Here is a 57,671-nt window from a genome sequence, read left to right on the forward strand (position 1 = left end):
CGTGTAACTGGCTGAGTTTATGCGGGTTAGATTGGGGATATTCCGGCATCCAAATAGGGGTTGCGCCCCCTGTTACTTTACGCAGGCCATTGGTTATTGCACCGACAGCTTTATCGCCAACCAGTTTACGGGCAACTTGATTGCTCTTGAGGCCAACTTTAACCATAGTTGTGGTGGCTCCAAAATGATCTGCAGTCCATCGCGCAATAGGGGTAAAACGCTGGTACTTTTCAATACGGAGCTTCTTAACCAGATCGCCGGTATTGATGCCAACAGGGCAGCGATCGGCACACAGCCCAGTAGCCGCACAAGTATCGACACCTTGGTACTCGAATACTTGTTTGAGCTCATCTACCGGTGGGCGTCGGCTATTGCCCGCAAGGTATTCCCGTTCGCGGTGCTGTAGCTCGCGGTAAAGTACGATACGTTGGCGTGGTGATAGCGTGAGTGTTCTTGAAGGACAAACAGGCTCACAGAAACCACATTCAATGCAGCGGTCAACAATATCATCAGCGGCTGGCATCGGTTTGAGGTTGGAAATATGCGCCCGCTCGTCGTCATTGATGATCACCCCAGGGTTGAGCAAACCCTCCGGATCAAACAACGCTTTGATTTGCTTCATCAGGCGATAGCCATCATTGCCCCATTCGAGCTCGACATAGGGAGCCATATTACGGCCGGTACCGTGCTCGGCTTTTAGCGAACCTTGGTATTTGACCGCAACCAACTCGGCAACATCATCCATAAAGCTGCCATAGCGGTTTACTTCTGCCTCTTCCTCGAAGCCTTGGGTAAAGACAAAGTGCAAGTTGCCTTCAAGGGCATGGCCGAAGATGATGGCCTCGCTGTAATCGTACTTGTCAAACAGCTGCTGAAGCTCACGAACCCCCATGGCAAGGTGTTCGACTGGGAAAGCAACATCCTCGATGATCACCGTAGTTCCCGTTTCTCGCACGGCGCCAACGGCCGGGAACATTCCTTTGCGGATTGCCCACAAGCTGGCGACGGTATTGGCATCTGTGGTGAATGGTGTCGAGTGGGTGATGGTAAATTCTGTCAAAGCCGCCATCACATCTAAACATTGTTGCTCAAGCTGGTGGCTGTAACTGGCGCGGGTCTCAACCAATAACGCTGCCGATTCGAGATCCAGCGCTTGGATATATTCAGGCATACCCGGTTTATCCGCGACAGATTTCAACGCACGGCCATCCATCATCTCGACGGCAGAAACGTTGGTTTTTGCCAGAACAGATACGGCTTGGCTTGCTGCTTCGATGTCTTTGAAAACAAGCAGGGCAGAGGCTTTGTGCGGGTGTTCAATTACGGTGTTATACGTGATGTCAGCGATAAAGCCCAGGGTGCCCTCAGAGCCAATCATTAGGTGCTCTAGAACCTCGATAGGGTCGGAGTAATCAACCAGCGCATTTAGGGCATAGCCGGTGGTGTTTTTCAGCCGGTATTTGTGGCGGATCTTATCTGACAGCTCAGTGTTTTGCTGGGTTTCTTCGACTAGCTGCGCGAGTCCCTCTACCAAATCAGAGCGCTGGTTTTTGAATGCCTCTATGCTTGCATCGCTGGCAGTATCAAGCACGGTACCGTCGGTGAAGACGATGGTCATGCTATCAACGGTTTTGTACGAGTTCTGGGCGGTGCCACAGCACATGCCGCTGGCGTTATTGGCGGCGATACCACCGATTTTACAGGTGTTGATAGAAGCCGGATCGGGGCCGATCTTACGCTGGAAAGGCGCGAGGTAACGGTTGGCATCTGCGCCGATAACACCCGGCTGCAGGCGGATTTTTTCACCTTGTTCCAGAATGCTATGGCCGCGCCATTGGTCGGTCAGGGTGATGAGGACTGAATCTGAAACAGCCTGGCCCGATAAGCTGGTGCCTGCGGCGCGGAAAGTAAAAGGGATGCTCAGTTGGCGGCAGGATTGAATGGTGAAAATGACTTCATCCAGGTTATTAAGACGCAAAACTACTTGAGGGATAAGGCGGTAGAAACTGGCATCAGTACCATAGGCAAGCCGCTTGGCTTCTTCGGTAATGATCCTAGCTTTATCAATTTCGGTAGCGAGTAGGGCTTCTAGCTGTTGGTATTTGTTTTCCATTGCTCATCCTGCATCAGTTGGTATGACTGAATCGTTGAATGCTGTATCCATCTTACTGATCTCAATCATTATGATTGGAATGTTTGGTTAGGATTGAGAATCAGGACTACAAAAATGTTCTTTAGTTAAAGCGGTTTATTGATTTTTGTGGCAGATAAGGCCAGCTAGTTGCTGGCCTGTTGTATTGGTATCGGGTATCTATCCCATCAGTACGTCAGTAATGTGCAGGCCATAAATGATAACGAGGCCAATAATGCCACTCATCACCAGATAGTAGAACGTAGGGATGACGGTTTTACGCAATGTGGCACCCTCGCGGCCAAGCAGGCCGACGGTGGCAGAGGCGGCAACGACGTTGTGGATAGCAATCATGTTACCGGCTGCTGCGCCAACCGCTTGCAGGGCAACAATAGCTGCGCTGGATACTGTCAAAGTCTGGGCGACTTCAAACTGGAACTGGCTGAACATCATGTTGGACACGGTATTTGAACCAGCGATGAAGGCTCCTAGGGCGCCGATGGTCGCACTCAATGCCGGGAAGAAGCCACCAACGAGCTCTGAGACAAAATTAGCCGTCGTGACAGGCATACTTGCAAGGTCAGCAGCATTGACACCGGAGTTAATAAAGATACGCACCATAGGGATAGTGAACACCAATACGAAGCCGGCACCAATCAGTGTCTTGCTAGATTCCTTGAACGCTTCGGTCAAAGGGCTCAGTTTGCGTGATTGAAGCAGCACAGCCAAAATCGCGACAAATACCAAGATCCCGCCCGGTAGGTAGAGTGGTTGGATAGAGGCGCTAATGCCTGTCTCACCCAGAATGTTTGAAAATGACAGGCTGACACTGACCAGCAGGGCTTTGAAGTCTGCACTGACACGGCTAGCGACCAGCACTACAGCCAGTAGGACATAAGGTGCCCAAGCCAGTGCAAGGTTCATTGGTTTGTCAGTCGCTTTAAGGTCAATTTTCAGTGATCCCAACCATTCAGCTGGCCATTTATCTTCACTTTCAAAATCCCATTGCTTTTTCGGTACAAGGAAACCTTTCTTGGCTGCAGTTACCACTACTGCCAGACCCAGCAAGCCACCAATCAAAGAAGGAAATTCAGGGCCAAGCAGCATACCCGTCAAGGCATAAGGTACCGTGAAGGCAACACCGGCAAACAGGGCGAACGGCAGGATATCCAAGCCTTCGGTCCAGCTCTTGTTTTTGCCGAAAAAGCGGGTCAGCATCATCGCCATCAGCACCGGCATCAGGGTACCGATAGTTGCGTGGATCAGTGCCACGTTAGTGGTGATTTGCTGCAGGTAGATGTCCCAATTCGAACCTTGGCTGATTAGCGTTTCACCAATGTTGTGGGTATCGAGTCCTTTGTTGACACCCACAATGATTGGTGTGCCAACCGCACCAAAAGATACCGGTGTGGATTGGATCATCATGCCCATCAAGACAGCGGCAAGTGCAGGGAAACCGATAGCAACCAAAAGGGGGGCTGCAATTGCTGCTGGGGTACCGAAACCGGAAGCACCTTCGATAAATGAGCCAAAACACCAGGCAATGATAATGGCCTGTATCCGGCGATCGCTGGATATATCGGTAAACCCATTACGGATGGTGGTAATGGCACCGGTATGCTTCAGTGTATTGAGGAGGAATATTGCCCCAAACACGATCCACAGTACCGCTACGGTAATGGTTAGCCCCTGTAGCGAGGAAGCTAGGACGCGGGTGGCTGACATATCCCAGCAGAACAGGGCGATGGCCACTGTCAGCAGGAAGGCCACTGGCATGGCTTTCTTGGCCGGCCAGTTCAGCCCGACCAGTAAGATAGCGGCAACCACTATTGGTGAGAATGCAACGAGTGCAAGTAGGGTGTCGTTCATGATTATCAGTCCTTCGGAGTGCTGTTTTGTAATGCATAACCTATGCATCAATGAACATATTTATTGTTTTTGTATTTGGTTTTGTTAATCGAGTGTGACGATATCGCTTTATTTTTACTTGGTATAGGGAAATAATGAAAAATATTTCTTCCAAAAATGGACTAATAATGGCAAAGGCTGATGACTTGATCTTGTTTGCTCAGGTAGTTGAGCATGGCTCGTTTAGCAAAGTGGCGGAGTTGAATTCCCTTACAAACTCAGTGGTTAGCAAAAGAATTGCCCGGTTAGAGGATGATTTAGGGGTACAGCTCCTGTATCGGACCACTCGCAAACTCACGGTGAGTGAGGCTGGGAAAGTGTTATATCTGGGTTCTAAAAATGTGAAGCAGGCCGCGATGGAAGCTGTCGATGCGGTCAGTGGCTTTGGTGAAAAAGTCAGCGGTCATGTCAAGATGTCTGTACCTACCATCTCAGGTGACTTGTTGCTGGCGGACGCCGTGGCTGAATTCTGCACCGAGCATCCCGGCTTTACAGTTGATATGTCGCTGGACAACCGCTTTGTTGACTTGATTGAAGATGGCTATGACTTGGTGATCCGAACCGGTTACCTGGAAGACTCAAGTTTAATCGCACGGCATATTCTCGATTCGCAATGGGTGATCTGTGCAGCGCCCAAGTACATACGCCGAAATGGCCGGCCGGAAAGGCCGCAAGACTTGGTCGACCATAATTGCCTGCAGTATGCTTATCAAACCACGGGTGCTTCGGAGTGGCAGTTTATCGGCGAGCAGGGCAATTACATTCTTCGGGTAAGCGGTAACTTCTCTACCGATAATGCGGCAGCATTGAGAAAAGCGGCGTTAGGTGGTTATGGTATCGCTTATGTCCCGCGGTGTTTGGTGTATCACGATATCATGGAAGGCAAGTTGGTTGACTTGTTCCCTAAGCAGGTTGGTAAACGGCTAGGGATCTATGCCGTGTATCCATATACCCGGCAGCCATCACAGAAGATAAAGCTGTTGATAGAGCATATTCGCGCCCGCTATCTGGCGATTCAACACTTCTTTTGATAGCGGGGTGCTGTACGTCCTAGTCAAACAAGATGTTGGTATAGTCTTCCAGTTGTTCGTCGGAGAAGCGGTCAACGAAGCATGCCCGTTGTTCTGAGTCGCAATATACCTTGTTGCTGAATGAATAACGGGTAGTGTCGAAGTTTTTGCTTCCAACCCTGTTGATCAGCGCCATCACTTTATCTTGGGCTTCTTGGCCCAAGAATTCTTTGGTAAACCCCATTGAAATGCCGTAGCTGTCGACACAAAAGCCTGCCTGCCTATCGCATATTACCCCTTTGCCTGGGGAAAACAGCGGTTCGTGTATCGTGTGGTTTTCACTGAACGCAGTATGGCTAACAATTAAAAGGCCCAGTGTTAGAAGAACTGATTTCATGATGGGCACCTTGCCGAAATGGGTTTCAACTATTATTGATCAGATGTGGGCCATCCCCAAATCAGATGGGCTATTTCAAACGAAGTAATACAATGCAATACACAAGCATTCATAATAAGTTTGCGTTGGTTGGCAGAAAGAAGGTTCTGAACACAATACTATACTGTCATTTGTTGTAACTATTTGAACTAGGGGCTTTTATGAACTGGTATATCCATGTGTTGAAAAACTACGCTGTCTTCAAGGGAAGGGCGCAAAGGCAAGAATACTGGTATTTTTTCTTATTCAACATCATTATCAGCATCGCGTTATCTATGCTTGATTCCGCGCTTGGCAACCCTGGGGCAGGAGAAGGGGCAGGGATCATCGGTACCGTTTACTCACTTGCCATTCTTATTCCGAGTATCGCTGTGGGTGTTCGTCGCTTGCATGACATAGGTAAAACGGGTTGGTGGATGCTGCTCGGCTTAATTCCGTTGGTTGGGGTGCTGGTTTTGCTGTATTTCTTTGTACAGGACAGTCAGCCAGAGGCTAATGAATATGGCCCTAATCCGAAAGACCCGTCATCCGCAACGCTGTCTATGTAACCTGGTTGCTGCAGCCTGGGCAGTTTGTTTGGGCTGCGTCCTATTCTTAATTTTAAGAATTACAACAGAATTATTAATAGTGATTTTTAGGCTCATCATTTAAAAGAGCAGAAAATTCATACAGCTAATTAATTTTCTGTACAATATTCGCAAAAATAGCCTTTCCGCCAGTTATTCTACAATGTAAACCTGCACCTGGAAGTTTTATCTAGCACCATAGAATTTCGGGTTTTCCATCTAAATTCAAATTTTACAGTTGGCAATGTAATCAAGTGATACCACCGCACTATGTGGAGTTACATGATGAAAATCAATTCAATAACTATTTCCCTCGCAAGCTTGGCCCTTTGCGTCTCCATCCCTTCACTGGCATATGAAAGCAGTGAAAGTGATGACAAGGGCGAGGGATCCTATAGCTACACAAAACAATACACATCCACAACGACGTATTCACAGACAACAGAATACGAAGGAGACGATGCTGAATATTCTGACTACCACGATGAAGGTGGGCAGGGCGACGAGGATGAAGGAAAAAAATATGCCTTCAAATCGGTAGGCTATGGTCAGCTCTATGAACAAGAAGTGGAAGATATAGACGGGGATCATTACCCGGATCGTGCCCTGTGCCTGCAAGCTTCCCTCTATAGTCTTGCCGACGACAGCCAAGTCGGGTACAGCAAGGAGTGCTATTCCGAGGAAATGGACGACAATGACGGTAAGAAGATGATCAAAACCGTCTATTTCCACTTGGATGATGGATATTTTGTTGCCCGCTCCCATGTGACGGTGCAGCCAATTATGCAGTACGGCAGCAAGACGCCTGATGGCTACGATGTCACCCACATTACCGGTTCAACGGACAGTGAAAACTGCATTATCGAAGGGGCGGATGCCTACCAGTGGCACCAGGGCACCATGTGGCAGTCGGGGATGGCAAACCTGTCGGAGTACTACGGCTCGGAAGGGGATACTGTCTATACCAAACCATCTATTATGTTGACCTGAAAGAAGTGAAATACCCGTATCCGAAGTGGTACAACTGGTATCGAAAGCATTACTATCACGATGACGACTATTACGATAAGTCGGGAGACGACAGCGATAAGTACGATGACGATGATAGTGGAGGCAGTGGCGGCTACGGCTACGGGGATGACAAGGACGACAAAAAGAAAGGCAACAAGGGCAAGAAGGACGATAACTATGGCCAGGATGACAGCAAAAAAGGCAATAAATACTAGTTCCGTAACAGCCAGGGCCTGAGGGAATGAAGCCTGAAGCGATGTGCTTCAGGCTTTATTGTTAGCGCTGCCATAGCTATATATAGCGATAGGGCGAAAGATTACTGCAAGGCAACAATTACTGTTTGGCAAACAAGTAGGTACGATACCCACCAATCAAGTTGCGGGACTTGAACCCGTTGTTGACCAGCTGGCGGTATGCGACGTTGCCGCGTAAGCCAACCTGGCAGTAAATGACGATTTCTTTGTCTTTTGGCAGTTCGTCCATGCGCTGGCGCAGCTGATCGACTGGGATGTTGATGGCGCCTTCGAGGTAGCCGACGTTCTCAAGTTCGCCTGGGTTACGCACATCAAGCAGAACCTGCCCATCATGGAGGTTGTCGATCTCATCGAAATGGATCGGAGTTGCATCGCCTTTGATGATGTTGTTGGCCACAAACGCGGCTTGGTTGATCACATCCTTGGCACTGCCATAAGGTGGCGCATAGGTCAGCTCGAGGTGCTGCAGCTGTTCAACGGTCATACCCGCTCGCTGGGCGACCGCCATGACGTCGATACGCTTGTCGACACCGTCTTTACCCACGGCCTGGGCACCGAAAATCTTGCCAGTTTTTGGGTCAAACAGCATTTTGAACGACACGATTTCTGCGCCAGGGTAGTAGCTCGCATGGCTTGCGGTATGCACATAGACTTTTTCGAAATCGATCCCTTCGCGCTTAAGCTGCTTCTCGTTTTTGCCTGTCGAGGCAACCGCTAAATCGAAGATTTTACAAATCGCCGTTCCTTGGGTGCCTTGATAGCTTTCGGTGCGGCCGAGCATATTGTCCGCGGCCATACGACCTTGACGGTTAGCCGGGCCGGCAAGCGGAACGAGGGTCTGCGAGCCGGTGACAAAGTCTTTCTCTTCGACAGCATCGCCCACAGCGTAGATATAAGGGTCGCTGGTTTGCATTGACTCGTTGGTGTAAATACCGCCAAGTTCACCAATTTGTAAGCCTGCTTCCTGGGCAAGTTTGGTTTCGGGACGCACACCGATGGCCATGATCAGGATATCTGTGGTGATCTTCTCACCGTTGTTCAGTGACAGGTTCAACTCGCCCTGCAGATGCTGGTGTGCGTCACTTTCACCGGCTTCAACGCTGGCAATATGCTCGGTCGGGACAAATTCTACCGATTCGAGGGCTACCCCCAAGCGAAGGTCGATGCCTTTGGCACGAATTTCTGCGTGGGCAAACCCGGCCATTTCACGGTCTACCGGGGTCATTACCTGATCGGCCATCTCGATCAGCGTGGTTTTGATCCCCAGCTGGTGGAAGGCTTCCATCATTTCCAGACCGATAAAACCACCACCTACGACCGTCGCATGTTCAACCTTGTTCATCTGGATGGACTGGATAATGCGGTCCATATCCGGAATGTTGCGTAATGAGTGGGTCAATGGGTTATCAATACCTGCGATAGGCGGAACCACCGGGCCAGCACCGGGACTGAGCAGAAGGAAGTCATAGCTTTCGGTATACTCGCTGCCGTCGAGCAAGTTTCTCACTGTGACAGATTTACTCTGGCGGTCTATGGCGACCACTTCATTCATCACCCTGACATCGACATTGAAACGGGCGAGGAAGCTGTCTGGGGTTTGCAGCAACAGTTTGCTGCGGTCGGTAATATCGCCACCAATATGGTAGGGCAGGCCGCAGTTGGCAAACGAGACGAACTCGCCGCGCTCGAACATGATAATTTCAGCATCTTCGCTCAATCGGCGTGCGCGAGCGGCAGCCGATGCACCACCGGCAACACCACCCACAATCAAAATCTTGGTCATTGATATCTCCACAGAATCATTGTTAAAAAAGAAGAGCTTGAGTTTACGGCTTAGGGATAGCGACCCAGTTAATCACTTGAATCCGAGCTTGCCAAAGATCATAGCGGCTGGGCAAAAGCCGGTAAATGCACTCTGGATCAAGTTTGCGCCGATAAAGAGCGTGAACCAGTAAAAGCTGGGGTGAACCCAGAGAGTCAGCGCGACCGATAAAAAAATCATAATGCCGGCAAATACGCGTACTGCATTTTCTAATGACATAACTTTTCTCCCTGGCTGGTTGTATCAATCTCTATAACATAATCACAACTATAAATAGTTAATTTAGTATTGTCTAATATATTTTTTTCTAAATTAGCGTTGACTTAAATGTTTTGTTTAGTAATCTCTAATAAAGAAGCTGCGGCACCCAACCCGAGGAGTTGTGATGATTGATGTCCAAAAAATGCATTGTCAGGCTGATGAGGTTGCTCAGTGGCTGAAAATGCTGGCTCACCCTGAGCGCTTGATGGTGCTCTGTCAGCTGACCCAAGGCGAGATGCCGCTAAAGCTGCTGCAACAGCATTCGAATCTGGGCCAGTCAGCCCTTTCGCAGCACCTCGCCATCTTGAAAGCGCACGAGCTGGTGAGTTTTCGCAAGCAGTCGCAACAAGTGTTTTATTCCTTGGCTGATCAAAAAGCCAAAAAGTTAATAGAGGCATTGCAGAATATTTGCTGTGCAGATGATGAGCAATTGGAGATGAAGAAATAATGTTTGTTATACCGTGGGATGCACTGATAGGCGGAATGCTGCTGGGGCTATCGGCTTCGCTGCTACTGGTTGTTAACGGTCGGGTTGCCGGCATCAGTGGCGTGCTGGCTGGGCTGCTGAAACCGATGAAAGGGGAGTTTTCCTGGCGACTATTGTTTGTAATGGGCATGGTGGCCGCAAGCCTGATCGCCCCTGTACTGGGCTTCGAGTTGCCAGCGTCGCTGCCGATGAATACATCGGTGTGGCTGGTTGTCGCGGGTTTGCTTGTTGGTCTGGGAACCAAGCTGGCTAACGGCTGTACCAGTGGCCACGGCATCTGCGGTATGGGGCGCCTGTCCAAGCGCTCTATCATTGCGACTTGCGTTTTCATGGCAAGCGCCATTATCACCGTTTTCATCCGACTTCATGTATAAGAGGCAAAAATGTTAACTCGAGTTGTAGCTTTAATTTCTGGTCTGCTGTTCGGCCTTGGCATGATGGTATCTGGGATGGTGGATCCTGTTCGGGTGATAGGTTTCCTTGATTTTGCCGGTCAGTGGGACCCTAGCTTGATCTTCGTGATGGGCGGAGCCATCGCGGTCTTTATGCCTATCTACTTCTTGGTTGTGCGCAAGATGGCGAAACCGGTCTGCGAGGCCGATTTCCACCTGAGCAAGAAGCAAACGGTTGATGGCCAGCTTGTTGGTGGGTCGGTTCTGTTCGGCTTGGGATGGGGGATCGCCGGGATCTGCCCGGGCCCGGCACTGACCTCGCTGTCGGGGGGAAACATCGGTGTGATTTTGTTTGTGGTCAGCATGGTGGTCGGAACCTGGCTCGGCTGTCAGGTGCAAAGACGATTGGAAAGTGAAAGTGATAGCCAACTCAAAGTCAGCAAGGCTCATATGAACTAATCTGGATATCAGGAACACTGTTTTTGTTTGGCTGCCGGTCTGCGCCGGCAGCCAGCAAGACTAAAAACCACAGCAAGACTACGATACCGACACGCACCTATACCGCCAAAACGTCGAGCCAAGCACCAAAAAGAGACGAGGATTTCTTTGCAATCTGTTGTTGCAAACAGAAAAGGGGAGCATCATGACAGCGAACGTCAAACCAGGCTTGGTAGCCACCTTTCTCAATAGTTTTTTCCCGCCTATTCTTATCTTCCTGGCCTTGGCTATCGGCACCGCAGCCTTGTTTCTGACTCCCAGGGAAGAAGATCCGCAAATCATAGTGCCGATGGCCGATGTGCTGATCCAGGCTCCGGGACTGTCCCCTCAACAGGTTGAAAACCAAGTTACCCAGCCACTGGAAAAGCTGTTGACCCAGATAGATGGTGTTGAAGACGTGTATTCGACATCGATGAAAGGGGCGGCGCAGGTCATCGTTCGGTTTTATGTCGGTGAACAGCGCGAGGAAGCGCTGATCAAACTGTACAATAAGATTTATTCTAATCTGGATTTGGTGCCGCCGTCGGTGACCCAGTGGGCGGTCAAGCCCATCGAAATTGATGATGTGCCGATAGTGGTTGCCGCGCTGTATAGCACCGCCCCCGAGCTGACCGGCAACGCCGAGCTGCGTCGCATTGCAGAACAGGCGGTCAATCAGCTCCAGGCCCTGGATAATACCAACAAGGTGGCGGTGGTCGGCGGCAATCCGCGGGTGATCCAAATTGAACTGGACTCGGTGGCCATGGCGAGCCGGATGACCACGGTTGATGATATCCAGCAGGCTTTCTCCCTGACCAACCAGCACCGGCAGCTGGGCGATATTCACCAGCAAGGACGGGTCTTCGAGCTGGAGAGCGGCCAGTTCGTCCGCAATGCACGGGATGTGGCCCATACCGTGGTGAACGTTGTCAACGGCCAGCCTGTCTATCTGCAAGATATTGCCACGGTGACTGACGGCCCCGATGAGGCGGAAAACCAGACCTGGTTTCGCTGGGGCATGGCTGCCGAAGGGGACAACCAGGGCGGCCGCGAACCTTACCCTGCGGTGTTCCTCTCGATCGCCAAGCAGAAAGGCAGCAATGCGGTCTGGGTGGCCGATGATGCGATTGCATTGCTGGAAGAAATGGTCGATACCCAGTTCCCGCCGCACGTCAACGTGTCGGTGATACGCAACTATGGCGAAACGGCCAACGAAAAAGTGGGCAACCTGGTGTCCAGCCTCGGCCTGTCGATTTTAACCGTGGTGGTGTTTGTCGGGGTTTTCCTCAACTGGCGCTCGGCACTGGTGGTCGGGATCGCGATCCCTATCAGCTACGGAGCGGCACTGGGGATGGACTTCCTGTTTGGCTACACCATCAACCGGGTCACCCTGTTTGCCTTGATCCTGGCGCTCGGTTTGATTGTCGATGACCCGATTGCCAGTATTGATAACATCGAACGATTCCTCAAACGCAAGGGGCTAGCAAAGTCGACGGCCATTGTGATGGCCATGGCAGAGATACGCAGTGCGCTGCTGATGTCGACGGTGGCGATTGTCATCGTGTTCACCCCGATGTTCTTCATTACCGGGATGATGGGGCCTTATATGGCGCCGTTGGCATTCAACGTGCCGATCAGCGTGATATTCAGTACCGTTGTGGCATTCCTTATTACCCCCTGGCTGGCCAAGAAGCTGCTCAAGGCGGCTGTCGGCACCGGCCACTACCGGGTTGAGCAGTCGCTGCTGTACCGGATCTATGACCGGATGCTATCGCCTCTGCTGGCACGCAAGCGCAACAGTGTGATCTTCTTGTCGCTGGTGGCGCTGGCTTTTGTTGCCGCCGCCATGCTGCCCGCCTTGCGGATTGTCCCGCTTAAGTTGTTGCCCTATGACAACAAAAACGAGTTTCAGTTGGTCTTGAACATGCCTGAAACCAGCAGTGTTGAGCAGACCTCGAATGCGCTCAGTCGCTTTGCCGATTACTTGGAGAGTGTGCCCGAGGTTGTGTCGGTGTCCGGGTTCGCCGGTATCGCGTCGCCGATGGACTTCAACGGGATGGTCAGGCATTACTTCATGCGGACGATGCCGTACCAGGGGGAGCTACGGATCGTGCTGGCCGAGAAGGATCAACGCCAACAGCAGTCCCATGAGATGGTCACCCGGCTTCGCGCAGATCTGACCCAGATCGCACAGGGGCTGGGGGCGGATATTCAGCTGGTGGAAACCCCGCCGGGGCCGCCGGTTATCGCGACCATCGTCGCCGAAGTCTACGGCCAGCCGCAGGTCCCCTACCACCAGTTGCAGGATGCTGCCGGCAGGGTGGCGGAACGCTTGGCCCGCGAACCGTTTGTGGCCGAAACCGATACCTCCATCGAGGGGGAAAAGCAAAGTTGGCGTTTTGTGGTCGATGCGGAAAAAGCGGCATTGTCAGGGGTTTCGGTTCAGGACATCAATCAAACGCTGGCGGCGGCCAACCAGGGGCGGGTTGTGAGTTACTTGTACGATGAACATGAAATCAACCCGCTGCCGATAACGATGCGCTTGCCGGGCCAGCAGCGCGATGACTTGGCGGCCCTCGAGAATCTGTATGTTCGCGGCATGCCGGGTATCGCCAAGCGGGTCGAGCAAGGACGGATCGTTGATGCTGGCCAGCCATTGGTGCAGCTGTCTGAGCTCGGGTATTTTGAACGACTGGATGCGCCGCAGCCGATCATGCGCAAGAACCTGCGCCAGGTGGTGTACGTGTTTGCCGAGGCGACCGGGCGTGTGCCCGCAGAGGTCATTGCCGATGTTTCCGCTGATCTGCAGGGTGACCAGGGGAACGGCATGGTGCCCAGCGATCGGAACCGACCGCTCAGTGCCCGGACCTACCTCAGTAACGGTGGCGGGGATCACTGGCAGCTGCCTCCTGGTACCCGTGTGGTATGGAGCGGGGAGGGGGAGTGGAAAATCACCCTGGATGTTTTCCGCGATCTCGGGATTGCCTACGGCGCGGCGCTGCTGGGGGTGTTTGTCGTGATGGTGCTGCAAACCGGCTTGCCGGCGGTATCCGGCATTATCATGCTGGCAATCCCCCTGACGGTGATTGGGATCATGCCCGGATTTTGGCTGCTCAACCTACTTGGTACCACGGAGATCAATGGCATACCTAACCCTGCACTGTTCACGGCAACGGCAATGATCGGCATGATCGCGCTGGCCGGGATTGTGGTACGCAATTCACTGGTGCTGATCCAGTTTATCCATCAGTCACTGCGGGACGGAGATGAACTGAAGGCGGCTTTGCTCAAAGCCGGCGCAGTGAGAATGCGGCCGATTTTGCTCACTGCCGGTACGACGTTGCTGGGTAATGTTGTGATCACCCTAGATCCGATTTTCAACGGGCTGGCATGGGCGATTATTTTCGGGATCACCGCATCGACGCTCTTCACCCTGCTGGTGATCCCTGTTGTTTACCACCTTGCCTATGCGAACAAACCCGGTCACGGCTTGCCCGCCGACTCTGGTGGCATCCCGGAAGGCACTCTATTGGAGCCGTCGGCGGGCTCTCACCCTCGGTCCGCTGCCGATTCAGTCAACTAAAGGAAGTCGCAGTCATGAGTATGAAAAGAATAGCATTAACCACCGCGGCATTTGCCGGACTTGGTCTTTTGTTCTATGCCATTTCCGGCGGTTTTGTTGCAAAACTGGATACCGAAAACCAGAACTTGCCCGGCGAAGCGCTTGCCGGGCGGGCGGTTGTCAGGGTGCAGGCCGAGACGCTCCCGGTCCGGCAGCAGTACACCGGCAGCATAGTAGCAGATCAGCAAGCGACCCTGTCAGCCCGTCTGACGGCACAGGTTGCCGATGTGCTGGTGGATGTCGGTGATACTGTGCAGGCCGGGGATATCCTGATCCGCCTTGATAGTCTTGATCTCGATGCCCGGGTTCGGCAAACGGAGCAGGCGCTGGCCAGCGCCCAGGCCCAGTTGAATATCGCGCGCAAGGACTATGAGCGAACCAAGTCGCTGTTCAACCGTAAGCTAGTCGCCCAGGCCCGGTTGGATGAAGCCCTGAGCAACCTTCAGACAGCCGATGCGAGGTTCAAGCAGTCCCAGGCTTCGGTTGAGGAAGCGCAGACGACCTATGGCTATAGTATTATTGCCGCGCCGTTCGATGGGGTGATCACCCAGAAGCTGGTGCACCGCGGGGACATTGCCTCGCCAGGCGTACCTATGCTTAGCCTGTATAACCCCGCCACACTGATGATGGAAAGTTATATCGCAGCCAGCCAGCGCCATCTGCTGGCACTTGGCCAACACTGGCTGGTTACGCTGCCGGAGCAGGGACTGGCACTGGACGGAATGATCAAGGAAATCACCCCTGCCTCTGACGCCGGTTCTCGCAGCGTGGTTGTTAAGCTGGCGATAGAAAACAAGGCACAAGGCCAAGCCGACGGCCAGCAGCTTTTCCCGGGCCAGCAGCTTTTTCCTGGAATGTTTGCCCGGGTCGGCATCGTCACGGGCGAGGAGCCGGTGCTGGTGGTGCCGGCATCGAGCACATACCGTATTGGCCAGCTGCAGTATGTCAAAATCGTTGATGGCGAGCGGGTGGTACCCCGGCTGATCAAAACCCGCCCTTACGCCGAGGATAAGCTCATTGTCCGCAAGGGAGTAGCGGAGGGGACCGAGGTGTTGGCGGATCCGGCGGCAGCGCTTGGTGGCGGCTGAACCCGGAATACAGATCACTGATCATTGGTGAAACCATCCCAGGCGTTCACCCAGCGAAGCCACACTGCCGATTACGATGAGCGCCGGGCTTACCGCTCCCTTGGCTAATTCTGGCAATGTCTCGAGTGTACCGTTCAGCACACGTTGCTCTGGGCGGGTGCCGTTCTCGATAATGGCGCAAGGGGTTTGTGCTGAAAGGCCATGGGTGATCAGCTTATCGCAGATATGGCCACTTTGTTTCAGACCCATGTAGAACACCAAGGAATTATTGGATTGTGCCAATGATGCCCATTCAATTTCACGGCCATCTTTTTGTACATGGCCAGTGATGAACTGAACACTCTGGGCATGGTCACGGTGGGTGAGGGGGATCCCTGCATAAGCGGTTGCACCTGCTGCTGCTGTAATGCCCGGGACGACTTCATATTTGATACCGAATTTGGCAAGCTCCTCAAGCTCTTCACCGCCACGGCCGAAGATGAAAGAATCACCGCCTTTCAAACGTACAACACGCTTACCTTCTTGGGCTTTTTGCACCAAAATCTGGTTGATCTGATCTTGCGGGACACAATGGAAGTCGAGCTGTTTACCGACATAGATCATCTCGGCTGAAGAGTCTGCCAGAGCCAGGATATCTTCTGATACCAAACGGTCATAGACAACAACGTCTGCTGCTTGAATAACCCTAAGCCCTTTAACGGTGAGCAAATCAGGATCGCCTGGGCCTGCACCGACCAGTGAAACAAAGCCGCTGTTTGATGATGTGTTGTTGATGCTCATAGCAACGCCTTTCTAAAAATTTGGATATAAAAAGTAACACTCTGATTTGGCGGGTAGCCCGTTGCTTTTTACCCTAAGGAGTTATTACTTTTTATAGCCAAAACAATACAATAGCCTTATTGGTAAGTGTTGGCCCCGAGCCTTTACCCGGGACCCAAAAGAATGATTATTTAGTAGCGAATGCAGGTGCCGCATCTACAACTGAATCGTTCTCTACATTGTGTGCAGGAGCTGTTTTAGCGTGAGTCAGGTACAGCGGAACACACGTAAACAGCAAGCCACCAACAAGGTTACCAAGAATGGTTGGTACCAGGTTGAAGCTCAGCCATGTAGAAATACCAAAATCTGCACCCAGCATCATACCTAGCGGGAACAGGAACATGTTCACGACGGCGTGTTCGAATACTAGCGCGAAGAAGATAAAGATCGGTAGCCACATTGCCGCAATCTTGCCTGCTACGCTGCGCGCAGTCATGTTGCCGATCACACCCAGGCAAACCATCAGGTTACACAGGATACCGCGGACAAAACAGGTGATCCAACCGTTGGCACCCAGCTCTTCGAAGCCGACAGTACGTGCTGTTGCGGCTTTAATGAAGGTTTGGCCAACAGCGCCTGGTTCAACACTGAAGTTCATCGTAAATGAAAGGGCAATAAGGAAGGCAACGATGAGAGAGCCAATCAAGTTGCCAAGACCAACCAAACCCCAGCAGCGAAGAACACTGCCCCAAGTGATGCCTGGACGGTTTTCGAATTTAGCCAGCGGTGCCAGGCCAAATACACCAGTTACCAAGTCATAACCCATTAGGCTCAAGATACAGAAGCCGACAGGGAAGACGAGGGCACCAACAATGCCTATGCCTGTTTGTGTAATGGTGGTGATCGCCACAACAACGGCAAGCGAGAGGATAATACCCGCCATCGTGCCACGCAAAATCAAATCGCGTGTCGATGTACGGATTTTTGCCTCGCCCGTATCAATCATTGTCTGAACGAATTCCATCGGTTTTGAATAGGACATCATGTCACTCCAAAAAGTTAAATTAAAATTGAATAGTCAAAGGCTCTCACTCAAGTGATGGGCAAAGAGCCTTTTCGCTATTTAATCTTTGCTATTTAACCGGTTAGGTTGTTACGCAGCGATTTCGACTTTGCCGTTGGTGACACGGGCGTTGAAGGCTTTGATGTTAAAGCGTTCATCTTCCATGCATGCACCGGTAGACAAGTTGAAACGTTGTTTTTTCAGTGGGCTCGCCACCCAAAGCTCGTCTTGGTGTTGGCAAATCAAGCCGCGTGATAGCACATTGGAGCGGGCAAATGGGTCCATATTGCTGATGGCGAACACTTCCTCTGCTTCGCTAGGGCGAAAGATAGCCACCTGTTGGCCGTTGAACAGCGCACAGACACCAGTACCCGGAGTGATATCTTGGATATCGCAAATTTGTTCAAAAGCCATTATGAGTTCTCCAATTCAACGTGCAGGATATCGCCAACCGCACCTGGGTGTTTTTCAGTAAATGTTGCCGGGCGATGCTGGTCACGCTCGGAAACAAAGACCACATTGTCATCACGCAAGTCAGAGTTGATGAAGTGGGCAAAGCGGGTAAGTTGCGATGCGTCGTTGATCGTTGCAGTCCACTCACACTCATACTCATCAACCAACTTGGCCACGTCAGCTTCAAGCTGGGCGTTGATCCCTAGTTTGTCTTCAATAATCACTTCGCGCAGGTAGTCAACACCGCCTTCCATGTTTTCCATCCATACCGAAGTACGCTGGAGTGGCGCCGCGGTGCGGATATAGAACATCATGAAGCGGTCGATGTACTTGATTAGGGTCTCTTGGTCTAGGTCGCTGGCAAGCAAGTCAGCGTGGCGAGGCTTCATACCGCCGTTACCACACACATACATGTTCCAGCCTGCATCTGTAGCAATGATGCCAAGGTCTTTACCCTGCGCTTCAGCACACTCACGGGTACAGCCAGAAACACCGAACTTCATCTTGTGCGGGGTACGGATACCCTTGTAGCGGTTTTCAATCAGTGAACCTAGGCCAACAGAGTCCTGAACGCCGTAACGACACCAGGTCGAGCCCACACAGGTCTTCGCCATACGCAATGCTTTCGCGTACGCCTGGCCGGTTTCGAAACCTGCATCAATCAGCTTGCGCCAGATCTCAGGAAGATCGTCTTTTTGCGCGCCGAACAGACCGATACGTTGTGCACCGGTGACTTTGGTGTATAGACTGTATTCCTCTGCTACAGCAGCAAGGGCACCAAGCGCTTGTGGTGTCACTTCGCCGCCAGCCATACGCGGAATAACAGAGTAGGTACCGTCTTTCTGGATATTACCCAGGAAGTTGTCGTTGGTGTCGTGCAGTTTAACCAACTGAGGCTTCAGGATGTGCTCACCCCAGCATGAAGCTAGGATAGAACCAACCAGCGGTTTACACACTTCACAACCGTAGCCTTTGCCGTATTTCTCAAGCAGCTCATCGAAGGTTTTGATTTCTTCGATACGGATCAGATGGAATAGCTCCTGACGTGAATAGGCGAAGTGCTCACACACATCGTTCTTCACTTCGATACCGGATTTTGCCAGCTCAGCGTTAAGTACTGAAGTCACCAGTGGAATACAACCACCACAGCCAGTACCTGCGCCCGTTACAGCTTTAACGTCTGCCAAGGTGTGGTTGCCATCAGACACGGCCTGGGCAATTTTTGCCTTGGTGACATCAAAACAAGAACAGATCACAGCGCTATCTGGCAGAGCATCCGCGCCAAGCGATGGCTTTTCGGCACCAGCATGTGCTGGTAGGATCAAGGCATCCGGGTGCTCAGGCAGCTCCATTTCATTGAGCATGAGTTGTAGCAGATCACCGTAGTCAGAGGTATCGCCAACCAGGACAGCACCCAGCAGCTTCTTGTTATCTTCAGAAACGATCAAGCGTTTGTAGACTTCCTGCTCTTCGTTCTGGTAGACAAAGCTCTTGCAGCCAGGTGTACGGCCATTGGCGTCACCGATAGAGCCAACTTTCACGCCAAGCAGTTTTAGCTTGGCACTCATGTCGGCACCTTCAAATCGGTTGTCTTCACCAATTAGGTGGCTAACCGCGACCTGTGCCATTTTGTAGCCAGGGGCAACCAAGCCGTAGAACATTTCGTTCCAAGAAACACATTCACCGATAGCGTAGATGTTCTCATCTGACGTCTGGCAGAAATCATTGATAGCCACACCACCGCGAGGAGCCACATCTAGCTCCATCTGGCGAGCCAGTTTGTCCTGTGGGCGGATACCTGCCGAGAACACAATGAAGTCTGTTTCAAGCTCGCTGCCATCAGCAAAACGCATAACATTGCGAGCATTGCTACCTTCTGGTGCGATTTCCAACGTGTTCTTGCTGGTATGCACATTGACACCCATCCGCTCAATTTTCTGGCGCAATTGGTTACCGCCTGCAAGATCAAGTTGCTCGGCCATCAGTTTTGGTGCGAACTCAACAACGTGAGTTTCAACACCGAGCGCTTTCAGGGCACCTGCGGCTTCAAGGCCTAACAGGCCGCCACCGACAACAACACCGACTTTGCTTTTCTTTGCATTGGCTTCAATGGCTTTGAGATCTTCGATTGTGCGGTAGACAAAGCAATCTTTGCTTTCGTTACCTTTGATTGGCGGTACAAACGGGAAGGAGCCAGTGGCGAGGATCAGCTTGTCGTATTGGACTTCACGGCCGGTGCTGGAGTAGATGATGCGGTTTTCGCGATTGATGTTGATCGCACGTTCGCCGAGCAAGATGTTGATTGAGTGTTTCTGGTAGAAGCCTTCTTTAACGAGCGAAAGTTCTTCGGCGGTATGGTGGGAGAAATACGATGACAGGTGAACCCTGTCATAGGCGACACGAGGCTCTTCACAGAAGACGGTTACCTCGTAATTGTCCATATTGGCTTTATCGACCAATTCCTCGATAAAGCGATGGCCCACCATTCCGTTGCCGATGATGGCCAATCTCACTTTGCTCATAAGATCCTCTACTACAAAGTCATAAATTCTGAACGGAATCTTAATGAGACAATGTGTGAATAAATATGACGTAAATCAATTACGGTTTTGAATAGCCCTAAAGGGTTAGATCTAATAAAATCAATATCTTATGTGTGATGATATTGTATTACAAGAATGAGTATGAAGAATTAAAACAATAATTATGAATAAGATAGCATTACGGTTGTGTCGTTTTCTTACATGTCATGAAGTTTATGTGACGGTCATATTTTTTGCTGTTAATGCCAGAAGCTAATTTAGCTTGAAAGAGTAAAAACATATAAAAAACATAAATAATATATTAAATCAATTGGTTAAGAGAGTGTGATGGTCGGGGTTTTGGCGCTTTTCATTTAGGATAGCGGAGCGTCTGAAAGCAGTTTAATAAACCGATGGAAATGACAATGATAAAAAATACACAACCTCTATGTCTGGCACTTGTCATTGCGGCTTCGCTCACGGCCTGTAATGAGATAGATACCTCTGAAGATCCACGGCAGTATGTTCCATTCAATCTGGATCAGGTGATCTATCCCAACGACATTCTACTTACCGATAGTGATGGTACTCTGGAGCTTGAACAAGAAGCGAATGGCGGCGAAGTGGATTACCGAAACTACGAGAACGTCTATGGTGCGCTAGATGGATGGTCGACAGGCTACCCAATAGTATTGCCAATTTCTGGTCCAGAAGATGCGCTTGATACCAAAACGCTGACGGAGAAAACATATATCCTGAACGTTGAAACTGGTGAGCTTCTTAAGCCAAACGAAGATTATGTGGTTGAGGTAACCGAGTCGGGTGATATTCAGGTGTTGCCGAAAGTCGTGCTTCCTGAATCGACCACTTTTGTTCTCGCACTTTCGGAGGGTATTACCGATGTATCGGGCAATACACTAAGACGCTCAAACTATTATCAAAGCCTAGTTGAGGGTGATAATCTTGGCCATGCAAAAGGCGATGCCTTTGTCAGCCAGATCCAAAGCAACCACAATGATTTGGCAGCCGCAGGTGTTCAAGACAGCATTGTTTATAGTGCGCGCTTTACTACCCAGAGCGTATATCCAGTTATGGATGCGGCAATTAAAAATATTCCAGAAGACCGAGCTCTGGAGATTGTCGGGGAATTGGATACTGAAGCTGACTCAGATGTCTGGACGTACGAAGCCAATATTAAGATTCAATACTACCTAGAAATGCCGAATAGAAGTAACTGTAAGGTTCCTCAATTATACGATGAAGGTAGTATCGAGCAGAAAACAGTGGCCGCCGATAAAATTGCATATTGTGAATCTCTATATAGTTGGTGGAAAGGTGCTAATGGCGAGTTTGTTCATGGCGGCAATCCAGAGCCTGTAGCTACGGATGAAGAGCTAGAGATACCGGCGATTATCTACGCACCAAATGGGTGGGAACCACTTCCAGCAAATGAACTACCAGCTACAATCATCGTGCACGGGATAACAGGTAAAAAAGAAGCCGCGCAAACCATGACTAAGCTCGCGACTGGGGCAGGGGATCTTGACCCGGCGAATAATCGTCTTGTCATTGCGATTGATCAGCCTTTGCATGGTGAACGTGGTGTGAATCTTGATTTTGATCTTGAGCCGGAGATCACTGCATCAAGTGGTGAACCTAACCAAGAAAAATCAGTTTACTTGAATCTATTAAGTGCTTTAACACTACGTGATAACCAGCGCCAAGCAGTGCTTGACCAGCTTGCACTGAGAAAAGCACTTAATAACACTGACTTTGTCGACCATACAGATGTTAGCTTAATTGGCCACTCCTTAGGCGGTATCATTTCCACCATGGTAAGTGACTTATCACAGGACTACCCAGAGCTTAATTTCACTACCGTTACTCTTGCGGTGCCTGGTATGCACCTTACTGATCTTGTGATCAATTCACCGCTGCTAGGTGGTGAAGTTGAGGTTGAGATCAGAAGCTCAAGTGATATTCAGCTTGCTGTTGCTAGCATGGTCGGTGTTTACGATGAAGAGACGCAAACTAAGGTTGAGGGCCTCGATGCTTTGGAAGCTTACAAGGCGGAGAGTGAAGAAAATGCTGATAAAGCTGCTGGCATCGAAGATATGGTGTTCGATATGGTGGTAGCAGAGATGTACCCGGGCGTACAGACTGCAGTGGATGGTGGTGACCCAGCGAACTTTATTGAACGTCAACTTGCGAATAAACAGCAGCCAATCTTACTGGTTGAGGCTGCTGGTACGTGTGATTATCATCAGCCAGAGACTTGTCAGGAAGGAGTGGACTACATTCCGGATAATGTTGTAGTGAATAGCGTCCCTGGAAAGCCGTTAGTAGGTACAGAGCCTTTGATTGCACATTTAGAGTTGGATCCGATTTCTTCTGGCACCACTACAGCTGAAACAATTCGCGGTGCTATTCGTGCGATGCATGGCGGACATGGCACTTATCTTTTCCCTTATGAAGGTGCTGTTACTTACAGTGACCCACTATACCCTCTAGGGAGACCGTCAATGATGGGAGAAGATGGTTTTACTCTTCGTGAAGTAAATGCTTCATTGACGATGCAACAAGAAGCAATAGTTAGCTTCATTAACTCTGCAGGCACTTCGGTAACAATTGAAGGCAGCCCCGTGCATTAATCACAAAAAACTCAATTACTGACGAGTAAATCGCCGAGGGGGAGTCACTTGAGTGATTCCTCCTTGCAACTCGGCATGATTTTGGTAAAACAAAACTATCGTTAGTGAAATAGAGAAACAGGGATGAACGAATCGGCCAAGTCAGTGGCAGAAAAGTTACTAAGTCCAGCAATTTTGGAACAAGTGAAAAAGCAAGGCGCCATCAACGCCCTCGAAGAGGTCTACAGTAAAGCGCGCTATGCACGTTTCACCCGTGTAAAGTGGAGTGGTAACTTTTATGACGGCCTACTTTTTGACGATGGCAGCACTATCAGTGTTTACCCAGCCTCGTTTAACAAGCTGACGCTAATCGCCGCCAAATCCGGCGAAGTGATATCAGCTTAAGCCCTTTTCCTAAGTGACAACTAACCCTTTGTACCAATGGCCAAAGGGTTTTTCTTTGCCTGAAATCTTAATTTTCATTTTTGGGATATAAGATTCCGTATGCGAGTGTTGAAGTGCTTCTAATGACCATATAAGTTGCTAACTGACCAAACAAAACAAGGGTAATCAGTGGAAGGTTACCTTATCTATAGGGATTTATCGTTGTTGGAGTACGATTAATGAACAATAAAACCACGGGGGAGATCCATCTATCCTCGGCCGCTACTTTACCTTGCGCTTGCCATTCTCAATCTGCTAAACCTTCCGCAAACTTCCAGTTTTACGGCTATTTTGCCGCATTCCGATTTAGTCACTAATTCTCTATTGCTGCTTTTTTACCTGCAGCACATTGATAAATAGATTATTTCCCTTTTTTTCTGCCCTTTACGTGGCGGAGACACATTATTACGAGACAAAATTGTGAATCTAAAACTGCTTGGTAGTTCTCTTATTATTGCGGGTACGGCACTGGGTGCCGGTATGTTGGCTATTCCTATGGTGTTGGCCCAGTTCGGGCTGGTCTGGGGTACGTTGTTGATGCTGGTAATCTGGCTGGGTACAACCTACGCTGCACTGCTATTGCTTGAGGCCAGCATTAAGGCGGGTGGCGGCCTTGGCATGAATACCATTGCCCGCAAAACGCTCGGTAAAGGCGGCCAGTTGGTGACGAATAGCTTGCTGTATGCGCTGCTTGTTTGCCTGTTGATGGCTTACATCATTGGGGCAGGGGATCTGGTACAGAAGCTGCTATCGGGCATCGGCCTTGATCTCAGCCTGATGCAGAGCCAGATTGTCTTTACGTTGGTTGCTGGCGTGGTTGTCGCTGCAGGTACTGCTGTGATTGATAAGCTCAACCGTGCCTTGTTTGCTGTGATGGTCATTATGTTGGTGCTAACGCTATTGTCTTTGGTGCCGACTATTTCAATTGAAAACCTGATGGTAGCAACCAGCGACAATAAGATTGACCTGATCAAAACTAGCTCAGTACTGTTCACCAGCTTTGGCTTCATGGTAGTTATCCCATCTCTGGTAACGTACAACAAAGAAGCGACCCACAAGCAATTGCGTAACATGGTCGTGATTGGATCGCTGGTACCGCTATTTAGTTACCTATTGTGGCTCTATGCAGCAATGGGTAACCTAAGCGCTGACCAGATGGTTGATTTCAGTAATGTTTCTGAGTTGATTGCTGCGCTGGGGTCGGGCCATAGCATGATTAACCTGATTCTGTCAGTGTTCACCGGTCTTGCACTGCTTACTTCTTTCCTTGGTGTAGCGATGGCCCTGTTTGACCAAAATGTGGATACTTTCCGCCAGAATCGTGCTGTGACCTATGTGCTGACTTTCATCTTACCGTTAACTGGTGCCTTGTACGCTGCTGATCAGTTCCTATCGGCACTGGCCTACGCTGGCATTATCTTGGTATTCCTGGCAGTGTTCATCCCAATGGCGATGACCATGAAATTGCGTAAAGAAGATGACAGCGCCTTTGAAGTGGATGCATCTGGAGCGCTGTACCAGGCATCAGGTGGACATCTGGCGATGGGCTTGAGCTTCCTGTTCGGTTGCTTCCTGCTGGCAGCAGAGTTGATTTAATATCAGCAATATCCGTTCTGAAGAACAAACAGAGGTAAGGGCGTTTACTGAGTAAACGCCCTTTTTGTAATTACCTGAATGATGCAAAAGGCAAACAGGCTGGAGAGGTAGGATGCGACCAAACAAAACTACCTGTTGAAGTTTTAGCGACCAAACAAAAACTTCGAACTGCTCTATGGAGTACTATTGGGAATAGGATAAAGCAGTGTTTTCCAATGGCATTGATAATACAAACTTTCGTGGTTTGCAGCTATATCTAGCCTTCATCCTGCAGATGGCTAAAATGGCCATCATTGTAAACTAATGTGTACACTGAAATAAGTGTCGCAAAGAGAGGTTCTGTGGTTGAAGAAAGCTTTTTGAAATAAGCATCTTGAGCTCACTTGGGTATACAATGGGGAAAGAAGGATAGCGAGGAGGGGCATATGTCCGGTCAAACTGAAACGCTCTGGGAAAAAGCAGCTCGGGTCTCTGAGTGCGCACTGGCAGATGGAAGCCTGATGCCGATAGTGACTGATGCTCAAGTGATAGTAGAAGAGGGTATTACTTACTTTGGTCACGTGGTGACCGCCAACGCGACCAAGAAGTTTCGTGCGACCTCTACCCAAGGCAACCCGTTTCTGCCTTATGAAGAATCTCTTTATGTTGCCGATGTCGGGAAAGAGCATGTCTGCTTGTTGAATAAATTCCCGGTTCTCTCTCCCCACCTGCTTATCTGTTCAAAAGCCTTTGTCCCACAGCAAACCTGCCTTAGCTTGAGTGACTTCCAGGGTTGGTTGGAAGGGTTTGTTTATCCTGATGTCTTTGGTTTTTACAATAATGGTCCCATTGCCGGTGCGAGCCAAACACACCGTCATATGCAGCTAGTCCGTTCACCTATCCCGTTGGAGCAGGTGATTGCCGCTGGGGAGCTGCCTTTTGCGCACCAGTTGGCGCCATTGAAAGCTCTGGATGCTGAAGCTCTGTATGATAGCTACCTTTCTATGATGGCGAGGTTGGGGCTTTTAGCAGAAACACCGGATGGAAACTGTGACCCTTACAACCTGCTGCTGACCGAGCGCTGGATGCTACTGTTTCCCCGCAGCAAAAATAACATCGAGGGTGTGTTTGCCAACGGGATAAACTATTCAGGGCGTTTCTTGGTGAAGCGTGAAGAACAACTCGACTGGCTAAAGCAATACGGCTTGATGAATTATCTCGCCAACTGCAGCTCATAAAAAACTTGAGGCATAAAAAAACCCGATAGCCAAGCTACCGGGTTTTTATCAGCTATTAAGCTTACTCAGATAAGAATTACTTCTTAGCTTCGCGCTCTTTAACTTCTGCGATTACCTGCTCAGCAACGTTTGCTGGACATGGTGCGTAGTGTGCGAACTCCATAGAGAACTGACCACGACCAGAAGTCATAGTACGTAGGTGACCGATGTAGCCGAACATTTCTGATAGAGGAACGTCTGCTTTAATACGAACACCAGTAGTACCAGCCTGCTGATCTTTGATCATGCCGCGACGACGGTTAAGGTCACCGATTACGTCACCAACGTGGTCTTCTGGAGTGAACACGTCAACGTGCATGATTGGCTCAAGAAGCTGAGCACCAGCTTTAGGCATAGACTGACGGAATGCACCTTTCGCTGCGATTTCGAATGCTACTGCTGATGAGTCAACTGCGTGGAAGCCACCGTCGAATAGTTCAACTTCAACGTCAAGAACTGGGAAGCCAGCTAGGACACCGTTGTCCATCATGCCTTCGAAGCCTTTCTCAACTGCAGGCCAGAATTCCTTAGGAACGTTACCGCCAACAACAGTTGAAGAGAACTTGAAGCCAGAACCAACTTCACCTGGCTTGATACGGTAGTCGATCTTACCGAACTGACCAGAACCACCAGACTGCTTCTTGTGCGTGTAGCTATCTTCAATTGCTTGAGTGATTGTTTCGCGGTAAGCAACCTGTGGCTGACCAACGATTAGGTCTACGCCGTAAGTACGCTTAAGGATATCAACCTTGATGTCTAGGTGAAGTTCACCCATACCTTTAAGGATGGTTTCGCCAGTTTCTTCGTCAGTTTCAACCTGGAATGATGGATCTTCTGCAACCATCTTACCGATAGCGATACCCATCTTCTCAGAACCGCCTTTGTCTTTAGGCGTTACTGCGATAGAGATTACTGGCGTTGGGAAGATCATTGGCTCAAGAGTACACTCGTGCTTAACATCACATAGAGTGTGACCAGTTTGAACGTTCTTCATACCAACAACAGCGATGATGTCACCAGCTTGTGCTTCAGTAAGCTCGTTACGGTCATCAGCCTGCATCTCAACCATACGGCCGATACGCTCAGTTTTGCCTGTCGCAGAGTTAAGGATGGTGTCACCCTTCTTCATGCGGCCAGAGTAAATACGGATGAACGTTAGAGCACCGAAACGGTCGTCCATGATCTTGAACGCAAGCGCTTTTAGTGGCTCATCAGCAGAAACAGTTGCAACTTCACCAGTTGGCTCACCAGTTTCTTTGTCTGTTAGCGGCTGAGGATCTACTTCTGTTGGAGATGGTAGGTAATCTACAACAGCGTCTAGTACTAGCTGCATACCCTTGTTCTTGAACGCAGAACCACAGAAAGTAGGGAAGAACGCGATGTCACGAGTACCTTTACGGATACAACGCTTGATGTCTTCGATAGAAGGCTCTTCACCTTCCATGTAAGCTTCCATTAGGTCATCGTCCTGCTCAACAGCAGTTTCGATTAGCTCTTCACGGTAAGCTTCAACGTCGTCTACCATGTCAGCAGGAACGTCTTGGATTGTGTAGTTTTCTGGAAGACCAGTCTCATCCCAAACGTACGCTTTACGGCTTAGTAGGTCTACAACACCAACGAAGTCGTCTTCACGACCGATAGGAAGAACCATTACTAGCGGAGTAGCACCAAGAACGTTCTTAACCTGATCAACAACGTTGAAGAAGTCAGCGCCCATACGGTCTAGTTTGTTAACGAAGATCAGACGAGATACTTCTGATTCGTTCGCGTAACGCCAGTTAGTTTCTGACTGAGGCTCAACACCACCAGAACCACAGAATACACCGATACCACCGTCAAGAACTTTAAGAGAACGGTATACTTCAACTGTGAAGTCAACGTGTCCAGGAGTATCGATAACGTTTAGGCGGTGGCCGTTCCAGAAACAGCTAACTGCTGCAGACTGGATTGTAATACCACGCTCAGCTTCCTGCTCCATGAAGTCAGTAGTTGATTCGCCGTCGTGTACCTCACCAGTCTTGTGGATCTGACCAGTAAGCTTAAGGATACGCTCAGTAGTAGTGGTTTTACCCGCATCAACGTGCGCGAAAATACCAATGTTTCTGTATTTAGATAAATCTGCCATTGTTTTTCTCTATAAACAATTAGTGTCACTATTCGGTGGGGGAGTATATCACTGATTCCAACAAACATTACATAGCTCATTTAAGATAAAATGAACATTTGCTTGTTTTTGCTCCGTCTTTTCAGGTTTTCTGGCGTAAACGCTCAATAAACCCACAGGAGCTGCATGTAATAACACAATATGTTTCCCAAATCACTGTCAAATTACGCTTTGACAAGAGGCGTTTGAAACACACATTTGCGTCCTTTACCTGCTCATTGTTCACTGAATGTGAACGATGATGATGTAAAAATGGCAGCCTACATGCCACCAAATCCGCTTAATTCTAGTAGTAAACGCTAAAAGCTACCAGTGGCTTAGGGTAAATTCCCTGTCAGCAGAGGATAGGTTGTTACATTATGGTTGCTCGGAAAAATAGATAGTGATATCAGCTAAATCCTGGTTATCAAGGACTTCAATTTACCCGCATCATAATGACCCGCCGGTATAGAGTTCGCTAACACGGCTGAGCTGGATAATGTGATTGCTATATAAAGGAAGGAAAAAAGGATGTTACGTTTCATGACTTGCTTTCACTATTGTACGGTTACAACCTTTGACTAAAAAATCTGGGGTGAAGGACTTAGGTATATCTAATGAAATGAGTTGCAATAATTTTGACCACGAGCCATTCGTTTCCCATACTCAAATCATGGGCAAAGGGAGATTAAGTCTATGAAAGGAATTATTTTTACCGAGTTTCTCGATATCGTTGAAAATCGCTTTGGCTTAGAGGTTTGCCAACAGATGCTTGATGATGCCGGGGTTGATGGGATTTACACGGCAGTAGGAAGTTATGATCACCGTGTCTTGGTGAAGATGATTGTCTGTTTGAGTAAGATTACCGGTGTATCTCCTGAGGCGCTGCAAGAAGTGTATGGCGAGGCATTATTTGCGCGTTTGTTAACGACAATGCCAATGGGTAACGGTGATAAGCCAACAGGAACCTTCGGTTTCATTGAAAGAGTAGAGCGTCATATCCATATTGAGGTGAAAAAACTCTACCCCAATGCCAACCCACCGCAGTTTGATTTTATCTCTCAAACATCGGCAAAGATGGTGCTCGACTATATATCCGCACGTTGTTTCTCCCATGTATGCTTAGGTTTGATCCGCGGTTGTGTCCAGCACTTTAATGAAGAGATGGATATTGAGATGGAGCCCGTCACCCAAGACCAGAGCCATGTCCGATTTACGTTGACCCTTAGTGCGGGGTAATTATGGGCCTTGAACGTATGGATTTGGAACGTCAAGTTGCTTTGATGCAAAAGAAAATCGACCGAGAGCGTGAAGCAAGAAAAATGGCTGAAATGCTGTTGGAGTCAAAAAGCTTAGAGTTATATCAAACTAAGCAACTGGTAGAACAAAATCTCGAAAAGATGCGAGATCAAGTTGCCAGTGGGTCAGATTTTTTTGCTTACCAGCAGAAAATGGATAACTTGCTGCTTGGATTCGGTCACACATTCCTCAAGTACCAACCTTCGCATGGCATTATCAAGGAATTGCTAGATGCCCTAATTAATAGTCAAGCGGTAAGTGCGTGCGGGTTGAAAATCCGCTGTGAATCGACGCCAGCACTGAATATTGCCTACTTTGCCGGTATTGAAGAGTCTAGGACACCTCCCGCAAAATTAGCATCGCTCGGTGAGTGTTGGGATCCACAAACCCAATTACACTGGTTCTCGTTAAGCAATTCGGCGGTAACAGGGTATCTGGTTACCCACATAGACGAGCGCAGGGAGTGGCATACCACCATCCGCAAGCATATGAATTTAATCGGTGAAATGCTCCGTACCTCGATTGATCGCCAATTAAAGCTTGAAGATGCGATTCGTGCACGGAAATCCGCAGAGGAGTCTGAGAAATCAACCCGTGATTTCTTGGCGATGATAAACCATGAGCTGCGAACGCCATTGAATGGTTTGCTCGGCACCGCTGAATTGTTGTCAGATACTGAACTGGATAATCATCAAAGCGGTTTGTTGTCGACACTCCATCACTCAGGAGAACTGCTACGGGCTATCATCAATGACTTGCTTGATTACAGTAAGATCAATGCAGGGATGATGGAATTAGCTATCAAACCTTTTGATAGCCGGTTGATGACCAATATGCTGAAAGATATCTTCCAGCACCCAGCCAATGAAAAGCAGTTAGATTTTTCCATTCACTTCCTGCCTGATACACCGCAGTGGCTTTTGGGTGACGAGGACCGTATTAAGCAAATCTTCGTAAACCTGATTGGCAACGCTATAAAGTTCACACAGCAGGGATACGTGTCGGTCACTATTGGGTGGCAAGATGAGGCGCTGAGGTTTATGGTGCGCGATTCTGGTTGTGGGATACCTAAAGATAAAATCGCTACCTTGTTTCAGCCGTTTACCCAAGTTGATAACTCCAGTAATCGCCAGCATGAGGGAACTGGGCTTGGGTTGGCTATATGTAAAAAGCTGGCTGAGCAGATGAAAGGTTGGATTGAGGTCGACAGTGAAGATGGAAGAGGAACCACCTTTACCGTGACTTTACCACTGGAAATCAATCAGGTTACGGTTAATGAAAGTGAAGGCCAATTAGGTGGCGCGGCGTCTATTGATGACTTGTCTATCTTGGTGGTAGAAGATTTGAAAACTAACCAAATGATCATCAAGTTGATGCTGGGCAAATTCGGCATTACGCCAGCCATTGCTGACAACGGCCAGAAAGCACTAGAAATATTAGAGCAGCAAGAGTTTGATATTGTCCTGATGGATTGCCGGATGCCTGTTCTGGATGGTTATGTGACAACAGAGCGGCTTCGCAGCGCGGGTTACAGTAAACCTATTATTGCCTTGACTGCTGGCACCACCAAAGCAGAACGGGAAGAGTGCTTCACGGCGGGAATGGATGACATCCTTTGTAAGCCGTACCAGAGTGTTGAGCTTAGGGAAATGATAGAAAAATGGGGCACAGAAACTGTCCCCCATTAGTATATTTGCTAGAGTCTTAGGCCTTAATGGTTCGAAAAACTCTCACCTTTAGCCATGCGGTCGTACAGGATGACATTGACAGCGGCAGCAAGATTCATGCAACCGTTGGTAGGTACGTAGATAGTTTCGCGGCAGAAGTTGGTGATGTCTTTTTTCAGCGTGCCATCTTCCGGGCCAAAAATGTAAAACGCACGTTTTGGGTGTTTGTAGTCAGGTAGTGGCTTGGCACCTTCCACAAGATCAACGGCAACGGGTACGCAATCGTGCGGAATAATGTTTTTCAGATCTTCGACACCGATTAATGGGATATCAAGGATGGTATTCTTGGTATCGGTGCAGAATTTCTTGGCAAGGTCGTAGCGAGTGCCTGTGTAGAACACACTATTGACGCCGTAGCAGCCAGCAGCGCGCATCACAGAACCAACATTTTCAGGGGTTTTTGGGTTGAACAACCCAACACAGGCGTAACCTTTGCTCATAACTCGTATTTCCGAAATTTTACAACAGCGCGAGATTATACGTTTTTTGACGAAAAATGGCAGGGGACTTCCCCTAGCCACTCTAATACTGCTTGGCGGGGTTATTTACCGCAGCACTTCTTGTACTTTTTACCGCTTCCGCACGAACACGGGTCATTACGGTTTGGGGTTTTCTCAAATACTGTCGTTTTAGGTTTGTTGATCAATGTTTCCAGCTCAACCAGATTTTCTTCTGCTTCTGGGTTAACCGTAATCGTGGCGACGACTTGGTGTTGTTGAAGTTGTGCTTCGACTTCAGCTTTTTTCTCATCGCTATTTACAATAAGTTGAAGTGGGTTGACTTCAGTGCCTAACTTCTTGGCTTGCTTGGTATTAAAGCCGTAGCTCTCGTGCTTTGGTTTTTTCTCAATGCGGCCTTTATAGAAGAACTTTGACATAGGGTGATCCTGGCAAATGTAGATGAGATTGTGGTCCGTAAACCTGAAAACGGGCGATATTAACGGCTTCAATAGCTTGTCGCAAGTGATCACAGGTTTTCATATTGCCTATTGAGTGGTTGTTCATTTGTCATTAGTGTCCTATCGTAAACATATACCACAAAATAATTTCATCTAATTCAACGAGTAAGATGGTGCCAGTAAGCGTCGTCTGAAACAGATTTTTTGCATGGAGGCCTAGATGTACAAAAGCGTCTCGTCGTTGTTGGTGGCGATGGTAATTGCCGGTTCCGTATCGGCTAGTGAAGTGATAGAAAGCCGCTCTTTGGTGGGGTTTGGAACCGCTAAATACCCTGCGGACTTTAACCATTTTGACTACGTGAATCCTGATGCTCCCAAAGGAGGGCAGGTAACCTACGCTCAAGTTGGCACTTTTGATAGTTTCAACCGTTTTGCCTCACGGGGAGTATCGGTGGCAGGGAGCGAAGCTATCTATGACACCTTGTTTGTGTCTTCAGAAGATGAAATTGACAGTTATTACCCCCTCATCGCCGAAAAGGTTCGTTATTCGGAAGATTTTTCCTGGATGGAAGTAGATATCAACCCGAATGCCAAATTCCATGATGGTGAGCCGATCACTGCGGCCGATGTGGCTTTTACCTTTGACAAGTTCATGAAGGAAGGGGTCGCCCAGTACAAGGTCTACTTTAAAGATGTCAAATCGGTGACGGCGAAATCAGAACGAACCGCTAGAATCGAAATGGCCAAGCCGAACCGGGAAGTGTTGTTGGCTTTAGTACAGGGCATGAACGTTTTGCCTGAGCACTACTGGAAAGACAAGAACCTGAGTGAACCTCTTAATACCCCGCCAATTGGCAGCAGCGCCTACCGAATCACTGATTACAAGCCAGGTCAAAGCGTAACCTACTCCTTGGAGGGGGATTACTGGGCCAAAGATTTGCCGGTCAACGTAGGCAGAAACAACTTCGAGACCATCAAGTACGATTATTACCGGGATGAAACAGTCACCCTAGAGGCGTTCAAGGCTGGCGAGTATGATATTCGTGAAGAGAACGTCGCCAAGTTCTGGGCCACTATGTACCAGGGGCCGAATTTCGACAAAGGCTATATTATAAAGGAAGAGATCCCGCACCAAATTCCGCAGTCGATGCAGGCATTTGTGTTCAATACCGAACGAAGCTACTTCAGCGATCCCAAAGTACGTGAAGCCTTGTCTTATGCCATGGACTTCGAGTGGATGAACAAAAGTCTGTTCTATAACCAGTACACCCGTACCCGTAGCTATTTCCAAAATACTGATTACGAAGCCAAGGGACAGCCATCGGAAGATGAAGTTGCTGTTCTGGCTCCGGTAAAAGACAAAGTGCCAGCAAGGGTATTCACCGAAGAGTACCAACCGCCTAAATCGGATGGCTCTGGCCGTATCCGTGTTCAGCTTCGCAAAGCCCTGGCATTGATGAAAGAAGCAGGCTGGGAAGTACAGAATAAGGTCATGACCAATGTCGAGACCGGTGAAGCCTTTACCTTTGAGCTGTTGATGTACAGCCCGACGACTGAGCGTTTGGCTATTCCATTGCAGAAAAACTTGAAGCTACTAGGCATAGATATGCGTTTGCGTACCGTCGATACCACCCAGTATATAAAACGCCTGCGTGACCGGGATTTTGATATGGTCTCAGCCGGTTACGGGGCTAACCCCTATCCGAGCCCGAACCTGATGATTGCCTGGAACAGTAATTTTATCGACAGTACCTATAACACCGCAGGGGTAAAAGATCCGGCGATTGATTATTTGACGGAGCAGATTGCAGAAAACCAGGAGAACCCTGATAAATTGCTGAGCCTCGGTCGGGCACTCGACAGGGTATTGCAGTGGAACTTCTACGTCATCCCGCAGTGGCATATCAGTATGTTCCGTGTGTCGAGCTGGGATAAGTTCTCCCGACCAGACGTGCGGCCAAAATACTCATTGGGTCGTGATACCTGGTGGATTGATACCGAGAAAGCGGCCAAGTTACCTGAGAAGCGGCGGTAAGTATGTCGGCATATATTATTCGGCGTCTGTTGCTGGTGATCCCCACCTTGTGGGCGATCATCACCATCAACTTCTTTGTAATTCAAATCGCGCCCGGTGGACCGGTAGAGCAAGCGGTTGCCCAGCTTGAAGGCCATAGCTCCGGTATTATGGAGCGTTTTACCGGCGGTGGCCAAGAAGTCGGTTCGTTGGAACCGTCGGAAAACGGCTCTGGTTACCGAGGCTCGCGTGGGTTGGATCCCGAAGTGGTCGAGGCAATCAAGAAACAATTTGGTTTTGATAAGCCATTGCTCGAGCGTTACTTCGATATGCTCAAGGATTACGCCACGTTCAATTTTGGCGAGAGCTTGTTCAAGGGCGGCAATGTGATTGATTTAATCATCGACCGCCTGCCAGTCTCTATCTCGCTGGGGCTTTGGAGTACGCTGATCATCTACCTTGTCTCGATCCCACTCGGGATAGCCAAGGCTATCAAGCATGGTTCGCGGTTTGATGTCTGGAGTAGTGCGGTAGTGATCGTTGGCTATGCCATCCCCGGCTTCCTGTTCGCGATATTGCTGATCATCTTCTTCGCCAGTGGCAACTATTTCAGTTGGTTCCCGTTGCGCGGGTTGGTGTCGTCCAATTTTGACCAGCTGAATTGGTACCAGCAAATCATCGACTATTTCTGGCATTTAACCTTGCCTATCCTGGCGATGGTTATTGGCGGCTTTGCCACTTTGACTATGCTAACCAAAAACTCCTTTCTTGATGAAATCAATAAGCAGTACGTGGTGACAGCCCGCGCCAAGGGACTGGATGAGCACAGCATTTTGTACCGCCATGTTTTCCGTAATGCCATGCTGATCATCATCGCAGGTTTTCCGGCAGCCTTTATCAGTATCTTCTTCACCGGAGCGATGCTGATTGAGGTGATGTTCTCCCTTGAAGGGATAGGATTGTTAGGGTTTGAGTCGACCATACAGCGAGATTACCCGGTGGTATTTAGCTCTTTGTACATCATGACGCTACTCGGGCTGTTGCTGAACATTATTTCGGATATTACCTATACATTGGTCGACCCACGGATAGATTTTGAGGCACGTTAGTGAAACTTAACCCATTAACCAAGGAACGTTGGGCTAGATTCCGCGCCCACAAGCGCGGCTATTGGTCGCTGTGGATCTTCTCGATCCTGTTTTTCTGCAGCTTGTTTGCAGAGATCGTCGCCAATGATAAGCCGTTGGTGATCCAGTTTGAATCACAGTGGTATTTCCCCATTGTCACCCCGTACTCTGAAACTGAGTTTGGCGGTGAATTCGATGCCGAAGCCGATTATACCGACCCGTATGTCGCGGATTTGATCGAAGCTGATGGCTTTATGATCTGGCCGCTTATCCGCTTCAGTTACGACACCATCAACTATGACTTGACCGGCCCGGCTCCGTCACCGCCGGATAGCGTCAACTGGCTAGGCACAGATGACAAAGGACGTGATGTGCTTGCCCGCATCATATACGGCTTTCGTATATCTGTTTTGTTCGGGTTTGCGCTTACCATTATTTCGACTGTGATTGGCGTCATCGTCGGGGCTAGCCAAGGCTACTACGGCGGCTGGGTCGATCTGTTCGGACAGCGTTTCATCGAAGTATGGTCTGGTATGCCGACACTGTTCTTGCTGATCATCCTATCCAGTTTTGTCGAGCCTAACTTCTGGTGGCTGCTTGGCATCATGGTGCTGTTTAGCTGGATGGGGTTGGTCGGTGTGGTACGTGCTGAATTCCTCCGCTGTCGGAATCTTGATTATGTCAGGGCTGCCCAGGCAATGGGCGTCGGGGATGGGCGGATCATGCTGCGTCATATGCTGCCCAACGCCATGGTGGCATCACTCACAATGATGCCGTTTATTCTCAGCGGCTCAGTAACCACGTTGACCTCGCTGGATTTCCTCGGCTTCGGCTTGCCTGCGGGCTCACCATCATTAGGTGAACTGCTGGCTCAGGGCAAGACTAACCTGCAAGCACCGTGGCTGGGCTTATCTGCCTTCGTTGTCCTTTCAATCATGCTGAGCTTGCTGGTGTTTGTCGGCGAAGCCGTGCGTGACGCATTTGATCCCCACCATCAGAGGTAACTATGTCACAACCTATTATTACCATTGAAAATCTATCGGTGGGTTTTCAAAGCGGAAAATCCGTTAATCAAGTGACCTACAACGTTAGCCTCGATATTAAACGTGGCGAAACCCTTGCGCTGGTGGGGGAGAGCGGTTCGGGAAAATCAGTCACAGCCAATGCGATTTTGCGTCTGCTACCGAAATCGAGCACTCGCTATCTCAGCGGCCATATTCATTATGATGGTATCGACATGATGCGTTGCAGTGAGCGGGAAATGCGTGGCGTAAGGGGTAACCGTATTGGCATGATCTTCCAAGAGCCGATGATGTCCTTGAACCCTCTGCATAAAATTGGCCGCCAGCTGTGTGAAATCCTCGCTATCCACCGGGGTACTCGGCAGCGTGAAGCACAGAAGAAAGCGTTGGAATGGTTGCAGAAAGTCGGGATCAGAAACCCAGAAAAAAGATTGGAGTCTTACCCCCATGAACTATCCGGTGGCGAGCGTCAGCGGGTGATGATTGCAATGGCACTTATTAACGAGCCAGAACTGTTGATTGCCGATGAACCCACTACTGCGCTGGATGTCTCGGTACAGGCTCAAATCTTGGATTTGCTCAAAGATCTACAGCGTGAAATGGGCATGGCCATGCTGTTTATCACCCATGACTTGAGCATTGTTCGCAAAATTGCCGATCGTGTTGCGGTGATGCAGATGGGGCGTTTAGTGGAAACCAACACCATGACTGAAGTGTTCGAACGGCCGCAGGATCCCTATACCATCAAGTTGATCAACTCCGATCCAAGCGGCGAGCCGGTCCCGGTTGATATGACAGCGGCACCTATGTTCGAGGTAAAAGACTTACGCGTGTGGTTCCCGGTTAAAGGTGGGGTATTGAAGCGGGTTAAGGATCATATTAAAGCGGTGACGGATGTAAGCTTTTTGTTGCGGACCGGCCACAGCGTCGGCCTTGTCGGGGAGAGTGGTTCGGGCAAGTCGACAACAGGAATGGCTATTCTCAAATTGCTGGAAAGTACCGGTCAAATTTTATACCGCGGGGAAGACATCTCGGCATTTAATCGTAAACAAATGTTGCCGATACGCAGCAAGATGCAAGTGGTTTTTCAAGACCCATTTTCAGCCTTGAACCCGAGAATGTCAGTGGCACAAATCATTGGTGAGGGGCTAAGAGTTCACCAAAACCTAACGCCAGAGCAGGAAGACAAAGTTATTTGTGATGTGATGCGAGATGTAGAACTTGATCCCGAAACACGTCATCGCTATCCAAATGAATTCTCTGGCGGTCAGCGCCAGCGGATCGCTATTGCCCGTGCTCTGGTGCTGAAACCGGCGTTTATCCTGTTGGATGAGCCGACGTCGTCACTGGACAGAACGGTTCAATTTCAGGTACTTACGTTATTAAAAAACCTGCAGCAAAAGTATAACTTAACCTACCTCTTTATTAGCCATGACCTCCATGTTGTGAAGTCGCTTTGCCACTATACTCTGGTGCTTCGCCAAGGGCAGGTGGTTGAGCAGGGGGAAACCCAAACTTTGTTTAGTGAACCGCAACAAGAGTATACAAAGCAATTAGTTGCCTTGTCTTAGGTGGTAGTACCAGACAAATGTAGCTGGGATGTTATGTGCTTCTCATACATAATGAGGCGCCCAAAAGGCGCCGTTCTCATTATCGGCTAAAATGTGACCAATTGAAGGTTTTACCTATCGCTGCGATAGGGAAAACCTTCTGGTGCTTTTTAGCCGTGTTGATAACATTCACAACACAATAAAATGAATAACTTGTCCTGATGGATTCAGGCGAGTGGGAAAGCATTATGGTTAAGCCTGAAAATAATTGTATCGTCATCTTCGGGGCGTCGGGTGATCTGACCCATCGTAAGTTGATCCCAGCCTTTTACCACCTATTCGCGAATGGATTGCTGTCTGAAGAATTCGCTATTTTGGGGGTAAGCCGGACTCATTATTCCGATGATGAGTTCCAGCAGAAATTGAAAGATTCGCTGACAGCCAACGAAAAAGTTGACCCTCAGGTGCTTGATGCTTTCTGTCAACGCCTTCATTACCAAGCGATTGATACCAAGAATGTAGAAGATTACGCCAAACTGAAATCACGTTTGGATGACATCGAACAAAAGTATCAAACTAACAGTAATACGACCTTCTACCTGGCGACACCGCCGAGCCTCTACAGCGTAATTCCAGAGTGCCTTGCCGCTCATGGCCTCAACAGTGAAGAAAAAGGCTGGAAACGCCTGATTGTCGAAAAGCCTTTCGGCTATGACTTGGCAACTGCCGAGCAGCTAGATAAAGATCTGCACGCCCACTTTCAAGAGCACCAAATTTACCGTATCGATCACTACCTTGGTAAAGAAACCGTCCAAAACCTATTGGTGTTCCGTTTTGCCAATGGTATGTTCGAACCGCTTTGGAACCGTAACTTCATTGATTACGTTGAAATCACAGCGGCTGAATTCCTTGGCGTTGAAGAGCGTGGTGGTTATTACGATGGAGCTGGTGCCGTTCGTGATATGTTCCAGAATCACTTGTTGCAAGTATTGGCAATGGTAGGTATGGAGCCGCCGGCAGCGATTAATGCTGACTCGATGCGTGATGAAGTGATGAAGGTATTTAAGAGCCTTCAGCCGCTGTCTGAAAAAGATCTGCAAAACAACTTGGTACTGGGCCAATACACCGAATCCGATGTGCGCGGCGATCACCTTGTGGGATACCGCGAAGAGCCGGGTGTAGCGGAAGATTCGCGTACCGAAACCTATGTTGGTTTGAAGATGTTTATCGATAACTGGCGCTGGAACGGCGTACCGTTCTATGTGCGTACTGGTAAACGCTTGCCAACCCGGGTGACTGAAGTGGTTATTCACTTCAAGAAAACGCCTCACCCAGTATTTGGTGCAAACGCCCCAGAAAACAAGCTGATCATCCGCATTCAGCCTGATGAAGGCATCTTAATGAGCTTTGGTCTTAAGCAGCCGGGTGCTGGTTTTGAAGCCAAAGAAGTGAGCATGGACTTCCACTACGAAAGCCTGGAAGAGACCCATATGCTAACGGCTTATGAGCGCTTGCTGTTGGATTCAATGAAAGGTGATGCGACATTGTTTGCTCGTACCGATGCGGTAAAAGCTTGCTGGCAGTTTGTTCAGCCGATATTGGACTACAAAGAAAATCCAGAGCATCTATACGGCTACGCTGCAGGTACTTGGGGGCCGAAAGAAGCCGATGAGCTATTGTCGCGAGACGATCGTGAATGGCGTTTCCCTTGTAAGAACCTGACCAACACCGACTACTGCGAGCTATAAGTCTCATGAATTACCATGTATTTGAAAACGCCGATCAGGTTGTTGAGGGATTGGCTAATAACCTGAAGGAATACAGTGAGCTTGGCCGACCAGTTCATATCTCACTGTCTGGTGGTAGCACACCGTCTCAGCTTTTTGCTTACTTGGCAGGCTCTGAATTTGCCCAGTCTATCCAATGGCAAAATCTTCACTTTTGGTGGGGCGACGAACGTTGCGTTGCGCCGGAAGATGAGCAGAGTAATTATGGTCAGGCGAAAGCCTTGTTATTCGACCACATTGCCATCCCTGCTGACAATATCCACCGTATCCGCGGTGAAGAGTTTGCAGCGATGGAAGCGATCCGTTTTGCCGAAGAGATGGTAGCAGAAATCCCAGAAAAGGATGGGGTACCTGAGTTTGATTGGATCTTGCTTGGCATGGGAACCGATGGCCATACCGCTTCTTTGTTCCCAGGGCAAACGGACTACGACACAACAGAAATTGCAGCAATTGCTGCACATCCAGATACTCGCCAGATCCGCGTGACGAAAACCGCGCACTTGCTGGCAAACGCTAAACGTATTACGTACTTGGTTCTCGGTGCAAGCAAATCGGCAGTGATCAAAGAGATCGCCGACAATGCACCGGCTGCACAGGCATACCCAGCCGCTAAAGTCAGCTCAAAGGCTGGCACAACCGAGTGGTATTTAGATTCAGAAGCAGCCAAAGAGCTGGCATAAGGAGAGAAGTAAATGAAAGCTGATATTGGTGTTATCGGTTTGGCCGTGATGGGTCAGAACCTGATCCTAAACATGAACGATAACGGATTTAAAGTGGTTGCTTACAACCGTACTGTGGCGAAAGTTGATGAATTTTTGCAGGGTCCGGCTAAGGGTACCAACATTGTCGGTGCAACTTCTCTTGAAGATCTGGTTGGCAAACTAGAATCACCACGCAAGGTGATGCTTATGGTTCGCGCAGGCGCAGTTGTTGATCAGTTCATCGACAGCCTAGTACCGCTGCTGGACGAAGGTGACATCATCATTGACGGTGGTAACACTAACTACCCAGACACCAACCGTCGCGTGGCTGAGCTACGTGAAAAAGGTATCCGCTATGTCGGTGCTGGCGTATCGGGTGGTGAAGAAGGTGCGCGCTTCGGCCCATCTATCATGCCAGGTGGCGATCCTGAAGCATGGCCACACGTTAAGCCGATCTTCCAGGCGATTGCTGCTAAAACCGATAAAGGTGAAGCGTGCTGTGACTGGGTAGGTAGAGAAGGCGCAGGTCACTTTGTGAAAATGGTTCACAACGGTATCGAATACGGTGATATGCAGCTGATCAGTGAAGCTTACCACTTCATGAAAGAAGGCCTAGGTATGTCTCACGATGAGATGCAGGCGACGTTTGCTGATTGGAATAAAACTGAGCTAGATAGCTACCTGATTGAAATCACCGCTGACATTCTTGGCTACCGCGATGAAGATGGTGAGCCGCTGGTAGAGAAAATTCTTGATACTGCTGGACAGAAAGGTACCGGTAAGTGGACAGGTATCAACGCGCTTGATCACGGTATCCCGCTTACACTGATCACTGAATCAGTATTCGCACGCTGCTTGTCTTCACTGAAAGAGCAGCGTGAAGAAGCCGCATCACTATTCAACAACCCAATTACAGCTGTTGAAGGTGATAAGTCAGAGTGGTTGGACGCACTTCGTCAGGCACTGCTTGCATCTAAGATCATCTCTTACGCTCAGGGCTTCATGCTGATCCGTGAAGCTTCAGAGTCTAACAACTGGGATCTGAACTATGGTAACGTTGCTCTAATGTGGCGCGGTGGTTGTATCATCCGTAGTGCATTCTTGGGTAATATTCGTGATGCTTTCGAAGCAAACCCAGAGCTTGCTTTCCTTGGCCTTGATAGTTACTTCAAAGATATTCTTGAAAGCTGCCTACCAGCATGGCGTAAAGTGGTAGCCAAGTCATTCGAGACTGGACTGCCAATGCCTTGTATGTCCTCAGCGCTAACTTTCCTAAATGGTTACACAACGGCTCGTCTGCCAGCAAACATGCTTCAGGCACAGCGTGACTACTTTGGCGCCCACACTTATGAGCGCACTGACAAGCCACGTGGCGAATTCTACCATACCAACTGGACAGGTACTGGTGGTGATATTTCTTCAACAACCTACGATGTTTAATTAGGTTATAAAGAATAACATGCATTAATAATATTAAGGCGCTGAAGATTCAGCGCCTTTTTTTTAAAAAAACGAAAGCATTAAATTGCTATAAATAATTCAATATATTGACGAATTGGCTGTCAAATAAATGTCAAAAAACAATTCATAAAATAATAAATAGATTTTATGTGACTTAAATCAAAATCAATAATAAATTGTTAATTGAATGAATTAATCCTGCCTACGATATTTATATAGGAAATATCTGGGGCGTGCAATGTGACATTTTTATTGCAAAGAGTGTTTGGTTGTCTTTTATTATTATTTTTCGTTTTTTCTCCAACAACTTTGGCGGAGAGCTATGCCATTGTCACCTCAACACCGACACCGCCTGCAGAAAAGCTCACCAAAACCAAAGCAAAACTCCTTTTCTCTGGCAAGGTTCACACTATTCCAGGGATTGGAAAAATAGAATTAATTGACTTCCCTTCTGGTAGTGAACACAGAAAGGAGTTTTATCAGAAAATCTTAAGGAAGAGTGAGGGGCAGATGAAAAGGATTTGGTCATCGATTGCTTTCTCAGGCAGAGCGAAGCCACCAACAGAGATGAAATCTGATAATATTGAGTTGGTGCATCAGTGGCTGGAGCAAAAGCCATCAGCCATAGGATATTTGCCGATAAGCCAAACAGGAGGGCTCAATGTACTTCTTGAAATACATTAGTACGGCGTTGCTGCTGTTCTCCTCTTTAGCGGTAAAAGCGGTTGAATTACCTGATTGGCTGGCTATATCCGGTTTTGCTTCGGTCGCCGCGGCAAAAAGCGATAATGACACGCCATATTATTACTCCCGCAATATTACTGACGAGTGGTGTTTTGATTGTGACACCATAGTGGGTTTACAGGCTGATATTTTCCCAACGGACTGGCTTCATGCCTCGGCACAGCTTGTAAAACGGCCAGCCGATAATTTTAGCGATCCTGATTTGGAGTGGGCCTATATTTCTGTTGAGCCTATTACCGACTTAAAAATACGTGCTGGGCGATTACGTTCGCCAATCTTTATGTATTCGCAAGTTGTGTTTGTCAATCAAGCATACCCTTGGGTAAGGCTGCCGGCTGAAGTTTACGACACTACTGCTGGTTTTACCCGATATGAAGGTATTGATGGGTATTATACCTGGACGATAAGTGACGGCTTGTTAATGCAAGTTCAACCTTATGCCGCTTTCAAAAGCTCGATAAATAACAATGAAATTAACAATACGTACTATGATGTTGATCTAAAAGAGTTGTATGGTTTGCGGCTGGATTTAGAAAGTGATGTTTGGAGCATATATCTCAATTATTTTGAAGCTAGGCTCGATATTACGACGGTCGAAGATATTATTCCTGTCGAATTTAATGAATTTGGCGCTCCAATAAAGTTTGGCAAACTTTCTATTCCTATAGACAGTAAAACTTGGTCATATGGCCTGAAGTATGATTGGCAGGATTTTACGGTTATTTTTGAAGGGACAACCAGCAAAGATGCCCCCTGGGGGGGATATATCTCTTTGCTTTATCACTATGAAGATTGGACGCCATATATTGTCTACGGAAAACGAACGGGTGGTAATACAATTAAAGACAGTTCAGACAGTGTAAGCCTCGGAGCCCGATACGATATTATGCCCAATCTAGCAGCTGTCGTTGAATGGCACTATACCAAGGCAAAAGAAGGTTTAAGGGGGAGTTTTACGTCACCACAGGTGACTGACATTGATGACCGCTCGGCGAATATTTTTTCGTTTGGTCTGAACTATAGCTTCAGTATGTAGTGTGACTGAGAAAAGAGATCGACGTGGTAGCTTAGGTATCTGATGGTAGGGAACTGATTTATCAGACAAGTTAATCAATCAAGCCAGAATGATAAATTCTGGCTTTTTAATGGCATTTTAATTACACAGGGTGCATATGTCTGTTAAGACAAAGAAAAGTCTCGCAGTAACCATCGAAGCTATGTGTACCGCTTAACTAGCGTAAAATTGTGAGCAAACAAGAATTTTTGGGTTTGTTTGCTGGGTTTTTAAACAGCGAAATAACATTCCTGTAGCAATGGATTTAGATAAATCGACCCAGGTCACGCTAACTGGTAGGAGCTTTATCTGCTGCATGTCAGCGCTGCCTGGTTTATGAGCTATAGATCACGCTAAATTGCATGATGAAATAAAATATTTAACAATCGGGTTACAATGTGATTATTATACTGACGAAGCATTAACCAATCATACAGGGAGTTTTTTAATGCAGTCGTTAGTAGATTTTCTCAATGGAATAATTTGGAGCCCGGTGCTGATTTATCTGTGTCTTGGCGCTGGCTTGTTTTACTCCATAACCACTCGTTTTGTTCAGCTTCGTCACTTCCGTGAAATGTGGCGCCTGCTGTTATCCGGTAAAAGTTCCGCTCAGGGTATCTCCTCTTTTCAGGCATTAGCCGTTTCTCTTTCTGGGCGTGTAGGTACGGGTAACATCGCGGGTGTTGCCGCAGCTATCGGTTTCGGCGGTCCGGGTGCAGTATTTTGGATGTGGGTTGTGGCTTTCCTCGGCGCAGCAACGGCATACAGTGAATCTGCTTTGGCACAGATTTATAAAGAAGAAGATGAAGATGGCCAGTTCCGTGGCGGCCCGGCTTACTACATTGAAAAGGCGATGGGCCAGAAGTGGTACGCGTGGGTCTTCGCGATTGCCACTATCTTTGCTTGTGGTGTGCTTCTTCCTGGTGTTCAGTCAAACAGTATCGGTAATGCGGTTGAAGCGGCATTTGGCCCTGGCCAAATGATCGAAACCACTATCGGTACTATCAGCCTAGCGAAAATTGTAACGGGTACCTTCGTTTCGATTATCCTTGCCTTCATTATCTTCGGTGGTGTTAAGCGTATCGCGAACTTCACTCAGGTAGTGGTTCCGTTTATGGCGCTGGCTTACATCATAATTGCTTTCATCATTATCCTGCTAAACATCAATATGGTGCCAAGCATCTTCATGATGATTGTCGGTGATGCCTTCACGCCAATGGCGGGTGTCGGTGCCGCAATCGGTTGGGGTGTTAAGCGTGGTGTTTATTCTAACGAAGCGGGTCAGGGTACAGGTCCTCATGCTGCTGCAGCAGCTGATGTCCAGCACCCAGCGCAGCAGGGCCTGGTTCAGTCATTCTCAATCTACATCGACACACTACTAGTATGTTCTGCTACCGCGTTCATGATTCTTATCACCGGTGCTTACAACGTACACGGTGGTGCAGAAGGTGCGTTCTTGGTCCAGAACCTAGCGGCAGACATTGGTGCTAACGGTCCAGTCTTTACCCAGATGGCGATTGAAAGCGCGATGCCAGGTATCGGTAAACCGTTCATTGCCTTTGCACTGTTCTTCTTTGCCTTTACTACCATCCTTGCTTACTACTACATTGCAGAAACCAATATCGCTTACATCCGCCGCACGGTGAAATTCCCAGGTATGATGTTTGTGCTGAAAATCATCCTAACGGTTGCGGTGTTCTACGGAACGGTGAAGACTGCCAACCTTGCTTGGGCAATGGGTGATGTGGGTGTAGGTCTGATGGCCTGGCTGAACATCGTTGGTATTTTGATCATCTTCTTCCTATCGAAGCCAGCACTGAAAGCGCTGAAGGATTACGAAGAACAGCAGAAAGCGGGTGTGACAGAATTCACTTTCGACCCTGTTAAGCTTGGTATCAAGAATGCTGATTACTGGGAGAAGAAATTCCACGGTAAAACAGTGTCTTCAGATCAGGTTGATGGAGATGCTGAGCCGGTGAAGACAACGATCTAAGCGGGCACACGCTTTCTAAATATCAAGTCTTAGTTAACGAAGGGCCATTGGGGTATACCCAATGGCCTTTTTCTTTTCATCTAGTTACCAAGAAAGTTGTGAGCCAGTATGGGGTAGATGATGAGGTATAAGAAAATAAATGCTGGCACAATATTATCTGGCATTAGAAGGCCATGTCACTACCTGCCTTTTAGGTGACATTGGACACTCTAACCTATTGAAAAATAATACTGTCAGGTGTCTGTCGGGTTGGTGTCATTCTTGTTAGCCGTGAATATAGGTACAGTTGATTCAAACAGCAGAAGGGATTCTACAATGATTGTCAGAAAGCTAAGGCTACAACGTGGCTGGTCTCAAGAGCACCTCTCCGAGTTATCCGGTCTGAGTGTCCGGACTATCCAGCGTATCGAAAGAGGCCATAAGGCAGGATTGGAATCGCTTAAATCATTGGCTGCTGTGTTTGAAATTTCAGTAACCGATCTTCAGGGAGAGCCAGCAATGAACGAGCAAACACACATCAACGAGAAGACACAAATAACCCAGGAAGAAAAGAAAGCTATCGAGCAAGTCAGGGAGATAAAAGGGTTTTACTCCCACCTGATCACATATGTTTTGGTGATTGCCATGCTGTTCGTGATTAACTTCATGACAGACCCAAGCTATATCTGGGCGTGGTGGCCGGCGATGGGCTGGGGGATGGGAATTGTATCTCACGGCCTGAGCGCCTTTGAAGTCTTCAATTTCTTTGGCGCCGAATGGGAGAAACGACAGATAGAGAAACGCCTGGGCCGCAAGTTATGATGGTGTTTTATGGCTGCCGGCTCCGTCTGCGAGAAATGAACTATGGCAAGCGTTGTTGATATCTTTCTAGGGGGACTCTGGTTGATTTTCGTCCCTCCCATTCCTAGATAGAGTAAGAAATCATTTATATTTTGTTTACTCAAATTTTCGTTACCTGGACTAATTCATAGCCAAGTAGGTTCTTCTTCGGTCTTAACTGATCAAAGGTTATCTAAAAGAACGCCATTACCAATCGACACTTAGAAGCGAAGGTTCATTCTGATGCCCATAATAAATGCATCACTTTGGTTACTAGAGGATGGAGTAAGGTACTGCAAATCGGCGGTAATATTGATGCTGCCAGATAACTGGTAGTTGTAATACAGTTCGCCTCCTTTCTCGTTGTTCAATTTCAAGTCATGAGGAAGCTCGTCGATACTGCTCTGTAAATCGTTCGAGAGGTTGTAGTAATACACACCAAGCCCCCAGCGGTCTTCCGGCCGTCCCAACATGGTCGCTGAGCCTCCGATACCGCCGGCAAATGTCCCTTCAATGATGTTTGGATTCCCGTCAGCAATTGATGCTCTTAAATAGAGTCCCCAGTGCTCGTTTCCTCTTTGGTATAGTTGGTGGCCGAGCTCAGCCCTCAGGTTGTACTTGTACCGTGTGTTTTGCCAGTTATCCGGCTTGTCTGTCACGCTGTTCCAGTCGGTACCTGACTCGCTACTGAAGGTATAGGCAAGAGACAAGTATGAGTCTCTGCCTGCCAGTTCAAAGGGTTGCTTGAGTCCTAGGCTGACATTGACACCCTCGTCGAAGGCCCGGTGAAAACTTGGCGTTTCGGTATAGCGATTACGGGGATCAAAGACCATCGCGGTAAGTTGTGTATCACCAACATTATGGTTGAGTACTAGACCGAGGAATGCGGGGGGAACCACGCCGCTCGGAGGAGCCACAAACGCAATATTACTGAAACCATAACGCCCGACTCCGCCAAAGAATGGGTGCTGCCCAAGTAATTCAAAGGCATCGATTTTGCCCAACATTAACTGAGTGTAGCTGGAGAAGGTGTGGGTATAGTAAAGTGATGGAACAAACACTCTTCGCTGGTCATCGTAATGGCCCGCATTCGGTACCGACAAATTGGCAAAACCTAGATCGTTAGCATTGCCGTCTCGGTAGACCAGCTGGGTGTTCAGTGTACCTCCGGCCCAAAGCCCTAGCTTCGCTAAATCCAGCTTGGTGAACAGGTCGACCCGGTGAGAGAGGTTTGATTCACCGCGGTACTCAGCATTACGGGCATTCTGATAGAAGCCGGTGTACTCACCGTTAAGCGTGATTCCCTGGTTTTGCAAAGCGCTGCGTTTTCCACCCCAACTTCCAGTTAAGTTATTATCGAAAGTTGTATCTTCAGCGCGTAATGGCGAGCAGACGGTTGTTGCTAGCATTACGACCGGTATCATGCATTGGTAGAGACGAAAAAAGGACATACACACCTCTGGACCCTGGACACATTTCTCGAGCCAGTTCAATCATCGGATATAAAGAGAAAAGCAAGCCGCCAAAGAGAGCCCTTGGCGGCAAGGAGAAGTAACTTAAGATTCCTTCGGTTGGCGGAATACCTGTTCAACAATTTGGCGGGTGTAACCTTCCATCCAAATCTTGTTTTGGTAGCTCGATGAGAACCAGACCACTACCGTATCGGTTTCAGGAGAGACGTAAAGCGCCTGTCCAGTGCGGCCTGATTTGTACAAATCACCATCACAGAATACCGCATCCCACTGATACGAAGCACCGACGCATTTCTCCTTGAAGTTCTTTACAATTCGCTGGCCAAGATAGTCATGATTCAGGAAGCTTGAGTGGTCGGCCGCCTGGTAGACCTGCTCTAAATAGCCTTCGGGTACCACGGGCTGTTCACTCACTACATTCCAGCTAGGCGTGTAGAGCAGGCCATAGCGAGCCAGATCACTCAGCCGTGAGGAGAAGACTCCCATCGGAGCAGGCTCACCACTGGCCGATAGGCCTAGGTGAGCATCACCTTCCATACCAACTTGTCGCCAGATCCGTTCACTGATCAAATCTTGCATGGGTTGATTCGTCACGCGTTCAAGAACTGCGCCCAGTACAAAGGTATTCATCGAAGAGTACTCAAAGAACTGACCTGGCTCGGATAGTTTCTCTGCCGCTTTTACAGCAGACATGAAGTCGGCGTCTTCCGGCAAGTTCTCATCGCCAGCCGCGGCGCGATAGAAGTCGGTGATAGGGTGACCAGGCTCGCCCATCGAGCGCTCATTGATGTCCAGTCCGGCATGCTGGTGAAGAATATGCTCCAGCGCAATCCCTTCCCAAGCGGTCGCTTTCAGCTCTGGCAGGTAGGTATCTACTGGCTTTTTCAGATCTAACTGTCCGTCGGATGCGAGTTGAGCGGCCAGTAGGCTAACCACAGTTTTAGCGGCTGATGCCCAGAAGTGGCTGTCGTAGGGGCGCAAGCCGGGGTATTGTTCAAACACCACTTTGCCTTTGTGCAACACCATAATGGCGCGCATCCTGGAGCGCGGGTCCTGTAGTACCTCATTGAGGGAGAGCTCGCCAAGGTCACTGGTGAAGCGAACCTCTCCAATTTCCGGCATCAACTGGTACTCCAGCTCCGCCACCTGCCCGCTGCGAGATACGGTTGCTGTTGGTAAGAACTCTGTTAAACGCGACGAGACATAAGCGCCTAAATCAGCGGCATCAAGCATCGCGGTGTAGGTATAGCTGTTACGCATCTTCCGTGTTTGTTCCGCGTCGATGGCTTTACCACTTTCCCAGACTGGTTGCATGTCCGGTAGCGTAAACTCTGCCGGTTTAGCAACAAGGTTGCCAGAACCAATAATTAAACATGCAGCAACTGCGATCAGAGACTTTTTCATATGCACCCACTTCGAATAAGTAACAAGTGGGTTTATCTTGCCGATACTGGGTTATAGCCGGAAGTCTCAGATTAGGGATATGAAATATATCAAAAATGATATAACGCAGTTTGGTGACCAGTGATTATCCGTATACACCTTGTTAGGCGTCTTTGTTGATAACCGATTTGACCAGCGAAGTAAGCCAAGCTGATTCTTGAGAGGTGTAGTAACGATTGTTGAACATCAGCAGGATAACACTGGGTGAGATATGCTCCGACGCAGCTGGGATAATGCAGGAAAAGCGCTTTGCGTTCAATTGACGGTACAAAGCTTGAGTCGCGACCAAAATAGTATCAGTACTCTCAACCAGCTTTAATAATGGCGACAGTTGTTCACTTCGCATCACCGGAGCAGAGGAGAAGTCGAAGTCTTTTTCCAGCATCATTCCATGTTGGTTGAATTGCGGCGCGATTAATCCACACATAGGGTAAGTCTCTGTCATCTCCATAACACTTGCCTCGCAGCCGGCAAGTGGATGAGAAGAACGGCAAATTCCCACAAAGTTCTCGACGCCAACTTGTACTTGGCACAACTCTTTGGGTGCCAGTGTTGGCCCGTAATTTAACGCCACATCAACCCGGCCAGCAAGAATTTCATTGATGGTCATCGAATGATAGTTAAGCAGCTCCACGCTGGCCTCTGGCGCCGCCGCTGTAACCGCCTGATAGATGGCATAACCATGACTCTCCATCAGATAGGCATTCAATGCAAAGCGCAGCTTTCGTTTTATCTGTATCGGAGAAAAATCTGTATTTTCAAATAGATCGTTGTAAGCAGATAGTATCGCGGGGAGTTTTTCCAGCAAACGCTCACCTTTGGGCGTCAGCTGCATTCCGCGCGATTGACGAACCAGTAAAGGATCAGAAAAAAGAGTTCTTAGTTGAGCCAACGTTCGACTGACGTTGGGTTGCCCAATCCCTAGAAATTCGGCTGAGCGAACGATATTACGCTCCCTTAGGAGGGTATAGAGTATTTTCAGAGTACGCACATCGAGTTTATCTAAGTTCATGATGAAAGGCTGCTACTTATATCCGTGACTTGTTTAAGGCTGTAATTTCCCAACCATCTGGCTTGGAAGTTGTAGCTTAACAAAAAAAGTAAGCGGCTTTTACTTCTTGCTCGTTTTGTAGCTGACTGCGGCACTGGCAGTGACATCCAGTATCTAGAGAAACAGGGTTTTAGCGTTCATGGCTTCGATATTAATCCTGACTCGGTTGTTATTTGTAGAGACAGGTTTGGTTCAAAGTCATTAGTGGACATTTCAGAGTCTTCATTTGAGTCTTTCGACTATCCAAAGTCTGGTGTTGTTGTCGCAAATTCAAGTCTGTTCTTTGCAGACCCAAACCAATTTGAAACGACTTGGGACAACATTATAACTTCAATTGCAGTTGGTGGGGTATTTGCTGGTGATTTCATGGGTTTCAAAGACAGTTGGGCTGATAAATATCGTAGTCCAACAACACCTTTATCGGAATCAGAGGTAAAGGGTTTGTTCTCTGACTTTGAAATAGTCAGGTTCTTTGAACGTGATGAAAAAGCTAAAACTTCGTTGGGTAGAATGAAGCATTGGCACACATATTCCGTGGTCGCGGTGAAACGTACATAACAAACGACTATGGCACGGTTTTGCCTTACTTAGAGTAATCCGCAAATATTAGATTAGCAGAGTTACTGACACGGTTAGAGTATAGGGCAGCCATATTGGCCACCCTGTTAGACTGATAGGTGCTACACCACAAACTTGTTCATGATTGAGTCTTGCTCACGCACCTTGTTGATTTGCTCTTCCAAAGCCTGATCGGCTGCTGCTGCCGCATCAGAGACCTGCACACTGAGCTCCTTGATGTTTAATGTGTTGGTGTTGATTTCTTCGGCCACCAGGCTTTGCTCTTCAGCCGCCGAAGCAATTTGCAGGTTCATATCGTTTATTTGCTGGATAGCACCACTGATCCTGACTAGCGCTTCGTCGGCCTCTTGAGACTTCTCCACGGTAGATGCCGCTGTTTCTTTACTTACACCCATTACATTTGCTACAGAGCTCGCGCCTGATTGAAGCTGCTCAATCATTTGGCGAATTTCCGTCGTGGATTCTTGCGTTCTTTGCGCCAGCGTTCGCACCTCATCTGCAACAACTGCAAAGCCTCGGCCGGATTCCCCTGCTCGTGCTGCTTCAATAGCGGCATTAAGGGCAAGCAGGTTGGTTTGATCGGCGATTTCGTTGATGACCTTGAGTATGGACTCTATGTTGCCTGTCGATGCTTCAAGCTGCCTGACGACTTCGACTGCCTCATCAATTTGTGCAGACAGATCGGAAATGGCAGTGGCAGTGTGGGAGACAATGCGGCCGCCATCCTGGACGGCTTCATCAGCCTGCTGTGCGGCTGTCGCTGCGCCTTGGGCATTATTGGCTACCTCAACTGATGTCGCCGCCATTTCGTGCATCGCCGTTGCCAACTGATCGAGCTCTTTAAGCTGGTTTGACATCGCCGAAGCGGATTGCTGAGCGCCTGCGGCAGTTTGTTCGGTACCGAGTAAAATATCTGTGCTGAGAGACTTGGATTGCAGGATCAGGTTTTGTAGCTTTTCGGTAAAGGCATTGAAGCCTGTTGCGAGTACAGCAAACTCCGGATCGGTGTTGGTATCAAGACGTCGGGTTAGATCACCTTGGCCGGAAGCTACATCTTGGATTGCAGTATTCAGATCAGCAAGCGGGCGCATCAGCACCTTGATCAGCAGCAGTAGGGCGATGATCCCTGCGATCAAAGCAACAAGTGAGTAGATAATGGCATCGGTACGTAATTGATTGACGGCAGCAAAGGCAATACTTTCATCAAGTACGGCGCCGATATACCACTCTTGGCCTTCAATTTGGCTAAATGACAATGTGACGGTTTTTCCGTCTAGCTCAGCATGGACTGCATTTGACGAGATCGGGTGGTTGCCAATAAAGTCGGTCATTGGCTTACCGTTATACTGCTTATCGGGATGGGCGATAGTCGTACCGTTACCGTCTACGATGAACAGGTATCCAGCATTGAACAAAGAGACTTGGTTAACCAGATCGGCCAAGCTAGACAAACTCATGTCGAAAAAAATCGCACCCTGGAACTGGCCATTAGCGATTAATGGGCTGGCAATAGAGACCAAAATCTCATTGGTCACAGAATCAGCATATGGCGCAGTGATAATGGTGTCGCGTTTCTGCTTGCTATCAATATACCAAGGGCGGGCTCGTGGCTCCCAAGATTCACCGGGATCCCAGCTTGGGTCATTACTGGTGAAGCTACCGTCTTTTTCAAATCCCAATCCCGTGAGCAAAAAAGTTTTTTTGATAGTGGATTGCTCGATCACGGTATGGATATGATCCAGTGTCATATCACTGGAGACTAGCCCTGCGGTATAAGCAGCTAGTGATTTTTTACTCTCCAGTTCGGCGTTAACTGTGTTGCTTATGCCGGAAATGATTTCTTCCATACTTTGCATCACCAGAGACTGGATTTGATTTTTAGTATTGAAATATTGGTTGGCTGAAAGTAGCGCAAGTGCCACCAATAGTATTGCCGACGATGTTGCGGCAACTTTATGGCTGAACTTCATTGGATCCCTCAACAATCACAAAAAGTAGATAGCTATAATGTCGGCGCAGTAACGCAATTGTTAACGGCGGGTGAGTATTTTTGTGATCTGTGGTTGAATTTTTTTGCTGTGTTGTTTTGAAATTAAAGATTTATATGCTATTGGGTGATTAAGGCGGTGGAGTATAAAATACGCAACAAAGTGATCATGTCTATTGGTTGCTGGGAAGGTAATGAAACAAAAAAGACAGCTCGGAAGCTGTCTTTTGTCTAAACAATTAGGCGCTCTACATAAAGGAACGTCGAACGTTCGTTTAGTCAATCAAGCCGTATTGCTCTTGAAGTACAGAGACGATTTCTGCTTTCGGGTTTTCAGAAAGCAGGATTTTATCCCCCGTGATCTTCTCGGCGATCTCTGTGTAAACCTTTGATAGGTTCATCAGTGCCTCAACAGGTAGCTCGTTATCACGGGCTAGGGCAAAACGCTCATCCATGCGGTCTTTGTTCAATAGGATGTCTGGATCTGGGAAGTGGTTAAGCAGCATCTGGCGGAAACCTTCTTTCGAATTCTCGACGATTTCGCCATTGCGGTACGCTTCGCCGTCCCAGATACGTGATGAATCAGGTGTGCCCACTTCATCCATATAGATCAGCTTTTCTTTACCTTCGGCATCGGTCACATAACCGAACTCGAATTTAGTATCGACAAAGATCTGATCCAGCGCTGCCAGCTCTTTGCTGATGACATCAAAACCTTCCTTAAGCAGTTTTTCATATTGACCGATGTCGTCAGTGCTGCGGAAATTGAATGCTTCGAAGTTGTTGACCAGATCGTCACGCGTGACGTTGACGTCATCAACTTCAGGCACACCCGGAATTCCAGTCAGAATGCCTTTGGTGGAAGGTGTCATCAGTAGCTCAGGCAGTTTCTGATCTTTATCAAGACCTTCTGGCAGTTCAATACCACAGAAGTTGCGCTCACCTTGGCTGTAGGCACGCCACATTGAACCTGTGATGTACTGGCGGCAAATCGCTTCAACCATAACTGGCTTAGCTTTTTGGACGATCCACACAAAAGGATGCGGAATATCAAGGATGTGGCTGTCGGCAAGGCCATTTTCACGGAACAGCTTGAACCAGTGGTTGGAAATGGCGTTAAGTGCAGCACCTTTACCCGGTACGCCTTTTAGGCCGCCTTCGGCATGCCAGATGCAATCGAAAGCAGAGATGCGATCGCTGATCACCATGATAGCCAGTGGGGCATCAGGCTGAACGTTGTAGCCTTTTTCTTTGATCAAGCGGCGGCTATCTTCTTCGGTTAACCAGTAGACGGAACGAACTTTACCACTATGGACGGGTTTATCAGTTCGGATTGGCAGGTCATCATTTACAGCGAGAACTTGATCAGCAAGGCTCATGGCGAATTCCTATTTCAAAAGTTAAACGAAGGTAAAACGTTGCGGCAAACCAAGGATAGTCGTATATCCCAAGGTTATTGTTCAAAGGATGTTGTTCCAAGGTTATAGTGCCAAGGTCGTTACACCTTTAATGCGGCGATGATAACAGAACTCGAATAGCCTTTCAGCTAGAAAAGCAAACGTTTGCGCAAAATTATATTTCATTCAGAGAATGATTTTATGTGAACCGATTTCAAGTGGTCATATTTTATTCAAGCGATAGGCTTGAAGTGTGGCAAAATCAGAAACCATTTTTAATGCAAGGCTCACCATGACCCGTTATACCAGTGAACAATCGGCGTTTATTCAACACCAGCACGGGAATGCCCTTTGTATAGCGGGGGCCGGGACGGGAAAAACGACCACGCTGGTGGGCTTGATAGAGCAGAAACTGGCAATTATCCCTGCCCAAGAGATGCTGGTGCTGATGTTCAACCGTGATATTCGCACCGATTTTCAGGCCAAACTGCGTGATACCGGTATCCAGGCGCAGGTACCTGTTCATACCTTCCACAGTTTTTGTTTGAAGTTTCTCAACCAAACTGGGTTCATTCGCAATACTGGCTATCGGGTCGATTACCAGAGCGGCGAAAGTGATAAGGCGTTGGTAAAGGCTATTTTGAGGGAGCTTTCTGGCCTTGAGAAAACCTACCAGCGCCAGCAGATGATCAAAGATCCGAAGACCATCGAGTTGCTGCTGAGCTTTATCGGGTTGGTGAAAGCCTACATGCTCTCACCGCACGAAGTGTTCAAGATTGCCGAAATTAACCGGGACTACCTGTTTATTCTCGATGCCTACGAGCAGTTTGAAAGCCTGAGAAAGAAACAGCGCTTGTTGTTTTTCGATGATTGGCTGGTGGAAACCGTCAAATTGCTCGAGAGCGATGATGCTATCCGCGAGCATTTTCACCAGCACTGCAAGCTGGTGGTGGTTGATGAGTTTCAGGATATCAATACTGCCCAGTACCGTTTGCTGAAACAGCTGCTGGGGCCGCAAACCCAGCTGTTGGCGGTGGGAGATGTCGACCAGTGTATCTATAAATGGCGGGGGAGTGCGCCGCAGTTCATGCTTAATTTTGAGCAGGACTTTGCCCCGGCGAAAACCTATACCCTGTCGCAGACGTTCCGTTTCGGTCATAGCTTGGCCTTGGCCGCGAGCCACTTGATTGCCAATAACAAGGAGCGCTTCAGTGAGTTTCTGACTGTCTCTGGTGAAGGGATTTCCGATACCCAAGTGGTAGAGTGTGGCTCTTCAAGACAGGTGGGTGAAATCGCCAATTCCATTGCACAGTACTTTGCCGATGGCGGGAAGCCTTCCGATGTGGCGATTTTGGTTCGCCGCTGGTCACAAACCTTATTGTTTGAGTTGGCTTTCCTCAGCAAGCAACTTCCGTATCAAATGCCAGTTCCTTCGGTATTGGCTCATAGCCGTGAAGTCAAACTGCTTATGGAGTTGGCAGCGCTGGCGACACCGCGTTTTTCAGATTTGGCCGTTGCACAGAAATCGGGATTGTTGTTTAGCTTGATGTGTTTCCCGCACTGTTATGTACCGAATAAATCCCTCAAGCCGTTATGCGAACAGTTGGCGGGTATGGAGCCTTCGCAGTGGCTGACGTTTATTGGTCGCTATGAAAAAGCCAATGCGACTTTGAAGTTGGACAATCTTATCGAGCGCCTGGAGCTTTTACAGCGATTAATGCGAAAAGGCAGCTTTAAAGCCTCGGATGTTTATAAGCAATACCGTAATGAAAGTGGCCTTGATAGCTGGATTTGGAAAACAGAAGCGACGGCCTCTGAGATTGAAGAAGCGATTGAGCGCCTAGACAGCGTCGCCACTGTGCTTGAAGCGATGGATCAAAGCTGTGAAAAGGCGCTGCAGTATTTCGAGTATTACACTCAGCAGTCAGGCCAGAAAAGCGTAAATAATAATGCAGGATCTAATGAAGCAGGCTCCAATGAAGCGAATGCGCAAGACTCGATCCAGCTGACAACCATATTCCGTGCCAAAGGTTGCGAATATAACCATGTCCACCTGCCGTTTTGGGACAAGGATGCTTTTCCCTATGTGAATAGGGCGTCGGGTACGGTAGGTGCCGATTTGGAAGAAGAGCGCCGTTTGGCGTATGTGGCACTGACCCGGGCGAAAGCAAAAGCCTTTGTCTATTACACCATGCCGGATAAGCCGTCGGTAAAGGCGACCAATGCCAGCCGGTTTGTAATGGAAGGGAAAATCAACCTGGCACAGGACTTGGGGCCCAAGTTATACCAGCAAGGTACGCTGCCTTACTACTCCAGCCCGGTTGCAGAGGAATATTGCCGCCGGATGGGGCGTGAGCAGGATGTGGCCGAGCCACCGGTAAAAAAAGTGAAGAAAACCCCGGCAGCAACAGCGTTAAATCTTGGTGGCAGTAAACAAAATGATGCCGTTGTAATTGACAGTAGTGAATACAGCTACAAGTGGGCGATGCAGCAGCCATTGCCAGACAATGCAGAAAAAGTCATTCGGGCGATGGTGAAAACCAAAAATGCCAAATATCTAGATGGCGAGATCAACCGAATTATTCGTGAGCTGCAGTCAGTCTCTGACAGCAAGAAAAAGGTATTGGTGAATCGTTTGATTGTTGCAGCTAATGCGAGAAGTATGGTGCGGCGATAATTCCTACGAGCAAAGTAATAGTTAAGCCTCTACTTTATGTAGAGGCTTAATCTTTTTTGAAGCAAAACTAATTGATATTAGTAGTACTCAATGCCTTCGCCGGCTTTGATTAATGTGCCTGCCTCGTTGGTCAGGATTTTATCAAGCTCGAATAGTGAGCCGATAGCCGCATTGCCGCGGCCGCTTTTGACGAACTGGCACACAGCATCGACTTTTGGTCCCATAGAGCCTGCTGGGAAGTTAAAGTGAGACAGCCCTTCAGGGGTGGCAACTTTCATTTCAGCCTGATCCTCTTTACCGTAGTTACGGTAGATAGATCCGTCAGTCAAAATCACGAACAAATCAGCATTGATGGTTTCTGCCAAAAGCTCAGCGGTTAGATCTTTATCGATAACACACTCGACACCAACCAATTTGCCTTCTTGGCGACAAACCGGTACGCCGCCGCCACCACAAGCAATCACAACGTTGCCGCTTTTCAATAGAGTTTCAACTTGCTGCTGTTCAATAATCGCTTTAGGCATTGGTGATGGTACGA

At 48.6% G+C, this 57,671-nt stretch carries 45 protein-coding genes and 1 pseudogene (2 of these 46 only partly in view); 28 read left to right on the forward strand and 18 right to left on the reverse strand.

The window, feature by feature from the left end:
• Positions 1 to 2,113 carry the 5' portion of an FAD-binding and (Fe-S)-binding domain-containing protein gene (locus R2X38_RS05270; RefSeq protein WP_317521122.1) on the reverse strand. Its footprint begins 737 nt before the window's first position, so only the first 2,113 of its 2,850 coding nucleotides appear in the window; its start codon is at positions 2,111 to 2,113; its stop codon lies off the left edge, out of view.
• 198 nt (positions 2,114 to 2,311) lie between these two features.
• Entirely contained in the window at positions 2,312 to 4,000 is a 1,689-nt protein-coding gene (locus R2X38_RS05275) for an L-lactate permease (RefSeq protein WP_317521124.1), read from the reverse strand.
• Positions 4,001 to 4,167: 167 nt separating this feature from the next.
• On the opposite strand from R2X38_RS05275, the gene R2X38_RS05280 reads away from it, so the two are divergent.
• Positions 4,168 to 5,070 carry a LysR family transcriptional regulator gene (locus R2X38_RS05280; protein ID WP_317521125.1) on the forward strand — a complete coding sequence of 301 codons (903 nt, stop codon included), beginning with the start codon at positions 4,168 to 4,170 and terminating at the stop codon, positions 5,068 to 5,070.
• Between the two features lie 19 nt (positions 5,071 to 5,089).
• On the opposite strand, the gene R2X38_RS05285 is transcribed toward R2X38_RS05280, so the two are convergent.
• On the reverse strand, positions 5,090 to 5,446 hold the full coding sequence (locus tag R2X38_RS05285) for a YcgJ family protein (protein ID WP_317521126.1): 357 nt from the start codon (positions 5,444 to 5,446) through the stop codon (positions 5,090 to 5,092).
• Positions 5,447 to 5,646: 200 nt separating this feature from the next.
• Between R2X38_RS05285 and R2X38_RS05290 the strand changes: the two genes are divergently transcribed.
• The 3 genes from R2X38_RS05290 (at position 5,647) to R2X38_RS05300 (ending at position 7,277) form a co-directional block, all read left to right on the forward strand.
• Positions 5,647 to 6,033 (forward strand): DUF805 domain-containing protein, encoded by a 387-nt coding sequence (locus R2X38_RS05290; protein WP_317521127.1) that lies wholly within the window; start codon positions 5,647 to 5,649, stop codon positions 6,031 to 6,033.
• Positions 6,034 to 6,336: 303 nt separating this feature from the next.
• Positions 6,337 to 7,041 (forward strand): hypothetical protein, encoded by a 705-nt coding sequence (locus R2X38_RS05295; RefSeq protein ID WP_317521128.1) that lies wholly within the window; start codon positions 6,337 to 6,339, stop codon positions 7,039 to 7,041.
• A gap of 5 nt (positions 7,042 to 7,046) precedes the next feature.
• Positions 7,047 to 7,277 carry a hypothetical protein gene (locus tag R2X38_RS05300; protein ID WP_317521129.1) on the forward strand — a complete coding sequence of 77 codons (231 nt, stop codon included), beginning with the start codon at positions 7,047 to 7,049 and terminating at the stop codon, positions 7,275 to 7,277.
• Positions 7,278 to 7,395: 118 nt separating this feature from the next.
• On the opposite strand, the gene R2X38_RS05305 is transcribed toward R2X38_RS05300, so the two are convergent.
• Positions 7,396 to 9,099: an FAD-dependent oxidoreductase gene (locus tag R2X38_RS05305; RefSeq protein WP_317521130.1), complete on the reverse strand. Its 1,704-nt coding sequence runs from the start codon at positions 9,097 to 9,099 to the stop codon at positions 7,396 to 7,398.
• A gap of 72 nt (positions 9,100 to 9,171) precedes the next feature.
• Positions 9,172 to 9,357: a DUF2892 domain-containing protein gene (locus R2X38_RS05310; RefSeq protein ID WP_317521131.1), complete on the reverse strand. Its 186-nt coding sequence runs from the start codon at positions 9,355 to 9,357 to the stop codon at positions 9,172 to 9,174.
• Between the two features lie 166 nt (positions 9,358 to 9,523).
• Between R2X38_RS05310 and R2X38_RS05315 the strand changes: the two genes are divergently transcribed.
• The 5 genes from R2X38_RS05315 (at position 9,524) to R2X38_RS05335 (ending at position 15,465) form a co-directional block, all read left to right on the forward strand.
• The gene (locus R2X38_RS05315) at positions 9,524 to 9,847 is read left to right on the forward strand and encodes a metalloregulator ArsR/SmtB family transcription factor (RefSeq protein ID WP_317521133.1); all 324 of its coding nucleotides are present in this window, start codon (positions 9,524 to 9,526) and stop codon (positions 9,845 to 9,847) included.
• Positions 9,844 to 10,260, forward strand: coding sequence for a YeeE/YedE family protein (locus R2X38_RS05320; protein ID WP_317521683.1), 417 nt, complete (start codon positions 9,844 to 9,846; stop codon positions 10,258 to 10,260). The genes R2X38_RS05315 and R2X38_RS05320 overlap by 4 nt, the downstream gene beginning before the upstream one ends.
• A gap of 9 nt (positions 10,261 to 10,269) precedes the next feature.
• Positions 10,270 to 10,737, forward strand: a complete 468-nt coding sequence (locus R2X38_RS05325) for a YeeE/YedE family protein (RefSeq protein ID WP_317521134.1) — start codon at positions 10,270 to 10,272, stop codon at positions 10,735 to 10,737.
• A 184-nt stretch (positions 10,738 to 10,921) separates the two neighbouring features.
• Positions 10,922 to 14,338: an efflux RND transporter permease subunit gene (locus R2X38_RS05330; protein WP_317521135.1), complete on the forward strand. Its 3,417-nt coding sequence runs from the start codon at positions 10,922 to 10,924 to the stop codon at positions 14,336 to 14,338.
• Positions 14,339 to 14,352: 14 nt separating this feature from the next.
• Complete coding sequence (locus R2X38_RS05335; RefSeq protein ID WP_317521136.1) at positions 14,353 to 15,465, forward strand: efflux RND transporter periplasmic adaptor subunit; 1,113 nt, start codon at positions 14,353 to 14,355, stop codon at positions 15,463 to 15,465.
• Positions 15,466 to 15,486: 21 nt separating this feature from the next.
• Here R2X38_RS05335 and cobA read toward each other — a convergent pair whose 3' ends face one another.
• The 4 genes from cobA to nirB all read right to left on the reverse strand — a co-directional run bounded on the left by cobA (position 15,487) and on the right by nirB (position 20,262).
• Positions 15,487 to 16,245 carry a uroporphyrinogen-III C-methyltransferase gene (cobA, locus tag R2X38_RS05340; protein WP_317521138.1) on the reverse strand — a complete coding sequence of 253 codons (759 nt, stop codon included), beginning with the start codon at positions 16,243 to 16,245 and terminating at the stop codon, positions 15,487 to 15,489.
• 166 nt (positions 16,246 to 16,411) lie between these two features.
• A complete protein-coding gene (locus tag R2X38_RS05345) occupies positions 16,412 to 17,266 on the reverse strand; it encodes a formate/nitrite transporter family protein (protein ID WP_039462494.1) in 855 nt (284 codons plus the stop codon).
• A 111-nt stretch (positions 17,267 to 17,377) separates the two neighbouring features.
• The gene (gene nirD / locus R2X38_RS05350) at positions 17,378 to 17,701 is read right to left on the reverse strand and encodes a nitrite reductase small subunit NirD (protein WP_107297710.1); all 324 of its coding nucleotides are present in this window, start codon (positions 17,699 to 17,701) and stop codon (positions 17,378 to 17,380) included.
• Positions 17,701 to 20,262: a nitrite reductase large subunit NirB gene (gene nirB / locus R2X38_RS05355; RefSeq protein WP_317521141.1), complete on the reverse strand. Its 2,562-nt coding sequence runs from the start codon at positions 20,260 to 20,262 to the stop codon at positions 17,701 to 17,703. The genes nirD and nirB overlap by 1 nt, the downstream gene beginning before the upstream one ends.
• 425 nt (positions 20,263 to 20,687) lie before the next feature.
• Between nirB and R2X38_RS05360 the strand changes: the two genes are divergently transcribed.
• The 4 genes from R2X38_RS05360 to R2X38_RS05375 all read left to right on the forward strand — a co-directional run bounded on the left by R2X38_RS05360 (position 20,688) and on the right by R2X38_RS05375 (position 26,149).
• Positions 20,688 to 22,913, forward strand: coding sequence for a hypothetical protein (locus R2X38_RS05360; RefSeq protein ID WP_317521142.1), 2,226 nt, complete (start codon positions 20,688 to 20,690; stop codon positions 22,911 to 22,913).
• 123 nt (positions 22,914 to 23,036) lie between these two features.
• Positions 23,037 to 23,297, forward strand: a complete 261-nt coding sequence (locus R2X38_RS05365) for a hypothetical protein (protein WP_317521143.1) — start codon at positions 23,037 to 23,039, stop codon at positions 23,295 to 23,297.
• Positions 23,298 to 23,756: 459 nt separating this feature from the next.
• The gene (locus tag R2X38_RS05370) at positions 23,757 to 24,932 is read left to right on the forward strand and encodes an amino acid permease (RefSeq protein WP_317521145.1); all 1,176 of its coding nucleotides are present in this window, start codon (positions 23,757 to 23,759) and stop codon (positions 24,930 to 24,932) included.
• Between the two features lie 425 nt (positions 24,933 to 25,357).
• Positions 25,358 to 26,149 carry a DUF4922 domain-containing protein gene (locus tag R2X38_RS05375; RefSeq protein ID WP_317521146.1) on the forward strand — a complete coding sequence of 264 codons (792 nt, stop codon included), beginning with the start codon at positions 25,358 to 25,360 and terminating at the stop codon, positions 26,147 to 26,149.
• 76 nt (positions 26,150 to 26,225) lie between these two features.
• Here the strand turns inward: R2X38_RS05375 and fusA are convergent, their stop codons facing one another.
• A complete protein-coding gene (fusA, locus tag R2X38_RS05380; RefSeq protein WP_317521147.1) occupies positions 26,226 to 28,313 on the reverse strand; it encodes an elongation factor G in 2,088 nt (695 codons plus the stop codon).
• 714 nt (positions 28,314 to 29,027) lie between these two features.
• Between fusA and R2X38_RS05385 the strand changes: the two genes are divergently transcribed.
• Positions 29,028 to 29,570 carry a heme NO-binding domain-containing protein gene (locus R2X38_RS05385; RefSeq protein WP_317521148.1) on the forward strand — a complete coding sequence of 181 codons (543 nt, stop codon included), beginning with the start codon at positions 29,028 to 29,030 and terminating at the stop codon, positions 29,568 to 29,570.
• 2 nt (positions 29,571 to 29,572) lie between these two features.
• Positions 29,573 to 31,318, forward strand: coding sequence for an ATP-binding protein (locus R2X38_RS05390; RefSeq protein ID WP_317521149.1), 1,746 nt, complete (start codon positions 29,573 to 29,575; stop codon positions 31,316 to 31,318).
• 23 nt (positions 31,319 to 31,341) lie between these two features.
• Here the strand turns inward: R2X38_RS05390 and R2X38_RS05395 are convergent, their stop codons facing one another.
• On the reverse strand, positions 31,342 to 31,797 hold the full coding sequence (locus R2X38_RS05395; RefSeq protein WP_317521150.1) for an RNA methyltransferase: 456 nt from the start codon (positions 31,795 to 31,797) through the stop codon (positions 31,342 to 31,344).
• 101 nt (positions 31,798 to 31,898) lie between these two features.
• Positions 31,899 to 32,234 (reverse strand): PBPRA1643 family SWIM/SEC-C metal-binding motif protein, encoded by a 336-nt coding sequence (locus R2X38_RS05400; protein WP_317521151.1) that lies wholly within the window; start codon positions 32,232 to 32,234, stop codon positions 31,899 to 31,901.
• A gap of 241 nt (positions 32,235 to 32,475) precedes the next feature.
• Here R2X38_RS05400 and R2X38_RS05405 point away from each other — a divergent pair, with 241 nt between their 5' ends.
• The 11 genes from R2X38_RS05405 to R2X38_RS05455 all read left to right on the forward strand — a co-directional run bounded on the left by R2X38_RS05405 (position 32,476) and on the right by R2X38_RS05455 (position 46,509).
• A complete protein-coding gene (locus R2X38_RS05405; RefSeq protein ID WP_317521152.1) occupies positions 32,476 to 34,290 on the forward strand; it encodes an extracellular solute-binding protein in 1,815 nt (604 codons plus the stop codon).
• Between the two features lie 2 nt (positions 34,291 to 34,292).
• Entirely contained in the window at positions 34,293 to 35,378 is a 1,086-nt protein-coding gene (locus R2X38_RS05410; RefSeq protein WP_317521153.1) for a microcin C ABC transporter permease YejB, read from the forward strand.
• The gene (locus R2X38_RS05415) at positions 35,378 to 36,400 is read left to right on the forward strand and encodes an ABC transporter permease (RefSeq protein ID WP_317521154.1); all 1,023 of its coding nucleotides are present in this window, start codon (positions 35,378 to 35,380) and stop codon (positions 36,398 to 36,400) included. The genes R2X38_RS05410 and R2X38_RS05415 overlap by 1 nt, the downstream gene beginning before the upstream one ends.
• A gap of 2 nt (positions 36,401 to 36,402) precedes the next feature.
• Positions 36,403 to 37,989, forward strand: coding sequence for a microcin C ABC transporter ATP-binding protein YejF (gene yejF, locus R2X38_RS05420; protein WP_317521155.1), 1,587 nt, complete (start codon positions 36,403 to 36,405; stop codon positions 37,987 to 37,989).
• 227 nt (positions 37,990 to 38,216) lie between these two features.
• Entirely contained in the window at positions 38,217 to 39,716 is a 1,500-nt protein-coding gene (zwf, locus tag R2X38_RS05425; protein WP_317521156.1) for a glucose-6-phosphate dehydrogenase, read from the forward strand.
• Positions 39,717 to 39,721: 5 nt separating this feature from the next.
• The gene (gene pgl, locus R2X38_RS05430; RefSeq protein WP_317521157.1) at positions 39,722 to 40,435 is read left to right on the forward strand and encodes a 6-phosphogluconolactonase; all 714 of its coding nucleotides are present in this window, start codon (positions 39,722 to 39,724) and stop codon (positions 40,433 to 40,435) included.
• Between the two features lie 12 nt (positions 40,436 to 40,447).
• On the forward strand, positions 40,448 to 41,896 hold the full coding sequence (gnd, locus tag R2X38_RS05435) for a decarboxylating NADP(+)-dependent phosphogluconate dehydrogenase (RefSeq protein ID WP_317521158.1): 1,449 nt from the start codon (positions 40,448 to 40,450) through the stop codon (positions 41,894 to 41,896).
• 261 nt (positions 41,897 to 42,157) lie between these two features.
• Positions 42,158 to 42,601, forward strand: a complete 444-nt coding sequence (locus R2X38_RS05440) for a hypothetical protein (protein WP_317521159.1) — start codon at positions 42,158 to 42,160, stop codon at positions 42,599 to 42,601.
• Positions 42,579 to 43,697 (forward strand): hypothetical protein, encoded by a 1,119-nt coding sequence (locus tag R2X38_RS05445; protein WP_317521161.1) that lies wholly within the window; start codon positions 42,579 to 42,581, stop codon positions 43,695 to 43,697. Before R2X38_RS05440 ends, R2X38_RS05445 begins: the two co-directional genes overlap by 23 nt.
• Positions 43,698 to 44,163: 466 nt before the next feature.
• Complete coding sequence (locus tag R2X38_RS05450; protein ID WP_317521162.1) at positions 44,164 to 45,708, forward strand: alanine/glycine:cation symporter family protein; 1,545 nt, start codon at positions 44,164 to 44,166, stop codon at positions 45,706 to 45,708.
• A 315-nt stretch (positions 45,709 to 46,023) separates the two neighbouring features.
• The gene (locus R2X38_RS05455; RefSeq protein ID WP_317521163.1) at positions 46,024 to 46,509 is read left to right on the forward strand and encodes a 2TM domain-containing protein; all 486 of its coding nucleotides are present in this window, start codon (positions 46,024 to 46,026) and stop codon (positions 46,507 to 46,509) included.
• Between the two features lie 239 nt (positions 46,510 to 46,748).
• On the opposite strand, the gene R2X38_RS05460 is transcribed toward R2X38_RS05455, so the two are convergent.
• From R2X38_RS05460 to R2X38_RS05470, 3 genes are all read right to left on the reverse strand, one after another.
• Positions 46,749 to 47,978: a carbohydrate porin gene (locus R2X38_RS05460; RefSeq protein WP_317521164.1), complete on the reverse strand. Its 1,230-nt coding sequence runs from the start codon at positions 47,976 to 47,978 to the stop codon at positions 46,749 to 46,751.
• A 105-nt stretch (positions 47,979 to 48,083) separates the two neighbouring features.
• On the reverse strand, positions 48,084 to 49,403 hold the full coding sequence (locus R2X38_RS05465) for a serine hydrolase domain-containing protein (protein WP_317521165.1): 1,320 nt from the start codon (positions 49,401 to 49,403) through the stop codon (positions 48,084 to 48,086).
• Positions 49,404 to 49,545: 142 nt separating this feature from the next.
• On the reverse strand, positions 49,546 to 50,454 hold the full coding sequence (locus R2X38_RS05470) for a LysR family transcriptional regulator (RefSeq protein ID WP_317521166.1): 909 nt from the start codon (positions 50,452 to 50,454) through the stop codon (positions 49,546 to 49,548).
• A gap of 126 nt (positions 50,455 to 50,580) precedes the next feature.
• Here R2X38_RS05470 and R2X38_RS05475 point away from each other — a divergent pair.
• A pseudogene (locus R2X38_RS05475) lies at positions 50,581 to 51,051 on the forward strand (class I SAM-dependent methyltransferase); the annotation flags it as partial.
• Positions 51,052 to 51,173: 122 nt separating this feature from the next.
• On the opposite strand, the gene R2X38_RS05480 reads toward R2X38_RS05475, so the two are convergent.
• Complete coding sequence (locus R2X38_RS05480) at positions 51,174 to 53,042, reverse strand: methyl-accepting chemotaxis protein (RefSeq protein ID WP_317521168.1); 1,869 nt, start codon at positions 53,040 to 53,042, stop codon at positions 51,174 to 51,176.
• A gap of 292 nt (positions 53,043 to 53,334) precedes the next feature.
• Complete coding sequence (locus R2X38_RS05485) at positions 53,335 to 54,438, reverse strand: phosphoribosylaminoimidazolesuccinocarboxamide synthase (protein ID WP_317521169.1); 1,104 nt, start codon at positions 54,436 to 54,438, stop codon at positions 53,335 to 53,337.
• 310 nt (positions 54,439 to 54,748) lie between these two features.
• On the opposite strand from R2X38_RS05485, the gene R2X38_RS05490 reads away from it, so the two are divergent.
• On the forward strand, positions 54,749 to 57,133 hold the full coding sequence (locus tag R2X38_RS05490; RefSeq protein ID WP_411184824.1) for an ATP-dependent helicase: 2,385 nt from the start codon (positions 54,749 to 54,751) through the stop codon (positions 57,131 to 57,133).
• A 77-nt stretch (positions 57,134 to 57,210) separates the two neighbouring features.
• Here R2X38_RS05490 and R2X38_RS05495 read toward each other — a convergent pair whose 3' ends face one another.
• A protein-coding gene (locus tag R2X38_RS05495; protein WP_317521171.1) for a carbamate kinase crosses the window boundary here: on the reverse strand, positions 57,211 to 57,671 show its end. Its footprint extends 469 nt past the window's final position; 461 of the gene's 930 nt are visible here — the last part of the coding sequence; its start codon lies beyond the right edge, outside the window; its stop codon occupies positions 57,211 to 57,213.

The sequence above is a fragment of the Photobacterium rosenbergii genome (assembly GCF_033022775.1).
In the GTDB taxonomy this organism is placed as follows: domain Bacteria; phylum Pseudomonadota; class Gammaproteobacteria; order Enterobacterales; family Vibrionaceae; genus Photobacterium; species Photobacterium rosenbergii_A.

What these genes read in the sequence shown, in the direction of transcription:
- R2X38_RS05275 (WP_317521124.1), bottom strand. Translation starts at nt 4,000, where the DNA reads ATGAACGACACCCTACTTGCACTCGTTGCATTCTCACCAATAGTGGTT.
- R2X38_RS05280 (WP_317521125.1), top strand. Translation starts at nt 4,168, where the DNA reads ATGGCAAAGGCTGATGACTTGATCTTGTTTGCTCAGGTAGTTGAGCAT.
- R2X38_RS05285 (WP_317521126.1), bottom strand. Translation starts at nt 5,446, where the DNA reads ATGAAATCAGTTCTTCTAACACTGGGCCTTTTAATTGTTAGCCATACT.
- R2X38_RS05290 (WP_317521127.1), top strand. Translation starts at nt 5,647, where the DNA reads ATGAACTGGTATATCCATGTGTTGAAAAACTACGCTGTCTTCAAGGGA.
- R2X38_RS05295 (WP_317521128.1), top strand. Translation starts at nt 6,337, where the DNA reads ATGAAAATCAATTCAATAACTATTTCCCTCGCAAGCTTGGCCCTTTGC.
- R2X38_RS05305 (WP_317521130.1), bottom strand. Translation starts at nt 9,099, where the DNA reads ATGACCAAGATTTTGATTGTGGGTGGTGTTGCCGGTGGTGCATCGGCT.
- R2X38_RS05310 (WP_317521131.1), bottom strand. Translation starts at nt 9,357, where the DNA reads ATGTCATTAGAAAATGCAGTACGCGTATTTGCCGGCATTATGATTTTT.
- R2X38_RS05315 (WP_317521133.1), top strand. Translation starts at nt 9,524, where the DNA reads ATGATTGATGTCCAAAAAATGCATTGTCAGGCTGATGAGGTTGCTCAG.
- R2X38_RS05325 (WP_317521134.1), top strand. Translation starts at nt 10,270, where the DNA reads ATGTTAACTCGAGTTGTAGCTTTAATTTCTGGTCTGCTGTTCGGCCTT.
- R2X38_RS05330 (WP_317521135.1), top strand. Translation starts at nt 10,922, where the DNA reads ATGACAGCGAACGTCAAACCAGGCTTGGTAGCCACCTTTCTCAATAGT.
- R2X38_RS05335 (WP_317521136.1), top strand. Translation starts at nt 14,353, where the DNA reads ATGAGTATGAAAAGAATAGCATTAACCACCGCGGCATTTGCCGGACTT.
- cobA (WP_317521138.1), bottom strand. Translation starts at nt 16,245, where the DNA reads ATGAGCATCAACAACACATCATCAAACAGCGGCTTTGTTTCACTGGTC.
- R2X38_RS05345 (WP_039462494.1), bottom strand. Translation starts at nt 17,266, where the DNA reads ATGTCCTATTCAAAACCGATGGAATTCGTTCAGACAATGATTGATACG.
- nirD (WP_107297710.1), bottom strand. Translation starts at nt 17,701, where the DNA reads ATGGCTTTTGAACAAATTTGCGATATCCAAGATATCACTCCGGGTACT.
- nirB (WP_317521141.1), bottom strand. Translation starts at nt 20,262, where the DNA reads ATGAGCAAAGTGAGATTGGCCATCATCGGCAACGGAATGGTGGGCCAT.
- R2X38_RS05360 (WP_317521142.1), top strand. Translation starts at nt 20,688, where the DNA reads ATGATAAAAAATACACAACCTCTATGTCTGGCACTTGTCATTGCGGCT.
- R2X38_RS05365 (WP_317521143.1), top strand. Translation starts at nt 23,037, where the DNA reads ATGAACGAATCGGCCAAGTCAGTGGCAGAAAAGTTACTAAGTCCAGCA.
- R2X38_RS05375 (WP_317521146.1), top strand. Translation starts at nt 25,358, where the DNA reads ATGTCCGGTCAAACTGAAACGCTCTGGGAAAAAGCAGCTCGGGTCTCT.
- fusA (WP_317521147.1), bottom strand. Translation starts at nt 28,313, where the DNA reads ATGGCAGATTTATCTAAATACAGAAACATTGGTATTTTCGCGCACGTT.
- R2X38_RS05385 (WP_317521148.1), top strand. Translation starts at nt 29,028, where the DNA reads ATGAAAGGAATTATTTTTACCGAGTTTCTCGATATCGTTGAAAATCGC.
- R2X38_RS05390 (WP_317521149.1), top strand. Translation starts at nt 29,573, where the DNA reads ATGGGCCTTGAACGTATGGATTTGGAACGTCAAGTTGCTTTGATGCAA.
- R2X38_RS05395 (WP_317521150.1), bottom strand. Translation starts at nt 31,797, where the DNA reads ATGAGCAAAGGTTACGCCTGTGTTGGGTTGTTCAACCCAAAAACCCCT.
- R2X38_RS05400 (WP_317521151.1), bottom strand. Translation starts at nt 32,234, where the DNA reads ATGTCAAAGTTCTTCTATAAAGGCCGCATTGAGAAAAAACCAAAGCAC.
- R2X38_RS05405 (WP_317521152.1), top strand. Translation starts at nt 32,476, where the DNA reads ATGTACAAAAGCGTCTCGTCGTTGTTGGTGGCGATGGTAATTGCCGGT.
- R2X38_RS05410 (WP_317521153.1), top strand. Translation starts at nt 34,293, where the DNA reads ATGTCGGCATATATTATTCGGCGTCTGTTGCTGGTGATCCCCACCTTG.
- yejF (WP_317521155.1), top strand. Translation starts at nt 36,403, where the DNA reads ATGTCACAACCTATTATTACCATTGAAAATCTATCGGTGGGTTTTCAA.
- zwf (WP_317521156.1), top strand. Translation starts at nt 38,217, where the DNA reads ATGGTTAAGCCTGAAAATAATTGTATCGTCATCTTCGGGGCGTCGGGT.
- pgl (WP_317521157.1), top strand. Translation starts at nt 39,722, where the DNA reads ATGAATTACCATGTATTTGAAAACGCCGATCAGGTTGTTGAGGGATTG.
- gnd (WP_317521158.1), top strand. Translation starts at nt 40,448, where the DNA reads ATGAAAGCTGATATTGGTGTTATCGGTTTGGCCGTGATGGGTCAGAAC.
- R2X38_RS05445 (WP_317521161.1), top strand. Translation starts at nt 42,579, where the DNA reads ATGTACTTCTTGAAATACATTAGTACGGCGTTGCTGCTGTTCTCCTCT.
- R2X38_RS05450 (WP_317521162.1), top strand. Translation starts at nt 44,164, where the DNA reads ATGCAGTCGTTAGTAGATTTTCTCAATGGAATAATTTGGAGCCCGGTG.
- R2X38_RS05455 (WP_317521163.1), top strand. Translation starts at nt 46,024, where the DNA reads ATGATTGTCAGAAAGCTAAGGCTACAACGTGGCTGGTCTCAAGAGCAC.
- R2X38_RS05460 (WP_317521164.1), bottom strand. Translation starts at nt 47,978, where the DNA reads ATGTCCTTTTTTCGTCTCTACCAATGCATGATACCGGTCGTAATGCTA.
- R2X38_RS05465 (WP_317521165.1), bottom strand. Translation starts at nt 49,403, where the DNA reads ATGAAAAAGTCTCTGATCGCAGTTGCTGCATGTTTAATTATTGGTTCT.
- R2X38_RS05470 (WP_317521166.1), bottom strand. Translation starts at nt 50,454, where the DNA reads ATGAACTTAGATAAACTCGATGTGCGTACTCTGAAAATACTCTATACC.
- R2X38_RS05480 (WP_317521168.1), bottom strand. Translation starts at nt 53,042, where the DNA reads ATGAAGTTCAGCCATAAAGTTGCCGCAACATCGTCGGCAATACTATTG.
- R2X38_RS05485 (WP_317521169.1), bottom strand. Translation starts at nt 54,438, where the DNA reads ATGAGCCTTGCTGATCAAGTTCTCGCTGTAAATGATGACCTGCCAATC.
- R2X38_RS05490 (WP_411184824.1), top strand. Translation starts at nt 54,749, where the DNA reads ATGACCCGTTATACCAGTGAACAATCGGCGTTTATTCAACACCAGCAC.